The following is a 55,907-nucleotide window of genomic DNA, read 5'->3' as shown; positions in this document are numbered from 1 at the left end:
CAACTATCTCCTTCTGGACGAGGAGCCCTGGTCCACGGCGGTGCGTCCGCTCCTGGACGAGGTGTGGTGGGTCGCGGTGGACGACACCGTGCGTGTCGAGCGGCTGATCGCCCGCCACATCGCCTTCGGCAAGTCCCCGTCGGCGGCCCGCGCCTGGGTCCTCCGCTCGGACGAGGCGAACGCGGACCGGGTGGCCGCCGGGCGGGAGCGGGCGGACGTGGTGGTGGACGTGGACACGGGCACGGTCACGGTCACCTCCACCACCACGACCCCGTCCGCCCGGTGATCAGTCCTCCCCCGACATCTTCCCCATGGTCTTTCCCATGCTCTCCCCCGTGTTCTCCCGCAACCACCCCTTCACCACCTTCCCGCTCGCGTTGCGCGGCAGCTCCGTCACGAACGCGACGTGTCTCGGCACCTTGTAGTTGGCCATCTCGCGGCGCGCCCAGGCGATCAGGTCGTCGGCGGTGAGGACGGCGCCCCTGCGGCGGACGACGTACGCCTTGCCGACCTCGCCGAGGCGGCTGTCCGGGACGCCGACGACCGCCACGTCCGCCACATCGGGGTGCAGGCCGAGGAGTTGCTCCACCTCGGCGGGGTAGGCGTTGAAGCCGCCGACGATGAACATGTCCTTGACGCGGTCGGTGATCCGGAGGTACCCGTCGGCGTCGAGAATCCCGACGTCCCCCGTCCGCAGCCAGCCGTCCGGCGTGATCGCCTCCGCCGTCGCCGCCGGGTCCTCGAAGTACTCGCGCATGACGTTGAAGCCACGGACGAGGACTTCTCCCGGCTCCCCGGGCCCGGCCGACTCGACCCGGACCTCGGTGCCGGGGATCGCCCGCCCCGAGGTCGACGCGATCCGTTCGGGCGGGTCGCCGCGCCGGCACATGGTGACGATGCCGCTCGCCTCGGAGAGCCCGTACGCGGTGAGCACGGTGTCGACGCCCAGTTCTCCGCGCAACCGCTCGACCAGGCGCAACGGCACGACCGCCGCCCCGGTGACGACGAGCCGCAGTGTCGACAGGTCGTGGGCGTCGCGGCCGGGGTGGTCGAGGAGGGACTGGTGGAGGGTGGGCGGTCCGGGCAGGACGGAGACGCGTTCGGCGGCGATGTGGGCGAGGACGGTGTCCACGTCGAAGACGGGCTGCGGGATCATCGTCGCGCCGCGTGTCAGGCAGGCGATGATCCCGGCCTTGTATCCGAAGGTGTGGAAGAACGGGTTCACGATCAGGTAGCGGTCGCCTTCGCGCAGACCGGCCAGGCCGGACCAGATCTCGTATCCGCGCACCGTCTGCGCGTGCGTGATCACCGCGCCCTTGGGCCGCCCGGTCGTGCCCGAGGTGAAGACGATGTCCGACGGGGAGGACGGGGTGAGGGCGGCGGCGCGTTCCCGCACCTCCGCGTTCGTCACCTTGTCCCCGGCGGCCAGGAACTCCTTCCAGCTCCGGTAGCCGGGCACGTCGGGCGCCGTGTCGCCGAGCACCACCACCTGTTCCAGGGCGGGGAGTGCGGCACCGGCCTGCTGGGCGCGGCGCAGCGAGGCCACGTACGACGTGCCGAGGAACGTACCGGTGACGAGGAGGAGCCGGGCCCGCGACCTGGCGAGGATGTCGGCGGCCTCGGCGCCCTTGAACCGGGTGTTGAGCGGCACGAGGACCGCGCCGGCGGTGACCGCGCCGAGCGCGGAGACGATCCAGTCGAGGGTGTTGGGCGCCCAGATCGCGACGCGGTCGCCCGGCCGGATCCTGGCGGCGAGACACGCGGCGGCGGACCGTTCGACGCGCTCGCCCAGCTCGGCGTACGTGATCCGGGCGCGCCCGTCGACGACCGCCTCCCGTCCGCCGTACCGCGCCGCCGCGTCCCGTACGAGCTCCGGGATCGTCGCCCACCCGCCGCCGGTGTCCATCGCCCGCCGCCTCCCGACCGCTCACGCACGCCGTAGCTGACTATCCGTCAGATTAGCTGTAGCCTGACGCGCTGTCAGCAGAGCGGGAACCGGGCACGAGCAGGGGCGGGTACCCATGGCGCACACGACCACCGGCATCAAGGACGCCACGGCCGTCGTCGGCATCGGCCGGACCGCGTTCGCGAAACACCTCCCCGAGTCGGAGAAGACGCTGGCCTGCCGGGCGATCCTCGCCGCGCTCGACGACGCGGGCATCGCACCGTCCGAGGTCGACGGCTTCGCCTCGTACACGATGGAGGAGACCGACGAGGTCGAGATCGCGAAGGCGATCGGCGCGGGCGACGTCACCCACTTCAGCAAGGTCGGCTACGGCGGCGGCGGTTCCTGCGCGACCCTCGCCCACCTCGCCGCCGCGATCGTCACCGGCCGGGCGAGCGTCGGCGTCGCCTGGCGCTCCCGCAAACGGGGCAGCGGCCCCCGCCCGTGGAAGAACACCACGGCGCAACTCCCCACCCCCGCCCAGTGGACGCGCCCTTTCGGCCTGCTCCGCCCCGCCGACGAGATAGGGATGCTGGCCCGCCGCTACATGCACGAGTACGGGGCCACCCGCGACCACCTCTTCAACGTCGCCCTCGCCTGCCGCAACCGAGCCAACCAGAACCCGGCCGCGATGATGTACGAGCGCCCCCTCACCCGGGACATGTACATGAACGCCCGCTGGATCAGCGAGCCGCTCTGCCTCTACGACAACTGCCTGGAGACCGACGGGGCGCTGGCCTGCGTCGTGGTCTCCGCCGAACGGGCCCGCGACTGCCGTCAGAAGCCCGTCCACATCCACTCCGCCGCGCAAGGGCTGCCCGCCCAGCACCACGGCATGGTCAACTACTGGAACGACGACCCGCTCACGGGCCCCGCCTGGACCGCCGCCCGCCACCTCTGGAAACAAGCGGATCTCACCCCGGAGGACGTCGACGTGGCCCAGATCTACGACGCGTTCACCCCGCTCATCCTCCTCTCCCTGGAGGGCTACGGATTCTGCGGACGCGGCGAGGGCGGCGCGTTCACCGAGGGCGGCGCCCTGGAGACGGGCGGCCGCCTCCCCCTCAACACGAGCGGCGGCGGCCTCTCGGAGGCTTACGTCCACGGCTTCAACCTGATCACCGAGGGCGTGCGACAACTGCGCGGCACGAGCACGGCCCAGGTCCCGAACGCCCGGACCTGCCTGGTGACAGCGGGCGAGGGGGTCCCCACATCGGCGGTACTCCTCAGAAGCGCCTAGGGGGGCGCCCCGCCAGGGGCGCGGGGAACTGCGCGAGCAACCACGACGAATCGGGCACCCGGCAAAGGACGGCACATGGCAGACGCGACACAATCAGCCCTGTTGACCCCCACCCCCGACGACGACGGCGCCCCCTTCTGGGCCTACGCGGCAAGGGGCGAGCTGAGAATCCAGGCCTGCGCCGACCCGGCCTGCGAGGAACTCCGCTTCCCACCACGCCCCTGCTGCCCCACCTGCCACTCCTTCGACACCGAGTGGCGCCACATGTCCGGCCGGGGAAGAATCTGGTCGTACGTGATCGCACACCCCCCGCTGCTCCCGGCCTACGCCGCCCAGTCCCCGTACAACGCGATCGTCGTCGAGCTGGCGGAAGCCCCCCGCATACGCCTCGTCGGCAACCTCGTCGCCTCCCCCGGCGCCCGCCTCGACTCGGTGCCCCCGGACCGCATCCGCATCGGCGCCCGCGTCCAGGTGGTCTTCGCGGAGATCGACGGCGTGACACTGCCCCGCTGGGTCCTGGAGCGCCCGTGACCCTGCGCACGGAGAAGCACCCGGAGACCGGGGTCGCGGTGGTCACCCTGAACAGACCCGACCGCCTGAACGCGATCGACACGGCCCTGGCCAGCGAACTCCGGGCGGCCTGGCAGGACTTCCGCTTCGACGACGCCGTAAGGGCCGTCGTCCTCACCGGCGCCGGGGACCGCGCGTTCTGCACGGGCATCGACCGCGACACCGACGTCCCGCAGCCCCACTCCCCCTACTCCACGGACGACCCGCTCCTGTCCGTCGGCCCGAAGGCGAACGACCTGTGGAAACCGGTGATCGCGGCGGTGACGGGCATGGCGTGCGGCGGGGCGTTCTACCTGCTCGGCGAGGCGGATTTCGTGATCGCCGACGAGACGGCCACGTTCTTCGACCCGCACACCACGTACGGCATGGTCAGCGCGTACGAATCGATGCACCTGGCCCAACGGATGCCACCGGGGGAAGTGGCACGGCTGGCCCTGATGGGCGCGGCCGAGCGGATCTCGGCGCGGCGGGCGTACGAGACCGGCCTCGTCTCCGAGGTCACCCCGCCGGGCGCCGCGCTGGATGCGGCGCTGCGGTGCGCGACCACGATCGCCGCGTACCCGGCGGCGGCGGTGCAGGGGACGGTGCGGGCGGTGTGGGCGGTGACGGAGACCGCCCGCGCCCACGCCTTCGCCCAGGCCCCGCATCTGATCGCGCTCGGCAACCTGCCGCCGGCGGAGCAGGCGGAACTGTTCCGCGCGCGGTCCGCCCGGGAGTTCCGGCTCCGGTAGAGCGGTCCTACGACCACGCCTCGGGGTCGACCTCGCAGCGGTAGTCGTCCCTGACGAGCCCTTCCCCGGCATTGACCGGCACCTTGACGGTCGCCTTGTCGTTGCCACCGACCTTGACCTGCCGCATCGCGTCGTCCGCCTCGGCACCCCGGGCGTCGCGGAAGGTCACGTGCACGGTGAACGTGGCGGTGCGGCTGTTCGCGTTCGTGACCTCGACGGTGGCGTACGGCTTCTCCGGGGTCGCACAGCGCACCAGCCGGGCCTTGGCGTACCGGGGCTCCCCGTCGCCGCCGGTCGCCGACGACGACGGCGTGGACCGGTACCCGGGCCGCCGCGTGTAACCGCTGCCGCCCGAGGACGACGACCCCGAGGAGCCGTCCCCGTACGCGGAGTCGTCGTCATCGTCATCGCCGTAGCCGGAAGACCCCCCGGAACCGGACGAGCCCCCGGAACCGGACGAGCTGGACGAGCTGTCATGGTTCTGCGACGAGCTGCTGCACCCGCCGCCCCCGCCACCGCCGTGCCCGTGCGAACCCCCGTGCCCCCGGCCGGTGGAGAACCCCGTCAGGGCCAGTACCACCAGCGTCGCGACAGCCGTCAGCTTCGTTCCCCGTTTCATCACGCGGGGACCCTACCCCCAGGAGGCTGCCGCGTGGCACCCCGTACTCACCCGGCGTAGCGTCGGTACGAGACCGAGGAGGTCGCTGATGATGCGCAATGTCGTCGGATCGGTCCTCGCCCTCGTCGGGGCGGCGGCCGCCGTCTGGAGCCCCTTCCGCGCCTGGAACGACGGTCGGCGCGGGCGCGCCTACCGGCTCCAGGAGCTGTTCTCGGGCGGGGGCGTCACGAACGCCCGCGCCGAACTGTTCGGCTCCCTGTTCCTGCCCTTCGTACTCCTCGCGCTGCTCGCGCTCCTGGGCCTGGTGCTGCGCTCGCGGCTCCTGGTCGCGCTCGCCGGGCTCGTCGTGCTCGGCTTCACGGTGCTGTGGATGGTGCGGGTGGCGCAGGCCGAGGACCAGCTCGTCCTCACCGGGAACGGGCACGGGCTCGGCGACGGGGTCGCCGCCGCGCTCGGCGGTGGCGTGCTCCTGCTGCTCGGCGCGCTGGTGATGAGCGGCCGCCATCCGCACCGCGGCCGCCGCGGCCACGCCCCTGCCGAGGAGTACGAGCCCGGGGACGGCTACGCCGAGCCCCCGGCCTGGCAGCCCCCGCCGCCTGCACCGCCCCCCGCCCAACCGCCCGTGACCTGGGGAAACGAGGCGACCGCACACGAGGCGACCGCACAGGACGCGAACGCCGCGCCCCCGGCGTGGGGCCCCGCCGACCAGGACCTCGACCGGACGCAGAACCTGCCACCCGTCACCCCCGGCACAACCGGACCGGCCGCACCAACCACACCAGTCAGGCCGACCGACAACGACGACCTGACCACGACCCAGCCCCAGCCCCACGTCCAGCCCCCACAGGGCGGCAGCACACGAGGCGGCTGAGGCCGGCGCCTAGCGACTCGTCCCGGTCCCCTTCTCCGCGTCCAGCGCGTACACGCACCGGTCCTTGCTGCACGCGTACACGACCCCGTCCCGCACCACGGGTGTCCCGGTGATCTCGCCGCCCGTGGCCAGCTTCCAGCGCAGGCGGCCGTCGTCGGCCTTCAGCGTGTAGAGCAGGTGGTCCGTGGAGCCGAAGTGGACGCGGCCGTCGGCGACGACCGGGGAGCCGACGATCTCGCCGCCCGCCTGGAACCGCCACTTCGGCGTCCCGGCGACGGCGTCGAGGGTGTAGAGGCCCTGGCCGCTGCCGACATGGACGTGGCCGTGGGCGACGAGGACCGGGTCGACGGCGCCTGGCCGCGACTCCGTCGCGATGCGCCAGCGGTCGCGGCCGTCGGTCGCGTCGAGGGCGTAGACGGTGCCGAGGTGGTCGGCGAGGTACACGCCGCCGCCGGTGACGGCGGGGCCCGGCGCGAAGGCGGGCGGCGACAGGAACACCGCGGGCGCCTCGAAATGCCAGCGGACGTGTCCGGAGCCGGCGTCGATGGCGAGGACGCGGGTGCCCGCGGAGACGTAGACGTAGCCGTCGGGCGCCGGGGTCAGGCGGACGGGGACGCCGCCGCAGGACGCCGCGTCACCGATCGGGTAGGACCAGCGCTCCTCCCCCGTACGGGCTTCGAGGGCGCGCAGCCGGGCGTTCTGCCACACGTACACGGTGCCGTCGTGGACGACGGGTCCGGCCTCGGGGGTCTCGAAGTCGGTCTGGCAGCCGGTGATCTCCCACAGCTTGTCGCCGGTGAGGGCCTCGCGGGCCTGGACGCCGCCGCCGCGGGTGGCGGTGACGACGGTGCCGCGGTCGGCCTGGAGCGCGTATACCCAGGCGTCGGTCTGCAGGCGCCACAGGTCGCCGCCCTCGCGGGCGTCGAGCGCCCAGAGGGTGGGGCCGTCGGAGGCGTGGATGCGGCCGTCGGCGACGGCCATGGACCAGGCGACGTCGCGGGTCTTGAAGCGGCGCCGCCCGGTGGCGACGTCGAGGGCGTGGACCTCGAAGGAGGTGACGTAGACGAGGTCGCCCGCGACCTTCGGGGTGCCCCACACGTCGTTCGACATGCGGAAGCGCCAGGGGCGCCAGGCCGAGCCCTCCGCCTGGGCGGGCGGCGGCACGGCCGGGTCCTGCGTCCCGTTGACGGCGGGCGCGGCGGCCTTGGCGCGGGTCCAGGAGGCGACGAGCCCGGACTCGGCCGGGGGCGCCTTCACGGCGGCGGCGCGGGCGTCGGCGACGCGCGGCCCTGGACCGATCGGCACCTGGGCCCCGGCGAGGCGGACCGGTCCGTCGGCGACGCCGGTGCCCGCGAGGGCCGGCGCGGGCTGGGCGAGGCCGTCGCTGGACACGGGGCCCGGCGGCTGGGAGGGCATGGCGGGCACCCGGGCACCGCCGTGGCCGGGGGTGCGGCCCGACTGCGGCTTGGCGACGGTGCGGACGCCGCGCCGCGCCTCGATGAGGGCGACCGAACGCTCGGGCAGCCACGCCGACGCCGTACCGCTGTCGTCGCTGCCGGGCCCGAACAGGTGCGGGGCGAGCTGCGCCTGGAGGTCGGCGGGCGAGGGCCGCCGGGTGGGGTCCATCTGCATGCACGACTCGATGAGCGGCCGCAGCTCGGGCGGCAGGCCCTCCAGATCGGGGCCCTCGCGGAGCAGCATGAAGACGGTCTCGACCGGGTTGGCGCCGTGGAAGGGGGCGTGTCCGGTGGCGGCGAAGACGAGCGTCGAGCCCAGCGAGAAGACGTCGCTGGCGCCGGTGACGCTGCGGGAGTCCTTGGCCTGCTCGGGCGACATGTACGCGGGCGTGCCCACCGCCACGTTCGTCATGGTCAGGCGGGTGTTGGAGACGCCGGACGCGATACCGAAGTCGATGACGCGCGGCCCGTCCTCGACCACGAGGACGTTGGACGGCTTGAGGTCGCGGTGGACGAGGCCCGCGCCGTGGATGGACTGCAGCGCCTCGGCGACGCCCGCCGCGAGCCAGCGCACGGCCTGCGCGGGCAGCGGCCCGCACTCATTCACTATCTCCTCGAGGGAGGGCGCGGGCACATAGGCGGTGGCGAGCCACGGCACGGCCGCGCGCGGGTCGGCGTCGACTACGGCGGCCGTGTAGAACCCGGACACCGCGCGGGCCGCCTCGACCTCGCGGGTGAAGCGCACGCGGAACAACTGGTCCTCGGCCAGTTCGGTGCGCACCGTCTTGATGGCGACGCGCCGGCCGGACGCCGAGCGTGCCAGATAGACCAGACCCATGCCGCCCGCACCGAGCCGTCCGAGGACCTCGAACGGACCGATCCTTCTCGGATCGTGCTGCGTCAACTGATCCATCACTTGCCTGCCACCTCCCCGAGCGATGCCGGAACCCCCGGGTTTCCTGGTCCATCGCACATACGGCCCCCGTCAGCGTCTCACCACCGCAGCCCTACGGCGGCACGCACCCTGATTCTTCCTGTCCGGAGCCCCGGTGGCGAACCTGGGGGCATATCGGGGTGTCCCGCCTCCGCCGCGCCGCCGCCCCCGCTCAACGGACCGGCCCGAGCAGCACGAAGTCCGTCCCCTGGTCGTCGGCGAGGACGGCGATGTGCCCGTACGGGGTCCGGTGCGGCGCCACCCGGACGTGCCCGCCGAGCCGGACCGCCTCGGCGCAGTTGCCCGCGAGGTCGGCCGAGCCGAACTGGACGAGGAAGCGCGCGGGCCACTGGGGCACCCGCCGCCGCCCCGCGCCCGGCACGGCGGGCGCGGCCCCCGCCGGGGACGCGGCTCGCCATGTGTGCAGGTCGGAGCCGCCTACGGGGGCGCGCGGGTAGCCGAGGACCGCCGCGTAGAAGGCGTCGCTGAGGGCGGCCTCGGGGGTCCACAGCTCGGCCCGGCAGACCGCGCCCGGCGCCCCGGCCCGCTCGAAGCCCTGGTGGCTGCCCGCCTGCCACAGCCCGAAGACGGAGCCGTCGGGGCCCGCGGCGAGCGCGACGGTGGCCATGGTGCCGCCGGGGAACGGCCCCGACAGGAGGTAGCCGCCGGCCGCGACGGTGCGCTCGGCGGCGGCGTAGGCGTCCCGCACCGCGAAGTGCACGGTCCAGCCGCGCCCGCCGGGGGCGAGGGCGGCGACGGCCAGGTCGTGGCTGTAGGCGGCGGTGTAGTAGCCGCGCTCGGCGCCCGCGCCCTCGTCGAAGGTCCACCCGAAGAGGTCCCCGTAGAACCGCTTGCCCGCCTCGACGTCGGGCAGCCGGGCGTCGGCCCAGCACGGGGCGCCTTCGGGGTGGTCCGGGTACATGACAGCACGCTAGCGAGGGGCCCCGGGGGCCCGTGCTTGAGTTTCGAACCTCTGGCCATTTCCCGCCCCCTCGGGGGCCCTCCCGGGGGCCCCAACCCCATTTGCAGTCGGCCAGATCGCGCTCCGATCACCCCTCGGTAAGCTGACGGCATGACAGGACAAGTACGTACCGTCGACGGCCGTGTGGCCGGACGGCGTGGTCAGGCAACACGTCAGAAGCTGCTCGACTGCCTCGGCGAGATGCTCAGCTCCTCGCCCTACCGGGACGTCAAAGTCATCGATGTGGCCCGGAAGGCAGGCACGTCCCCGGCGACGTTCTACCAGTACTTTCCGGACGTCGAGGGCGCGGTCCTGGAGATCGCCGAGCAAATGGCGGCCGAGGGCGCCGGATTGACCGACCTGGTCGCCGACCGCTCGTGGGTCGGCAAGGCGGGCTGGGCGACGGCCCAGGAGCTGGTCGACGGCTTCCTGGAGTTCTGGCGCCGCAACGACGCGATCCTGCGCGTCGTCGACCTCGGCGCGGCCGAGGGCGACAAGCGCTTCTACAAGCTCCGCATGAAGATCCTGAACTCGGTCAACAACTCCCTTGCGGACGCGGTGAAGGAGTTGCAGGGCAAGGGCAAGGTCGACAAGGACGTGAGCCCGGCGGCGGTGGCCGGTTCGCTGGTCGCGATGCTCGCGGCGGTCGCCTCCCACCAGAAGGGCTTCCAGTCCTGGGGTGTCAAGCAGGCCGAACTCCGCCCGAACCTGGCGCTGTTGGTGTACCTGGGCGTGACGGGCAAGAAGCCGACGAGGTAGCGCCCGGCCCCTGCCCCTCTTCTTCACCTCCCTCCCCTCCCCCTCCTTCCCCCCTTTCCTTTCCGGTCCTGTCGTACGGCGGCGGTCCGCGTGTGAGCACGTGGGCCGCCGCCGTTGCCGTTCCGGGCGCTCTCAGCCCCGCCTCTCCAGCCGGAACAGCCGGATCTCCCGCTCCACCCGCGCCTGGTAGGCCGCGTACGGCGGCCAGAACCGGAGCGCGGCGGCCCACGCCTCGGCCCGCTCCCCGGCGGTGAGCAGCCGGGCGCGTACCGCGATGTCCTCGCCCCGCCAGCTGATCTCCGCGTCCGGGTGCGCCAGCAGGTTCGCGGTCCAGGCCGGATGACCGGGCCGCCCGAAGTTCGACCCGATCAGCAGCCAGGTCCCGCCCTCCTCCGGCATGCACGCGAGCGGTGTACGCCGTACGATCCCGCTCCTCGCCCCACGGACACTGAGCACCGTGCCCGGCAGCATCCGCGCGCTGAGCAGCACCTTGCCCCGGGTGAGGCGGTGCACCGCGCGGTCGAGCGCGGGCACGACGTGCGGGGCCACGTGGCCGAAGGCGCGGGTCGAGGACACCTTCTGGACGAACCGGACGCCGAGCGGCGCGGCCATCAGACGCTCACCTCAGCCGCCCGCGCGAACAGCCCCGCGACCTGCGCGGCGCGCGCCCGCAGCAGGTGCGCGGGCCCGAGGAGCAGCTCGTCGCCGGCGGCCCGCTTGAGGTACAGGTGGGCGTCGTGCTCCCAGGTGAAACCGATGCCGCCGTGCAGTTGGACGGCCTCGGCGGCGGCGGTGCGCAGCGCCTCCAGGCCGTGCGCGAGGGCGAGCCCGCCGACCCGCTCCCCGCCCTCGGCGTCCGCGGCCCAGGCGGCGTAGTACGCGGCCGACCGCGCCGCCTGCACCTGCACGTACACGTCGGCGAGCCGGTGCTTGACCGCCTGGAACGATCCGATGGGCCGCCCGAACTGCTCGCGCTCCTTGACGTACTCGACGGTCCGCTCCAGGGCCCGGCCGGCGGCGCCGACGGCCTCGGCGGCGAACAGCGTGGCGACTCCGTCCCCGGCGGCGGCGAGCGCCCCGGCGGCATCGGCGTCCTCCCGACCCAGCAACTCGGCGGCCACGTCCCGCAGTTCGACGCGGGCCCGCGGCCGGGTCTCGTCGAGCGAGGTCTGCCGCGTCCGTACGAGGCCGGGCGCGTCGCCGGGTACGAGGAACAGCAGTGTCCGAGGCCGGGCGAAGCCGCCGGTGTGCGCGGCGACGAGGAGCAGCCCGGCGCTGTGCCCGTCGAGCACCTGCTCGGCCTGCCCGTACAGGCGCCAGCCGGTGGCGTGCCGGGTGGCCTGGATGCCTCCCGCGCGGCCGCCGCCTGCCCAGTCGCCCGTGTTGTCGGCGACGAGTCCGAGGGCGGTGGCGAGCCCGGTGCCGGGTACGGCGAGGGTGGCGGTCAGGCTGCCGTCGGCGATGCGCGGGAGCAGTCCGGACCGCTGCTCCTCGCTGCCGAGGGCGCTGGTCAGGGGGGCGGCGAGGCCGCTGGTGGCGAGGAGCGGGGTCGGCGCGAGCACCCGCCCCAGCTCCTCCGCGACCAGGGCCAGCTCCGTGATCCCGGCCCCGGCCCCGCCCCGCCGCTCCGGCAGGGCGAGCCCGGGGAGCCCGAGCTCGGCGCCGAGGGTGCCCCACAGGGCCGGGTCGTGCCCGCCGGGGGTGCGGACAGCGGCTTTGACGTCGTCCGGGGTGCAGCGCTTGGTGGTGACTTCGCGCAGGGTGCGGCGGATCTCCTGCTGCTCCTCGGTGAGACCGGCGTCCATGAGGGCCCCTTTCTGACGGCCCGTCATATTAGGCGGCCGGGGCGGGAATGCCCAGAGACGGGACCGGGGACGGGAGGCCGCCACTGTAGGCAATCTGATGTACCGTCAGCTCCATGCCTGGTGCCCCTCGCAAGGCCGCCATCACGGGCATCGCCCTCTCCGACTGCGGCCGGCTGGACGACGCCACCCCCTACACCCTGCACGCCCAGGCCGCGCGCCGCGCGCTGGCCGACGCGGGACTCGCCCCGGGCGCCGTCGACGGCCTCGCGAGCGCGGGCCTCGGCACGCTCGCCCCGGCGGAGGTCGCCGAGTACCTGGGCCTGCGCCCCCGCTGGGTCGACTCGACGTCCGTCGGCGGCGCCACCTGGGAGGTCATGGCGGCGCACGCGGCCGACGCGATCGCCGCCGGGCGCGCCCGCGCCGTCCTGCTCGTCTACGGTTCGACGGCCCGCGCCGACCTCAAGGCGGGGCGGCGCACGGCGAACCTGTCGTTCGGGGCGCGCGGCCCGCTCCAGTTCGAGGTGGCGTACGGTCACACGCTCATCGCCAAGTACGCGATGGCGGCCCGGCGCCACATGCACGAGTACGGCACGACGCTCGGCCAGCTCGCCCAGGTCGCGGTGCAGGCGCGGCAGAACGCGTCGCGGAACCCGGAGGCGATGTACCGCGCGCCGATCACCGTGGACGACGTCCTCGCGGGCCCGGTGATCGCGGACCCGTTCACCAAGCTGCACTGCTGTCTGCGCTCCGACGGCGGGGCGGCGGTGCTCATGGTGGCGGAGGACCTGGTGCCGGACTGCGCCGGGCCGCCCGTATGGGTTCTCGGCACGGGCGAGTACGTCTCGCACACCACGATGGCCCAGTGGGACGACTTCACCGTCTCCCCGGCCGCCGTCAGCGGCCGTCTCGCCTTCGAGCGGGCCGGGGTCACCCCGGCCGAGATCGACGTGGCCGAGCTGTACGACGCGTTCACCTACATGACACTGGTGACCCTCGAAGACCTCGGCTTCTGCGCCAAGGGCGAGGGCGGCGCCTTCGTGGAGAAGGGCCGCCTGCGGTACGACGGCGAGCTGCCGACGAACACGGACGGCGGCGGCCTCTCCGCGCAGCACCCCGGTATGCGCGGCCTGTTCCTGCTGGTGGAGGCGGTACGACAGCTACGCGGCGAGGCGGGCGGCCACCAGGTCCGACGAACGGACGGCTCCCCGCCCTCGCTGGCGGTGGCCTCCGGCACGGGCGGCTGGTTCTGCTCGGCGGGCACGGTGATCCTCGCCCGGGACTGACGGTTCCGGCGGCACGGGCGAGGTGCGGGCCGCCCGCGACGAGGACCGGGGCCGCACCGCCCACCGACACCGACGCGGAGGAACGCCGCGAACTCGCGCGCCGCGTCCGGCGGGAGGCGCGGGCGGTGGCGCCCCTGGCAGGTGACCACGTGGTGACGGTCCATGCCCCCCGGGACAGCCACCGGCGGCGCGGGACCGTGCGGCCGCACCGCCCACCGGACGCCGCGAACTCGCGCGCCGCGTCCGGTGGGAGGCGCGGGCGGTGGCGCCCCCGGCCGGTGACCACGTGGTGACGGTCCATGATCCCGGCACACAGTCACCGGCAGCACGGGGCCGTCTGGTCCTCGCCGCCGCGCCCGCAAGGACGGCCGCGCCCCGGCCGTCCACGTCCGCCCCGCTGATGACACATCCTGACGCCCAGGCGGTGACCGCGGCGTCCACGTGTGCGGCCTCCAGGGTGACGTGCACCCGGCACCGTGGCGGGCAGCACCCGGCACCATGGCGGGCGCCCGCCACAATCGACGCATGGAACCCACACCCGACCTGCGCCCCCTGCTGAAGTCCCTGCGCGTCTGGGACACCGAGCTGCCCGTCTTCGACCCGGCGACCGCGCCGGAGGCGCCTCTGCGGCTCTTCGCGGAGTGGTTCGCGGCGGCCGTCGCGGCGGGCCAGAGCGAACCGCACACCCCGACCCTGGCCACGACGGACGCGGACGGCAACCCCGACGCCCGTACGGTGATGCTGCACGGCGCCGACGCCCGCGCCCTGCACTTCGCCTCGCACGCGGACAGCGCAAAGGGCCGCCAGCTCGCCGCGCGCCCGTTCGCCGCGCTGCACTTCTACTGGCCGGCGCAGGGCCGCCAGGTGCGGCTGCGCGGCCCGGTCCGCACGGCGCCGCCGGAGGTCGCGCACGCGGACCTGCACGTCCGCTCGACCGGTGCCCTCGCCTCGGCCCTGACCGGCCACCAGAGCGCGCACCTGCCCTCGTACGACGTCCTGGTCCGCGCCTCGGAGGACGCCTGGGCGCGGGCGGAGCGGGAGCCGGACGCGCCGGTGCCGTCCTGGACGGTGTACGAACTGCTGCCGCGCGAGGTGGAGTTCTTCCAGGGCGACGCCCGCCGCCGCCACGTACGCCTGAGGTACACCGAGCGAGAGGACGGCGCCTGGGCCAAGGAGCTGCTCTGGCCCTGAGGGGCTCCCTCAGCGCCGCGCGGCGGGCCGGAAGACGGGGACGGTGAACCCGCCGCCGTCGTCCTCGCGGAAGGAGACCTCCAGCTCCATCCCGACCCGCAGCTCCCCCTCCGCGCACTCCACGACCTCGGTCATCATCCGGGGCCCTTCGGCGAGGTCGACGACGGCGGCCACGTACGGGGTGCGCTCGCCGAAGGGCGACAGGTCGTTGCGGTGGACGACGGACCACGTGTAGAGCACGGCCCGCCCGCTCGCGGCCCGCCACCGCACGGTCCCGGGGTCGTCGTTCCAGCAGTACGGGCAGAACTCGCGCGGGTAGTGGTGCGCCCGCCCGCACGCGTCGCACTGCCGCAGGAGCAGCCGCCCCTCGGCGCAGGCGTCCCAGTAGGTCCGGGTGAAGGCGTCGGCCTCGGGGACGTCGGACCGCGCGGCCGGGCTCATCGGAACAGCCCCAGCGCGGCGTCGAGCGACCAGCTCTGCCAGGCCACGGCGAACAGTGCGACGACCGAGATGAGCGCCATCATCGCGTTCTGCCCCTGCTCGGCCCAGTCGTGGATCATGAGGGTGAAGTACAGGAGGTTGAGCAGCAGCCCGCCGACGAGCGCGACGGGCGTCAGGAACCCGAGCACGAGGCCGAGCCCGAGCGCGAGTTCGGCGTAGACGACGACGTACGCCATGGTCCTCGGCCGGGGCCTGACGACGAGGTCGAAGCCGCTGCGCACGGCGTTCCAGCGGTGTTTTTCCGCCACGTCCGCCGCCCAGGCGATCCCGGTGCCGCGCTCGAACCACCCCTTCTTGTCCTTGTGCCGCCAGCTCTCCAGCCACCACAGGCCGAGGCCGATGCGGAGCACGGCGAACCATTCGGCGCCGCTGAGCCCTATCGCGTCCATGCGCGTCAGCCGCCTCCCGCCCGGTGTGCGAACCGCTGCTTTCTGACGGTACGTCAGTTCAGCGCACCGGCGCCGGGCCCGCAAGAGCCCGTACGCGTACCCGCCCCTCCTTCGTGATCGATTCGCAACCGATTCCGGTCTTGACCGAGACCCATCAAGTGACCGCGCGATTACGCTCCCGCACATGACCGCCCCCACACCTCCACAAGCCGCCCGCAGCCATGAGCGTCCGCCCGTGTACGTGATCGGCGGCGGACCCGGCGGCCTCGCGGCGGCCGCCGGCTTGCAGGCACACGGCGTCCGGGCCGTCGTCCTGGAGAAGTCGGACCGGGTCGGCGCCTCCTGGCGCCGCCACTACGACCGCCTCCACCTGCACACCACGCGCCGCCTCTCCGCCCTGCCCGGGCTGCCGATGCCGCGCCGCTTCGGCCGCTGGGTCGCGCGCGACGACGTCGTGCGCTACCTGGAGAAGTACGCCGAGCACCACGACCTGGAGGTGGTGACCGGGGTCGAGGTCACTCGCGTCGACCGCGCGCCCGACGGCGCCGGATGGCTGCTGCGGGCGACCGGCGGCCGTGAACTGACGGCGACCGCCGTGGTCGTCGCCACCGGCTACAACCACACCCCGCGCCTGCTCGACTGGCCGGGCGCCGACACCTACGCCGGGCATCTGCTGCACGCGAGCGAGTACCGCGCCCCCGGCCCGTACGCGGGCCAGGACGTGCTCGTCGTCGGCGTCGGCAACACCGGGGCCGAGATCGCCGTCGACCTGGCCGAGGGCGGCGCCGCGCGCGTCCGCCTGGCCGTGCGCACCGCACCGCACATCGTGCGCCGCTCCACGCTCGGCTGGCCGGCCCAGCGCACCGGCATCCTCTGCCGCCGCCTGCCGGTGCGGCTCGTCGACAAGATGGCCCGCCCGCTGGCGAGGCTCAGCGTGCCGGACCTGTCGGCGCACGGGCTGCCGCGCCCGGACACGGGCCTGTACTCGCGGGCCCGCGCGGGCGCCATCCCGGTGCAGGACGTGGGGCTGATCGCGGCGGTGCGGGCGGGCCGGGTCGAGCCCGTGGCGGCGGTCGAGTCCTTCGAGAAGACGGAGGTCGTCCTCGCCGACGGCACGCGCCTGGCCCCGGACACGGTGATCGCGGCGACGGGCTACGACCACGGCCTGCGCGACCTGGTCGGCCACCTCGACGTCCTCGACCCGGTCACCGGCCGCCCGCGCCCGCACGGCCGCCGCACCCTGCCCTCGGCCCCCGGCCTCTACTTCACCGGCTACACGAACCCGATCAGCGGCATGCTCCGCGAACTGGCCCTGGACGCGGAGCGCATAGGCAAGGCGCTCGCGAAGGCACCACGCTAGAACCCGTCCCCGAGCCGGACACCTTTACCCGCACGCCTGTTCCTGACGAAGCGTCAGTTCAGTAACCTGACTGTGCGTCAGTTGCTTCTCGTCGTCGCTGTCACACAGGAGCGGGCGGACCGATGCTTGGATCGACCTACGGCACCCTGACCACCGACGCCCGCCGGGCCCGCGTGATCGCCTGCGGCGAGCGGCCCGGACCCGCCGTGCACGGCACGGCGGGCGGCGACGACCGCGACGTCAGCGGGCGCCCGCTGCACCGCGACGTACCGGACCTGGACCGCTTCTTCCGCCCCGAGACCGTGGCCGTCGTCGGGGCGTCGGACGCCGAGGGCCGCCCCAACACGGGCATCACCCGTCAGTTGACGCGCTGGGCGGAGCGGGTCGGCGCGCGCCTGTACCCCGTGAACCCCACCCGCGAGACGGTCTTCGGGCTGCCCTGCTCCCCGTCCGTGCCGGAGCTGCCGGTCCAGGTCGACCTGGCGGTGCTCCTCGTCGCGGACCCGCTGCCCGTGATCGAGCAACTGGCGGACGCGAAGGTGCGGTACGCGGTCGCCTTCGCCTCGGGGTTCGCGGAGACGGGCGCCGAGGGCGCGGCGGCACAGCGGCGCCTCACGGAGGCGGTCGAACGCTCGGGAATGCGCCTCCTGGGCCCGAACACCAACCTCAACGCCTTCGAGCACTTCCGCGACGACCTCGAAGGCCCGGCCATCGCACTCATCACGCAGTCGGGACACCAAGGCCGCCCCGTCTTCGCCCTCCAGGAGTTGGGTGTCCGCCTCTCGCACTGGGCCCCGACGGGCAACGAGGCCGACCTGGAGACCGCCGACTTCCTCTCCTACTTCGCGCACCGGCCCGAGGTCGGCGCGATCGCCGCCTACATAGAGGGCCTGAAGGACGGCCGCTCCTTTCTCCTGGCCGCCGACCGGGCCGCGTGCGCGGGCGTGCCCGTCATCGCGGTCAAGGTGGGCCGCACGGAGACGGGCGCCCGCACGGCCGCCTCGCACACCGGGAAGCTCACGGGCGCGGACTCGGTGGTGGACGCGGCGATGCGCCAGTTCGGCGTCGTCCGCGTGGACGGCCTGGACGAACTCCAGGACACGGCGGCGCTGCTCGCCCGCGCGAGGCCGCCGCAGGCGGACGGGGTGGCCGTGTACTCGATATCCGGCGGCACGGGAGCCCACTTCGCGGACCTGGCGACAGCGGCGGGCCTGAACCTGCCACCGCTCCCGGAGCCGAAGCAGGCGGAGCTGCACCAGTGGATCCCGGACTATCTGAGCGTGGCGAACCCGGTGGACAGCGGCGGCCACCCGGTCGGCGACGAGCGGGGCCGGAAGATCATCGACGCGCTCCTCGCCGACCCGTCCATCGGCGTCCTGGTCTGCCCCATCACGGGCCCGTTCCCCCCGCTGAGCGACAAGCTGGCGCGGGACCTGGTGGACGCGGCCGAGCACACGGACAAACTGATCTGCGTCGTATGGGGCTCACCCGTCGGCACGGAGCCCGCATACCGCGAGACGCTCCTCGGCTCCTCCCGGCTGGCCACCTTCCGCACCTTCGCGAACTGCGTCACGGCGATCCGCGCCTACCTGGACCACCACCGCTTCCGGGCCGCCTACCGCTCCCCCTTCGACGAGGCCCCGCGCACCCCGTCCCCCTCCTTCCGCAAGGCGCGGGCCCTGCTGCGCCCCGGCGGGCGGCTCAGCGAACACGCGGCGAAGCAACTGCTGCGGGCGTACGGCATCCGCGTACCGCGCGAACAGCTCGTGACCAGCGCCGCGGCGGCGGTACGAGCGGCCTCCCTCGTCGGCTACCCGGTGGTGATGAAGGCCTCGGCGCCCCAGCTCGCGCACAAGTCGGAGCTCGGCCTGGTCAAGATCGGCCTGACCTCGGCGAGCCAGGTCAGGGACGCCTACCGCGACCTGGCCGACATCGCCCGCTACGAGGGCATCGACCTGGACGGCGTCCTGGTCTGCCAGATGGTCGAGCGCGGCGTCGAGATGGTCGTGGGGGTGGCGCACGACGACCTGTTCGGCCCGACGGTGACGGTCGGCCTGGGCGGCGTACTCGTGGAGGTCCTGCGGGACACGGCGGTGTGCGTACCGCCCTTCGGCGAGCCCCAGGCCCGCGCGGCGCTCGACGGGCTGCGCGGCCGCGCCCTGCTCGACGGGGTGCGGGGAGCGCCGCCCGCGGACCTGGACGCCTTGGTCGAGGTGGTCCTGCGCGTCCAGCGCATGGCCCTCGAACTGGGCGAGGACCTGGCGGAGCTGGACATCAACCCGCTGATGGTCCTGGAGCGCGGCCAGGGCGCGGTGGCCCTGGACGCGCTGGCCGTCTGCCACTGACACAGAACAGGACCCTCATGCCCCCCGCTCCTCCGGTACTGCACGCCACGGAGAACAACGTCTCGTGGATCACGCTGAACCGCCCGGAGACCCTGAACGCCGTCACCCGGGACCAGCGGAACCGTCTCATAGCGCTCCTGGAGGAAGCCTCCTCCAGCCCACAGACACGCGCGGTCGTCCTGACGGCGACGGGCAGGGGATTCTGCGCGGGCGCGGACCTCCGCGATCAACCGGCGAGCCCCGCCCCCCGCCCGACGGGCGACGTCTCCCGCACGATCCGCCAGGGCGCCCAGCGCCTGATCGCCGCGGTGCTCGACTGCGAGAAGCCGGTGATCGCGGCGGTCAACGGCACGGCGGCCGGCCTGGGCGCGCATCTGGCGTTCGCCTGCGACCTGGTCGTCGCGGCGGAGTCGGCCCGCTTCATCGAGGTCTTCGTCCGGCGCGGCCTGGTCCCGGACGGCGGCGGCGCCCATCTGCTCCCCCGCCTGATCGGCCCGCAGCGCGCGAAGGAGCTGATGTTCTTCGGCGACGCGCTGCCGGCTGCCGAGGCGGAGCGCATGGGCCTGGTCAACAAGGTCGTCCCGGACACCGAACTGCCCGGAACCGTACGGGAGTGGGCGGAACGCCTGGCGGCGGGCCCGACCCGGGCCCTGGCGCTCACCAAGCACCTGGTGAACGCCTCGCTCTGCACGGACCGGGCCACGGCGTTCGCGGCGGAGGCGACGGCACAGGAGCTGAACATGGGCACACACGACGCGCGGGAGGGCGTGGCCGCCTTCGTGGAACGCCGCCGCCCGCATTTCGAGGGCCGCTGACCCTTCCCATCTGACGCCCCGTCAGCTCTACTGGCGGACATGATGGGACACGCGGGCATGGCGGCCTCGGTCGTCCGGTACCTGAGGTCGGTCGGCTCCCCGACCACGGCGGGCCCCGTGGACGCCCTCCCCCGCCCCGAGCTGCGGGCGGTGGGCGAGGACGAACGCGCCCCGGTCGACCCGGCCGAGTTCCGCCGCGTCCTCGGCACGTTCGCGACGGGCGTCACGGTCATCACGGCGGCGCCCCCGGGTGAGAGCCCGGCGGGCTTCGCCTGCCAGTCCTTCGCGTCGCTCTCCCTGGACCCGCCGCTGGTGGCGTTCATGGTGGCGCGTACGTCGACGACGTGGCCGCGGATCGCCCGCGCGGGCGTCTTCTGCGTCAACGTACTGAGCGCGAACCAGGACGAGCTGTGCCGGGCGTTCGCCGTCAGCGGGGCCGACAAGTACGCGGGCGTCGGCTACAGCGCGGCCCCGGTGTCGGGTTCGCCGCGGCTGGACGGAGCGGCGGCGTGGATCGACTGCGCGATCCACGCGGTCCACACGGGCGGCGACCACCTCATCGTCGTCGGCAGGGTCACCGCCCTAGGCACCCACGCCGAGGACCGCACGCCCCTGCTCTTCCACCGGGGCCGCTTCACGCGCCTCAGCGAGTGACGAGCGCCCCCCGCCGGATGACGAGGGACATGAGAGCGGCGACCGCACAAAGCGCCCCGGCGGCGTACCAGACGACGTCATAGTCCCCAAAGACATCCCGCGCGAGCCCCCCGAGAAAGGCAACGACAGCGGCCCCCACCTGATGAGAAGCGAGCACCCACCCAAAAACAATGGCGCTGTCATCCCCGTAGTGCTCACGACAGAGAGCAATAGTGGGCGGCACGGTGGCAACCCAGTCGAGCCCGTAGAAGACCACGAAGAACACCATCGGCGGATGCACACTGGGCGCCAGCAGGATCGGCAGGAACAGCAGCGAGATCCCCCGCAGCGCGTAGTACCCCGCGAGCAGCCGCCGCGCCTCGAACCGGTCGGTGAACCATCCACTGGCGATGGTGCCGACAACATCGAAGACGCCGATGACGGCAAGCAACGAGGCAGCCGCAGGCACCGGCATGCCGTGATCGTGGGCGGCGGGCACGAAGTGCGTCTTGACGAGCCCGTTGGTCGAGGCACCACAGATGGCGAAGGTCCCGGCGAGCAGCCAGAACGGCCCCGTACGAGCGGCCCTCACCAACACGGTGACGGCCCGCCGGGCGGCCCCGGCGACAGGAGCGGGCTTGGCAACGAACTCGGACGCGCCATAGGGAGCGACCCCGACATCAGCAGGATGGTCCCGCAGGAAAAGCCAGACGAACGGCACCACGGCCACGGCCGCGACCGCGACGGTGACGGCGGCGGGCCGCCACTGATGCTCCTCGACGATCCACGCCAGCAGCGGCAGGAAGACGAGCTGCCCGGAAGCCCCCGCGGCGGTCAGCAGCCCGGTGACGAGCCCCCGCCGGGCGACGAACCACCGGTTGGTGACGGTGGCGGCGAACGCCAGGGCCATCGCCCCGCTGCCGAGACCGACCAGCACCCCCCAGCACAGCACGAGCTGCCAGGCCGCGCTCATCCAGACGGTCAGCAGCGACCCGGCCGAGATGACGACGAGAGCGGCGGCCACCACCCGCCGGATCCCGAACCGGTCCATGAGGGCGGCGGCGAACGGGGCGGTGACGCCGTACAGGGCGAGGTTGACGGAGACGGCGAACCCGATGGTCCCCCGCGACCAGTCGAACTCGTCGTGCAGCGGCTCGATGAGCAGCCCGGGCAAAGAAGCGAAGGCGGCGGCGCCGATGATCGTCACAAATGTGACAGCGGCGACGCCCCAGGCCCGATGGGGCCGGCGCCCGGAGCGGAGCGGAACGGATTGCTGCGTCTGCGTCGTCGTCACCCCCCAACTTTCCGCCACGCCCTCGCCCCTGATCGAGTGGCCCGACTGCCACCCTTCGCTAGGATCGGGCCATGCATCGCGTAGCCGTACTGGCCCTGGACGGAGTGATCCCGTTCGAACTGGGCATTCCGCAACGCATCTTCGGCCGCGCGAGGACCGAGGACGGCGCCCCCCTCTACTCCGTCGTCACCTGCGCGGTCCGCGCCCCCGGCACGGTCCGCACGGACGCGGACTTCGCGATCCTCCTGGAACACGGCCCGGAGGCCCTGGCCACCGCGGACACGGTGATCGTCCCGGCCTCCTACGAACTGGGCCCGGTCTACGAGGAGGGCCGCCTGACCCCGGACCTCGCCAGGGCGATGGCACACATCCGACCGGGCACCCGCCTGGTGTCGATCTGCACGGGGAGCTGGGTCCTCGCGGCGGCGGGCCGCCTGGACAACCGCCCGGCGACGACGCACTGGGCCCACGCGGCGGCCTTCCAGCGCATGTTCCCCGCGATCAAGGTGGACGCGGACGTCCTGTTCATAGACGACGGCGACGTCCTGACGTCCGCCGGCGTGGCGGCGGGCATCGACCTGTGCCTGCACATCGTGCGCCGCGACCACGGCGCGGCGGTCGCCAACGACGTGGCCCGCCGCACGGTGGTCCCCCCGCACAGGGACGGCGGCCAGGCCCAGTTCATCGAACGCCCGGTGCCGAGCCCCCGGTCGGCGACAACGACCAGAGCCCGCGCCTGGGCCCTGGCCCACCTGCACGAACCGATCCAGCTCCGCGACATGGCAGCGCGGGAATCCATGTCGGTGCGCACGTTCACCCGCCGCTTCCGCGACGAGACCGGCATCAGCCCCGGCCAGTGGCTCACCCGCCAGCGAGTGGAACGGGCCCGCCACCTCCTGGAGACCTCGACCCTCTCGATCGACCAGGTGGCCAGGGACGCGGGCTTCGGCACACCCCAGTCGATGCGCCAGCACTTGCAAGCAACAGTGGGGGTGACCCCGACGACCTACCGCAGAACATTCAGGTCGACGACAACGACGTAAGGGAAAACGCACCGGCACCCGCGTACGAGACGGGAGGGGCCGGTCGGGGCATGTGCGCGCGCAGCACAGTTCACGCGGTAAGGAAGCGCGAAGCAGCCGGCGATGCCATCAAGATGGCGAGCACGGACATGCCCCGGGCGGCCCCGTACCCATCTAGGCACCTGTCGGAGACGCGGGAAAGCCGCTCTGCAACCCCAGACGGCCACCCTCCATTCATTGCGCATGACCAGAGGCACAGGCTCAAAACACAAGAACCCCCCGAGCAACCCGCCCAGCCACCGCATCCGCGGCAGCCACACCAAACTCCTCCACCGGATAGACCCGGGTAACCAGCTCATCAAGAAGCAGCCGCCCTTCCCGATACAACTCGGCGTACAGCCGAATGTCCCGCTGCGGCCGGGACGACCCGTACCGACACCCGAGCACCGACTTGTCGAGGAACAACGCGGCAGGCACAAAAGAAGCCTCCGCATCAGCCGCGGGCACCCCGAGCAACACAGCCTGCCCATGCCGGTCCAGCAGCTCGATCGCGGCCCGCACCAGCTCCACCCGCCCGACACACTCGAAGACGTGATCGGCCCCTTCGGGCAGAACCCCCCGCACGTCCCCCACGTCGGTCAGAAACTCCGTGGCCCCGAAAAGCCGGGCCGCACGCTCCTTCTCCGGATTGGCATCGACAGCGACAATCCGCAACGCCCCAGCAATCCGGGCCCCCTGCAACACGTTCAGCCCGACGCCACCGGCCCCGATGACCACAACGGAGTCCCCCCGATCGACCCGCGCCCGATTCAGCACGGCCCCCACCCCGGTGAGCACCCCGCACCCCATCAACGCCGCGGAGGTCAACGGAATCTCCTCCGGAATCTTGACGGCCTGAACAGCTTTCACCACAGTCCGCTCAGCAAAAGCCGAATTGGAGGCGAACTGATAAATAGACTCCCCACCCCGCGAGAACGGCCGCCCAGGCGCCCCAATGGCTTTCCGGCACATGGTGGGCCGCCCCCGATCGCACTCCGCGCACACCCCACAGTTGGCCAGCGTGGAAAGAGCGACATGATCCCCGATCCGCACATGAGTGACCCCGCTCCCCACGACCTCGACGACCCCCGCCCCCTCATGCCCGAGCACAACAGGCCGGGGAAACGGAATGGTCCCGTCGACCACGCTCAGATCGGAGTGACACAGCCCGGCGGCGACCACCCGCACCAGCACTTCCCCGGCAAGAGGCTGCCGCACCGCAAGATCGTCAACCACCTCGACCCGCCGCCCGTCGAACAGCACACCCCTCACGGCATCGCCTCCCTGGGCAGGCCGAGCACCCGCTCGGCGATGATGGTGCGCTGAATCTCGTCGGCCCCGCCGTAAATGGTGTCGGCGCGGCTGAACAGAAAGAGCCGCTGCTCCTCCCTGAGCCGATAGGGAGCGCGGGCGGACCAGTCGGAGGGCCCGACACCCCCCGCCGGCCCGAGCACCCGCACGGCGAGCTCCCCGAGCCGCTGATGCCACCGCCCCCACAACAGCTTGGACACGCTGGAGGCACCCCCCACCTGCCCGCCGCCCAGCATCCGCAGGGCGTTCCACCGCATGACCCGCAGTTCGGCCCACAGCCGCACACACTCCCCGGCCACCACGGAATCCTCGACGGCCCCACTCCTCACAGCCGCGCCGACAACGCGCCGCAACTCCTCAGCGAACCCCACCTGTTGCGCCAGCGTCGAAACCCCACGCTCGACCCCGAGCAACCCCATGGCGACAGCCCAGCCACCCCCCACGTCCCCCACGACGTCAGCGGCAAGGGCCCCGTCGAAGAAGACCTCGTTGAACTCGCACTCCCCGGTCAACTGCCGAATGGGCCGCACCTCGATCGCCCCGGGCTGATCCATGGGAACGAGCAGGAACGAGAGCCCCCGGTGCCGCCGGGCCCCGGCCTCCGTACGGGCCAGCACGAAACACCAGTCGGCTTCGTGCGCGAGCGAGGTCCACACCTTCTGCCCGCTGACCCGCCACCGCCCATCGTCTCCGCGTACGGCGGCGGTCCGCACCGACGCCAGATCGGACCCGGCGCCGGGCTCGCTGTACCCCTGGCACCACAACTCCTCACCCCGCGCGATCCCGGGCAGGAACCGCTCCTGCTGCGCGCCGCTCCCATGCATCAGCAACGTGGGAGCGAGCAGGTTCTCCCCGATGTGCCCGCACCGCCCAGGAGCCCGGGCGGCGGCGTACTCCTCGGCCCAGACAACTTGCTGGGTCAGACTCGCCACCCGGTTCCCGAACCCACCCCGCCCCCACCCGAGCCCGATCCACCCGCCCCGCCCCAACTCCCGCTCCCACGCACGCCGCTGAGCAAAGGAAACCGCACCCTCCCCACCAAATTCCACAAGCCGCGAAGAAAGCCACCCCCGCACCTCACCCCGAAACGCCGCGTCCTCAACCCCGAACCCGAACTCCACGAGCCCACCCACCCCTCATAACTCACCGTTCACTGATTGGGCCGCTCCCCAGCGGCAGCAGCCCGCGTTATCTCCCCCAGAACGGAGAGCATCGGCATGGGCTCACTCCCCACACTCCCCGGCAGCACCTCGGCGACGCGCTCCGGGGTCCATGGCCCGTCCGCGTACACGGCCCGCACCTCCCGAGGCTGCGCCCACAACGCGATCTTCGGCCCGGCGACGGTGTAGACCTGCCCGGTGACCCCCGCCTCCCGGGCCCGCTCGCTCAGCAGGTACACGACGAAGGCGGCGACGTCCTCGGGCTCCCCGATCTCCTTCAACTCCATGGGGACGGCGGCCGACATCCGCGTACGGGCGACGGGCGCGACGGCATTGGCGATCACCCCGTACTTGTGCAGCCCCAGGGCGGCGCTGCGCACCAGCGAGATGATCCCGCCCTTCGCGGCGCTGTAGTTGGCCTGAGCGACAGAGCCTTGATGATTCCCGCTGGTGAACCCGATCAGAGCCCCACCGCCCCCCTGCTTCCGCAGGACGCGGGAGGCGGCCCGGAACACGGTGAACGTCCCCTTCAGATGCGTGGCGACGACCGCGTCCCACTCCTCCTCGGACATGTTGAAGAGCATCCGTTCCCGCAGGATCCCGGCGACGCAGACGACCCCGTCGAGCCGCCCGAACTCGTGCACGGCCGCGTCGACGACCCGTTGTCCCCCTTCCATGGTGGAGACGTCGTCGGCGACCGCGACGGCGGCCCCGCCCGCCGCCTCGATCTCCTTGACGACGGCCGCCGCGACCTCGGACGTGGGCTCGGCGCCCTCCACGCCGACCCCGTAGTCGTTGACGACGACCCGCGCGCCCTCCGCCGCGCACGCGAGTGCGACCGCCCGCCCGATGCCGCGTCCGGCGCCCGTCACGGCGATGACCTTGCCGGCCAGGAAGTCCCCCACGCCCGTCCCCTTCCCGCGGTTTCTGACGACCCGTTAGATTGAGCGACGCCGCAGATTCTACGGCCCGTCAGATACGGGAACGCAAGACCCGGGAGGCCCTCGATGCCGCTGCCCGCCGAGTTCCACGAGATCGCGAAGCGCGTCAACAACTGGGGCCGTTGGGGGAAGGACGACGAGACGGGGACCCTGAACCTGATCACGGACGACACGGTCCGCCGTGCGGCGGCGGAGATCCGTACGGGCCGCCGCGTCCCCCTCGCGCTCCCCCTCCAGCAGGACGGCGTCCAGTCGGGCCTGATCCCGGGCCGGATCAACCCGTTGCACACGATGGTCCAGATCAACCAGTGCGTCTTCGGCCCGGACACGGTCGCCACCAGCGACGACGCTGTGACGATGGGGCTGCAGGCGGCCACGCACTGGGACGCGCTGACCCACGTGTCGCACTCGGGCCACCTCTACAACGGCCGCCCCGCGGACACGATCACGGCGCACGGCGGCGCCGAGTTCAGCGGCATCGACAAGGCCCCGTACGTCGTCTCGCGCGGTGTGCTCCTCGACGTGGCGGCCGCGAAGGGCGTGGACCGCCTGCCGGGTGACCACGCCGTGACGCCCGAGGACCTGGACGAGGCGGCGGAGTTCGGCGGGGTGACGGTCCGCGCGGGCGACGTCGTGCTGGTCCGCACGGGCCAGGTCCGGGTGTATCTGGCGGGCGACAAGAACGGCTACGCCTACCCGTCACCGGGCCTGTCGCTGCGCACTCCGGAGTGGTTCCACGCCCGTGACGTGGCGGCGGTCGCGAACGACACCCTCACCTTCGAGATCTTCCCGCCGGAGGTGGAGAACCTGTGGCTCCCGGTGCACGCGCTCCACCTCGTCGAGATGGGGATGCTCCAGGGCCAGAACTGGAATCTGGAGAACTTGTCCACAGCCTGTGGAGAAGAGAAGCGGTACGCGTTCTTCCTCTCGGCGATGCCGGAGCCCTTCAAGGGGGCGACCGGCACCCCGGTGGCCCCGGTGGCGGTGCTCTGAGATCCGCGTAAAGCACGCGGTCAGAGCACCTCCACGGCAACGATCCGGACTCTCGCCAAGGGCCACCGTCACAACGGCCCTCGACGTCCCCTCACAGCGAATCGCTGCCCAATAGCGTGATCAAACGGACACCGCGCGTCAACACCCTTCCGGGTATTTGCGGTTAATGCGGCAAATCCTCCGGACGCGCACGGAAGCACAGGCCGGGTGCGGACCCGGCGCACGGCCGCCCCGGCCCCGGTACGTACGCCCGGCACGGCCGACTGGACGCGCTCCCAGCAGGGCCCGCGCACTCAGACGGCCTCGAACGCCGCCCCGCCGTACGCGCCCACGCCACCCACGACAGCCCCCGCGCACCGGTCCAGCTCGCACCAGATGGCCTTGCCGCCGCCCTCGGGCTGCCAGCCCCACCGGTCGGCGAGCCCCTCGACGAGTTCCAGGCCCCGCCCGTTGGTCTCCTCGCGGTCCGCGTGCCGGGGCGTCGGCGGCCGGGCGCTGGCGTCGGCGACCTCCACGCGCACCGTGCCCGGACACTGCTCCCGCACCCCGGGCAGCACCATGCGGAGCACGGCGGGCCGGCCGGTGTGCACGACGGCGTTCGTGACCAGTTCGGAGACGAGCAGGATCAGCGTCTCGGCCAGCGGCTCGTCGTCCTGTATCCCGGAACCTGCGAGGCGGGAACGCACCCACTTGCGGGCCCGTCCCACTTCCGCGGGGTCCGCCCCGACATCCAACTGAACCTGAAGCACCTGCACCGCTCACACCATCCGAATCCGGCGGGACCGCTGGAGTTCTGCCTCTCGCCACTGACCATCCTGGACACTGCCGAGGATCACGGTCCGTGATCCCGTCGCTGCACAGCATGGTTGACGTACAGTCACCCCAACAAGCGCTTCGGGCATATTCCAGCGCGAAGGAGTACGCGTGCGGCATACTGTGCGACGCGTCTCGCGGGGGCTCGAACAGGCGGGCATGCAGCTCCGTCCTGCGCTGCGAGCGGCACACATCCCTGGTTTCGGAGCCGCCTCGGAGGCGACGCCGACACCTTCGCCGGGGTTCAGCACCACTCGCATCTGCCACAAGGTACCGGAGCCGACGGCCGACTCCGCGCCGTGACGAGCATCCCGAAGGACACAACCCGGTATCGACGCGCGGTCACTGTGCGTACACCCTTCCTCAAGGCATGCCCAGGGCGGCGGCGAGCGTCTCCTCCGCGGCCCGCGCGCCACCCGCCAACTCGGCGCGCACCCAGGCCCGCTTCAGATGCAGATGGACGTCGGCGTCCCAGGTGAAGCCCATGCCGCCGTACACCTGGAGGCAGTCGCGGGCCCCCCGCACGGCGGCCTCGTCGGCGAGCAGCCCGGCTGCGGCGATCTCGACGGGGTCGCCGGTGACGGCGGCGGCATACACCGCGACGCGAGCCATCTCGACCCGTACGAGCATGTCGGCGCACAGGTGTTTTATTGCCTGGAAGCCCCCGACGGCCCGCCCGAACTGCTGCCGCTGCCGCGCGTGTTGCACGGCCATGTCCAGGGTCCGCCCGGCGGACCCGAGCTGCTCAGCGGCGTACAGCAACCGCCGCTCAGCGCAGACCGGACCGGCGCGATCCGCCACGACGTGCAACGGCGTGAGCGGATCGACGGAGCGGACGGCTACGGCGGCGAACGCGCCGGAGTCAGCGTCCGCGACGAGGTTGACGTCCGCGACAGAGCCGGTGTCCACGACAGAGCCGACCTCCGCGGCAGAACCGACGTCCCCAACAGAGCCGTCGGAACCGACCGCGTTCAAGGACGCGCCACCCGTCGGCACCCCCCGCACCACATCGGCCGCCTCCAGCCACGGCACGAGCCCCCCGCTCACCTCCGTCACGACCACCTCCCCGCGCTCCGCCCCGGCCACCTCGCCCGCCGCGAGGAACGTCGCCACGAGTGGGCCGGGGAGCAGTGATCGGCCGCATTCCTCGAAGAGCACGACGGCCTCCGGGAGGCCGAGGCCGGTGCCGCCCCGGGACTCGGGGAGGCGGAGCGCGAACAGGCCCGCCGCCCCCAGCTCCCGCCACAGGGCGCGGTCGAGGCGGGGCCGGTCCACCACGTCCCGCAGGGCGTCGCGTCCGAAGCGGCGGGCGAGGAGCTCCCGCAACCCGTCCCGCAGCGCCGTCTGCTCGGCCGACAGCCGGAAGTCCATGTCAGGCCCCTCCCCCGCCCGCGTGCGGCTCCTTGGGCAGGCCGAGGAGGCGTTCGGCGACGATGTTGCGCTGGATCTGCGACGTACCGGCCGCGATCGTGTACGACAGCGAGGACAGCCGGTCGCGGGTCCACTCCTGTCCGGCGTCGAGCGCGGCGGCGCCACCGAGCACCTGCGCGGCGGCGTCGTAGAGCCGCTGCCGCGCGTGCGAGTACCGCAGCTTGAAGACGGACCCGCCGGCGCCGGGCACACCCCCACCGGCCTGCGCCTCGCTCACGTTCCACTGGATGAGCCGCCACAGCGCGCTGAACTCGGCGTTGAGAAGCACCAGTTCACGCCGGAGCACCGCGTCGTCCCACCGCCCGCTCTTGCGCGCGTGGGCCGCCAGCTCGCCGAGGACCCGCCGGCAGGCGACGACCTCCCCGACGAACGCGGTCCCGCGCTCGAACGACAGGGTGACCATCGTGACCCGCCACCCGTCGTTCTCGGCCCCGACCCGGTTGCCGACGGGCACGCGTACGGCGTCGAGGAACACCTCAGCGAACTCCGTGGACCCGGCGAGCGTGCGCAGTGGCCGGACGGTGATCCCGAGCGCGTGCATCGGCATGGCCAGCCAGGAGATGCCGCGGTGCCTGGGCGCGTCGGGGTCGGTGCGGACGAGCAGCTCGCACCAGTCGGCGACCTCGGCGTGGGAGGTCCAGAGCTTGGAGCCGTCGACGACGTACGTGTCGCCGTCGCGCACCGCGCGCGTCCGCAGCGCCGCGAGGTCGGACCCGGCGTCCGGCTCGCTGAACCCCTGGCACCACACCTCGTCGCCGCGCAGGATCGGTCCCAGCCAGCGCTCGCGCTGCACCGCGCTGCCCTCGGCGGCGACGGTCGGCCCGGCGTGCAGGAGGCCGACGAAGTTGGCGCCCACGTACGGGGCGCCCGCCTTCTCCGTCTCCTCCAGGAAGATCAGCCGGACAGTCGGCGAGGCGCCCCAGTGGACGTCGCCGTACCCGGCGTCGTGGAGCCTGCGCTGCCAGCCGGTGTCGTAGACCCGCCGTCCGGGCCAGTCGTCCGGCGACGGCTTGGCGGGGAGCGTCGGCAGGGCGGCGGCGAGCCATTCCCGCAGCCGCGCCCGGAACTCCTCTTCCTCGTCGGTGTACGTGAGGTCCATGGACGACGGGCCTACTCGGCGGCCCTGTCGAGGTCCAGGCCCAGCATGCGGATGGCGTTCCCCCGCATCAGCTTGTACACGGTCGCGTCGTCGAGCCCCTTCACATGGTCGAGCGCGACCTGCTTCGTGTCCGGGAAGGTGGAGTCGACGTGCGGATAGTCCGTCTCGAAGGTGGCGTTGTCGCGTCCGACGACGTCCAGCGAGGCGATCCCGTGCTTGTCGCGGAAGAAGCAGCAGAACATCTGCCGGTAGTAGTACGTGGACGGCGGCTCGGGCACGATGTCCTTCACGCCGCCCCAGGCGCGGTGCTCCTCCCAGACGTCGTCGGCGCGTTCGAGCGCGTACGGGATCCAGCCCATCTGCCCCTCGGAGTAGGCGAGCTTGAGCGTCGGGTACTTCACGAGCACGCCGCTGAACAGGAAGTCCATCATCGACGCCATGGCGTTGTTGAAGCTGAGCGACGCCTGCACGGCGGGCGGCGCGTCCGGGGACGCGGCGGGCATCTGGGAGGAGGACCCGATATGCATGTTGACGACGGTCCCGGTCTCCTGGCAGACGGCGAAGAACGGGTCCCAGTAACCGGAGTGGATCGACGGGAGCCCGAGGTGGGTGGGGATCTCGGAGAAGGTCACCGCGCGCACGCCCCGCGCCGCGTTCCGCCGTACCTCCGCGACGGCGAGGCCGATGTCCCACAGCGGGACGATGCAGAGCGGGATGAGCCGGCCGCCGCTGTCGCCGCACCACTCCTCGACCATCCAGTCGTTGTAGGCGCGGACGCAGGCGAGGGCGACCTCCTTGTCGTGCGCCTCGGCGAACGTCTGGCCGCAGAAGCGCGGGAACGTCGGGAAGCAGAGGGACGCCTCGACGTGGTTGAGGTCCATGTCGGCCAAGCGCGCCTTCGGGTCCCAGCAGCCGCGCCGCATCTCCGCCCGGGTGATGCCCTCCAGGGTCATGTCGTCCCGGTCGAAGCCGACGGCCGCGATGTTGCGCTTGTACGGGAACTGGAGGTCCTCGTAGATCCACCAGTCGGCCGGGGGCCCGTCGGGGTCCATGGTGATGCGGTACTTGCCGCCCACGTACGCCAGCTCGCCGATGCCGGCGGTGAGCGGCCGGGGGCCGCGGTCGCGGTACTTCGCGGGGAGCCAGGTCTCGAAGAGGTGGGCCGGTTCGATCACGTGGTCGTCGACGCTGACGATGCGCGGCAGTTCCGTCATGGGTCCGATCCCCTCCGCGGTGCCGGGAGCCATATCTGATGACCCGTCAGATGCAGGCTAGCCCCGCGCCCCTGGACCGACAAGGAGCACGGTCCTACGCTCGGCACAGTTTCTGACGAGCCGTCAGCCATTTCGCCCGGACCCGGGAGCCGCCGCCATGACGCAAGGCACCGCACACGCCCTGGGCACCTCCCGCACCCTGTGGGAGCTGGTCGAACGCCGCGCGGCGCGCACCCCCGACCGCCCCGTCCTCCTCCAGGGCGACCGGACGCTCACCTTCGGCGAGCTGCGGGACCGCGCCGAGCGCGTGGCGGCGGGCCTGCACGGCCTCGGCGTCCGCCCCGGCACGGTCGTCGCCTGGCAGTTGCCGACCCGGATCGAGACGGCCCTGCTCTCCTTCGCGCTAGCCCGCGTCGGCGCAGTCCAGACACCCCTCATCCCCTTCTACCGGGACCGCGAGGTCGGCTTCGCGCTGCGCGAGTCCGAAGCCGAGTTCTTCGCGTCGCCGGGGGTGTGGCGCGGCTTCGACCACACGGAGATGGCGCACCGGCTCGGCGCGCGCGGCGTCTTCGAGGCGTACGAGGAGCTGCCCGAGGCCGACCTGTCCGTCCTGCCGCCCCCGCCCGCGTCCGGCACCGCGGTCCGCTGGATCTACTGGACCTCCGGCACCACCTCCGACCCCAAGGGCGTCCTGCACACCGACCGCTCCCTGATCGCGGGCGGCTCCTGCCTCGCGCACGCCCTGCGCCTGTCCGCCTCGGACGTCGGCTCGATGGCCTTCCCGTACGCGCACATCGCGGGCCCGGACTACACGGTGATGCTGCTCCTGTACGGGTTCCCGGCCGTGATGTTCGAGCACTTCGCGCTGCCCGACGCGCTGGACGAGTACCGGCGCCACGGCGTCACGGTGGCGGGCGGCTCGACGGCGTTCTACTCGATGTTCCTGACCGAGCAGCGCAAGCGGCCGGACCGGAAGCTGATCCCGAGCCTGCGTCTCCTCGCGGGCGGCGGGGCGCCCAAGCCGCCCGAGATCTACCACGCCGTGGTGCGCGAGATGGGCGTCCAGCTCACGCACGGGTACGGCATGACCGAGGTGCCGATGATCACCATGGGGGCGCCGGACGACACCGCCCACCATCTGGCGACGACGGAGGGCCGCCCGCCCGCAGGCATGGAGATCCGCATCGTGGACGAGGCGGGCAAGGAGGTCCCCGCCGGGGTCGACGGCGCGGTCCGGCTGCGCGGCGAGGCCGTCTGCCAGGGCTATCTCGACCCGCGCCAGAACGCGGACGCCTTCGACGCGGACGGCTTCCTGATCACCGGCGACCTGGGCCGCCTCCTGCCCACCGGCCATCTGGTCCTCACCGGCCGGGCCAAGGACGTCATCATCCGCAAGGGCGAGAACATCTCCGCCAAGGAGATCGAGGACCTGCTGCACCAGCACCCGGCCGTACGGGAGGCGGCGGTCGTCGGCCTGCCCGACGCGGAGCGCGGGGAGCGGGTCTGCGCCGTCCTCGCACTCCGGCCGGGCGCCGGCGTACCGACCCTCGACGAGGTCACGGCCCATCTGCGCGCTCAGGGCCTGTCCCCGGTCAAGCTGCCGGAACAACTGGAGGTGCTCGACGCCCTGCCGCGCAACGAGACGCTCCGCAAGGTCCTCAAGTACAAGCTGCGGGAGCGCTACGCGCGCGAGGGCGAAGGGGCTACTCGGGCACGGTGAAGTACCGCGCGAACCCCTGGACCACCTCGTCCTCGGAGATCCGCCCGTCCCCGTCCGCGTCGAGCGCGGCGACCGCCGTGGCCGCCACCTCCTCCGAGACGCCCAGCGCCTTCAGCACGCGCCGCGCCGCGTCCGCGCCGACCCCCGCGCCGTCCGGACCGGCGATCGCGATGACGGCCCGCAGGAACGGCCGCGCGATCTCCGCGAACCGCTCCGGGCTGTCCCGCAGCCGCTTCACGGCCCCCGTCACGAACTCGCCCCGGGTCACCCGCTGGTCCCCGTCCACGTCCGCGATCCCGGCCATGCCCTGCCAGAACGCCTCGGCCCCCGCGAACAGTTCCTGGCCCTTGTCGCAGCGGGCCGTCGTGCCGAACTCCGCGAGCACCGCCTTCGCCGCGACGTAGAAGTCCTCGCGGTCGATGTAGCCGTTGCCGTCCTGGTCGAAGCCGGCGAACCGGTCCGCGACCCTCCGCTCGTCCATGCTTCCGAGCCGCCTCTCGCTAGGTGGTTCCTACGCCAGGGAGCGTACGTCGGCGCGGGTCACGCCGACATCGGCTCCGCCCCGTCGTCCACCGCCGCCGCGACATCCGGGTAGCACTCGAAGAGCCGGCGCACCCCGAGGGCGCCGAGGACCCGGTTCACGTGCGAGCCGTCGACGGCGCCCTGCGCCGGGAGTATCAGCCGCAGCCGGCCCTGGCAGGAGCGCATCAGACGGCGGGTGGCGACGAGGACGCTGACCCCGCTGGAATCGCAGAACAGGACGTCGGAGAGGTCGAGCACGAGGCTGCGGCGGCCGTCGGCGACCGCGTCGTGGACCCGCTGGCGCAGCGCCGGCGAGGTCACGAGGTCCATCTCGCCCGACACCCGTACGACGGCCCACTCGCCCCGTCCCGACTCGCTCACCCTCAGCGTCACGCGCCCCCGCCTCCTCTCACCCCACCACCGAACCGGAACTGCTCGTTACGTTTGCACTGCGCGGCTGCCCGGACCGCGCCACGCCGAAACACCCGCCCCTTATCACCCACCACCGTCCCACGACGCGCGATGCGGCAAAGGAGCGTGCCTTGTCGGCCCCGCCGACTACATTCGACTATTAAGGCAAGCAGTTCAGCATTTCAGGAGTACGGGCGGTCGGTGAGGGGGCCCCATGCCCAAGGAGACTCCGTCCCGCTGGGACCGGAGGATGCAGCAGCGCCTCGCGCACGGCGAGGCCGCCGCCCTCGGCGAGCTCTACGACCGGTTCGCGTCCCTCGTCCACGGCCTCGCCCACCGCGTCCTGGAGGACGAGGACGCCGCCGACCAGATCACCCGCGACGTCTTCGCCCGGATATGGGAGAACCCCGAGGCGTACGAACCCAAGCGGGGCCCGCTGCGCTCCTTCATCGCCACGCTCGCCCACCACCAGGCCGTACGCCTGCTGCGCCAGACCGAGTCCGCCGCCCTCGTCCGCACCGGCCTCGGCACCACCGAGGACCTGGAGCGCAAGGTCCGCCAGGCCTCCGCCGCGGCCCGCGCCGACTACATCGTGACATCGATGCCCGCCCCGCTGCGGGCCGCTCTCGAACTCGCCTACTTCCAGCGCCGCGACTACCGCCAGACCGCCGCCGACCTCGGCGTCACCGAGGACGAGGCGCGCCGCCGCCTCCGCCTCGGCCTGCAACTGCTCTCCACGGCGCACGACAGCGGCACACCGCCCGACCGGTACGGGAGGCCGGCATGAGCGGACCGCACCGGCCGGGCCGCCCCGGCCCCCACGACGACGAGCCGGAGCGCGGCCAGTACGGCGGCGCCGCCGACGCGCCGCGCATACCGGTCCCCCGCGTCTCCGTCGAGGACGGCGGACCCCTCCCCGACCTTCCGGCGGTGGAACCCCTCGTGCTCGACCACCCCGTCCTGAAGTCCCTGCTCGGCGCGTGGGCCCTCGCCGCCTGCTCGCCCGAGGAGTCCGCGGCCGTCGACGCCCACCTCGACGAGTGCGGCGACTGCGCCGAGGAAGCGCTGCGGCTGCGCGACGCCGTCGGACTGCTGCACGCCGAGGAGTCCCTCGACCTCGACCCGATGCTGCGCTCCCGCGTCCTCGAGAGCTGCCTCAGCCGGCGCCCCGCACGCATCCCCGTCCCCGACTGGGCCACCCCGTACGACGCCGAGACCGCCCGCCTCGACGCGCTGCTCAAGGACATCGGCGACAGCGAGTGGCACGCGCCGGTACGGCTGCGCTGGTACGAGGACGACGAACAGGTCAGCCGCCGCACCACCGTCGCCGGGGTCATCGCCCACCTCACCAGCGTCGACGGCCTGGTCGCCCGCGCCCTCGGCCTCGACGACCCCGTCCCGGACGCCGCCGGCCCCCTCGACGGGCTCGGGCCCACCGCACGCACGGAGGCGCACTGGAACGCGTCCCCGGCACCGCCCACCCGGGCCGTCCGCGGGCCCTGGCGCGAGCAGTCCCACGCGCTGATCCGCACCGTCTCCTTCACCGGGTCCGGCACCGGGGGCTCCGGCGGGCTCCCCGTCCCCTACGGCGACTTCGACCTCGCCCTGCGCGACGCGATGATCGACCGGGCCTTCGAGTGCTGGATCCACGCCGGTGACATCGCCGACGCCGTCGACTACCCGTACGAGCCGCCCGCCCCGCGCCACCTCAACCGCATGATCGACCTGGCGGCGCGGATGATCCCCCAGTCCCTGGCCGCGCGCGGGGCCTCCGGCGGGGGCGGGCGCAATGTGCGGCTGGAGATCGAGGGTGCGGGCGGCGGCGAATGGCTCATCGCCCTCGACGGGGACCCGGCGGGGCGTGAAGTGGCCCACGTCGCCCTGGACGGCGTCGAGTTCTGCCGCCTGGCCGCGGGGCATGTCTCCCCGGACGAGGCGGCAGCCGGCCAGGTAGGCGACCGCCAGGCCATCAGGGCGGTCCTCTCAGCAACAGCCTCCCTGAGCCGCCTCTGACCGGCCCCCGGGTGCGGGTTGCGTCGTGGCTGGTCGCTCCTGGCATCCCGCCACGGGGGCGTTCCGCGTCGCCGAGCGCGCCTCTCGTCGTGGTTGCGCGCGCAGTTCCCCGCGCCCCTGAGATGCGCACTCCGTGCGCCATCTCAGGGGCGCGCCAAGGGGAAGGCCCGTCAGGGGGAAGGCGCGGCGAAGCCGCAGCCTTCCAGGGGCGCGGGGAACGGCGCGACCAGCCACAACACACCCCGCAGCCGCGCGACACGCTAGGCAAACACCACCGTGCGCCGCCCGTTCAGCAGAATACGCCGCTCCGCATGCCACTTGACGGCCCGCGCCAGCGCCTGGCACTCGACGTCCCGCCCGATCGCCACCAGCTGATCCGGCGTGACATCGTGCCCGACCCGCTCGACCTCCTGCTCGATGATCGGCCCCTCATCAAGATCCGCCGTGACATAGTGCGCCGTCGCCCCGATCAGCTTCACACCCCGCGCATGGGCCTGGTGATACGGCTTCGCCCCCTTGAAGCTCGGCAGGAACGAGTGGTGGATGTTGATGATCCGCCCGCTGAGCTGCTTGCAGAGGTCGTCGGAGAGCACCTGCATGTACCGGGCGAGCACGACGAGCTCGACCCCTTCGTCCCGCACCAGGTCGAGCAGCTTCTGCTCGGCCTCGGGCTTGGTGTCCTTGGTGACGGGGATGTGGTGGAACGGGATGTCGTAGGAGGCGACGAGCTCACGGAAGTCCGTGTGGTTGGAGACGACCGCGGCGATGTCGACGGGCAGCGCCCCGATCCGGGCCCGGAAGAGGAGGTCGTTGAGGCAGTGCCCGAACTTGCTGACCATGAGGACGACCTTCATCCGGTCGGACGCCCGGTGGATCTGCCAGTCCATGCGGAAGGAGTCCCCGATCGCGGCGAAGCTGGCCCGCAGCTTGTCGACGGTGACGGGGGCGTCCGCGCTGAAGTGGACGCGCATGAAGAAGAGGCCCGTGTCATGGTCACCGAACTGCTGGCTGTCCTCGATGTTGCAGCCGGTCATGAAGAGGTAGCTGGACACGGCGTGCACGATGCCCTGCTTGTCGGGGCAGGAGAGGGTGAGGACGTACTGCTCGGGGCCGGGGGCGACAGGCGCGGACGCATTCATGCGAAAAGGTTCGCACATCACTCTCCGCCCGATCTATACGAGCCTCGCGCGCCCCGGGCGCGTCCTAGGCGGCCCGCGTCATCATCCGCAGCGCTTCGAGGCTGTGCGGGGCGGTGTCCGGGTCGTCGCCGTCGCTCGTGGCGAGCCGTACGTGGGCGTCGCGCGCGGAGCGGACGGCGTCCGGCCATCCGGGGTCGTCGAGGTAGGCGGAGACGGGCGCGTCGGGCCCGACCTTGTGCATGATCCGCAGCACCCGCAGCACGGCCGTGTCGACGAGCGCCGCCTCCTGCGAGTCCCGGAAGATCGTGCCGACGTATTTCTCGGCGGACCAGTTGTCCAGCCAGGTGTCCTCGACGAGCCGGTAGACGGCGTCGGTCACGTCCCCGTACCCGGCCACGCCGGCGAGCCAGACGTCCCGCTGGAACGAGGGGTCGGAGAGCATGTGCAGCGCGGAGCGCACATTGCTGCGCCAGCGCCACCACGGCATGTCGTTGAGTGGCATGCCGTCCATTTTCGATGAGCGACGGCCGCGACGGGAAGACTTCTCCGAGCTTTGCACGGTCATCGATCGTACGTCCCGTATGCGCGGGCCCCGATCCGCCCCCGTAATTCACTCTCGCGTCACCATGTGTTGCGCCCGGGTCACTCGACGGTTAGGGATGCGGCGGAATCGTGCGGTGCCATGACCGGTCGGCGCCCCACCACGTTCAAGAACCTCCTCCGTCTCGCCGCCCTCGCCACGGGCGCGGCCCTGGTCGCTGGCTGCGGCCTCGTCCCCGGGAGCACCGCGTCCGCCGATGACGACACGGTCACCGTGATGACGTGGGCGCCGGAGGGGACCGCCGCGACGAACATGCCGGGGATGCCAGCCATGGCGCAGGCGTACGCGCGCTGGGTCAACGCCCACGGCGGCGTCGGCGGCCGCAGGCTGAAGGTCCTCACCTGCAACGACCAGAACGACAGCGTGGTCGCGGCGAAGTGCGCCCGGTCGGCCGTCGACCAGCACGTCGTCGCCGTCGTCGGCTCCTACAGCCAGCACGGCCGCGCGTTCCTCTCCCCGCTGGAGTCCGCGGGCATCCCGTACATCGGCGGCTACGGGGTGAGCGACGCGGAGTTTGCCAGCCCGCTGTCCTACCCGGTCAACGGCGGTCAGGCCGCCCTGCTCGCGGGCACCGGCGAGCAGCTCGCCGCCGACTGCCGCCGCACCGTCCTGGTCCGGCCCGACACCATCACGGGCGACGGCCTCGCCGCCCTGCTCAGCACGGGCCTCGCCCGGCGCGACCGGCCCGCCGCGCACGACCTGCGGGTTGTTGAGGACGCCACCGACTACGGCGCCGAGGCGCGCGAGGCGCTGGCCACCGCGAGCGACGCTCCGCGCGGCGAGGGCTGCGTCGCCGCCGCGCTCGGGGACCGTACGGACACGTTCTTCGACTCGTTCCGGCGACTGCGCGCGAGCTATCCGGCGGTGCGTACGGCGACGGTCCTCGGCAGCGTCGACCAGTCCGTCATCAACCGTACGGGCGGCGCGCGGAGCCCGTACGAGGGCGCGTACGTCACCGGCTGGTACCCGGCGGCCGACGACCCGCGCTGGAGGGCGATGCGCAGGGCTGTCGACGAGCAGGCGTTCGGCGACAACCGGATCGACCCGGCGGACGCGGGCGTGCAGACGACCTGGATCGCGTACACCGTCCTCAAGCAGGTGATCGAGAGGCTCGGCGACGGCGAGGTGTCCCCGCGCGCCCTGCGCATGACCCTCGACAAGGGCGCGCCGGTGACGACGGGCGGTCTGACCCCGCCGCTGCGCTGGAGCTACACGCACCTGTCCACGGTCAGTGACCTCCCGCGCCTGGTCAACGCGCGGGTCACCTTCCAGCAGGTCCGCCAGGGCCGTCTCGTCGCGACCCGCAAGGGCCTGATCGACGTGACGGGCACGCTGTCGAAGACGCCCTGAGCGCCCGGCCCGCTACAACTGGACGGCGGTCCGCTGGGTGAGGCCGTACTTCGAGGCGATGTCGTTCCACAGCTTCGCGGCCTTCGCCTTCTGCGCGCTCGCCGTCGAGCTGGCGGAGTCGCCCGCGTGGCGCTCCCCGGTCACCTTGGCGTGCCCCTTGTGGCAGCCCTTCTTCCCGGCCGCCTGGTCGCCCCACGCCGCGTAGTGGGTGTCCGCCGACGCGGACGCCTTCCACGCCTCGGTGAGCGCCTGCTTCAGTTCGGCGTTGGCCGGGAGCTTGTCGACGGCGAGGCTGTTGAGCCGCGTCACGAGGTTGTTGCGCTGGGTCGCGGCGTCCCGCAGGGCCTGTGAGGCGGCTCCGAGTTTCTTGCACGCCCCGATGTCGGCGACGGCCCCGACGACGGATTCGCGGCTGTTGCCCGAGTCGGCGAGCAGCTTGTCGAGGGCGACGGCCTGCTCCTTGGCGGGGTCGGCGGCGGGCGCCGAGGACCCGGCGGAGGCCGCTGGCGAGGAGTTGGAGACGGTCTCGGTGGAGTCCGCCTTCTTGTCGTCGTCACCGCCGCCGCTGAGCAGGGCGCCCGCGCCGATCCCGACGACGAGGAGTCCGACGCCGACGGCCGCGATCACCGGCAGCTTCGACCCGGTGCGGCTCTTGCGGCGCGGCGGCTCCGGCTCGTACGCGCGCTGCTGACCGTACGGCTGCGGGGGCTGGTGGGGCTGCTGGGGCCGGCCGTACTGCGGGGGCGGCGGCGTCTGCTGGGCGTGCGGGTCGAACCGCGGCATCTGCTGCGTCGACCCGGCCTCGGTCTCCGGCTCCGTACGGAACAGGGCGTCGAACTCGGCCGGCGGCTGCCGCTCGCCCGGCTCACCGGGCCGGAGGTCGTGGACGGCGCCCTGCGGCGGCTGGTGCTGCTGGTACTGCTGTGCCTGGTGCGCCGGCGGCGACGGCTGCGCGGGCACCGGCGGTATGTACTGGGTCGCCTCGCTGTCCGGGCCGCCCGGCACCGCGTCGGGCAGCGCCCCCGGCATCGGCTGCCGGACCGGTCGGCCCAGGAACTGCGTGGCGTCCGCCGCGGGCGCCTCGGGCGGCAGCGGCGCGGCGGCGGGCTGCTGCCCGGGGTGCTGCTGGTACGGCTGCTGGGGCTGCGCGGGTATCGGCGCTATGTACTGCGTGGCGTCGCTGTCCGAACCGGCGGGACCGGCGTACGCGGCGCCGTACGCACCGCCCTGCGACGCGTCGTACCCGCCGGGCACGGCGGGCGGCAACGGCTGCGCCTGGGCCTGCGGTTGAGGCTGGGGCTGCGGTTGGGGCTGGTGGTGCGGCTGCTGCGCGGCCGGCTGACCCCACTCGTACGTCGGCATCGGCCCGGCCGCCTGCGCCTGCTGCGACTCGGGCCCCCACGGCTGGCCCCACGGGGACGCGCCCGCGGGCCCCGCCTGGTCGCCGAACGTGCCCGGCAACAGGGGCGCACCGCCGTCGGCGGGCAGCACGACGCCTTCATGTGCCTGCCGTGCCGCGGGAAGATGCGGATCTTCACCCTGTCCGCGCTGCTGCGTCACCGGGACTCCTACGTAGGGGGGTCGGAATCGTCGGCTCACGCTACCGGGTCTCCGCACGCCCGTGCTACGCACCTCAAATCAGGGGAACCTCCCCCGCGCCAGGAGTAACAAAACAAGCCTGGTGGACGCTGTTGACGCAGCCGCCCCGTAATCCTCGCCACGTCGGGAGAAATGTCGGGAGAGATCAGGCGGCCTGGAGCTCCATCCGCGCCCCGAACTCCCGTACGACGGACTCCTCACCGAACGGTTCGAGCCGGTCCTTGAAGTCCTCCAGGTACTCGGCTCCCCGGTTGGACCGCAGCGTGCCGAGCAGCTCCACGGCCCGCAGCCCCGTGGCACAGCCCTGCTCCACCTCACGCTGCTGCACCTGCGCCGTGGCGAGCAGGATCAGGCCGATCGCACGCCGCCTGGCCCGCGACTCCGGGTGCCCGTCGAGCGACTCCTGCGCACACCGCGCCGCGTCCGCCGCCTGCCCCAAGTCACGGTGGCAGTGCGCCAGTTCATCGGCCAGATACGCATGGTCGAAATGGCTGATCCACGCCGGGTCGTCCCCCGAGTCCGCCCGGCCGTCGGCCCGCTCCATCGCGGCGACCGCCGCTCCGGCCGCGGACTGCGCCGACCGGGCGTCCCCGAGAAGGGCGTGCCCGCGCGCTTCGGCGGCATGGAACAACGCCTCCGCGCGCGGTGTCACGCGCCCGCGCGCCCCCTCCTGCGCCGCGCGGGCGAGCTGGGCGATCTCGCGCGGGTTGCCGAGCTGCGCCGCCAAGTGACTCATGGACGCGGCCAGTACGTACCCGCCGTAACCCCGGTCGCCCGCCGCCTGCGCGAGCCGCAGCGCCTGGATGTAGTAGCGCTGCGCGAGGCCCGGCTGCCCGGTGTCGACCGCCATGTACCCGGCCAGCTCCGTCAGCCGCGCGACCGCGGCGAACAACTCCCGCCCGACCGACTCCCGGTAGGCCCCGGCGAGCAGCCCGCTCACGACGCTGTTCAGGTAGTGCACGAGCACCGGGCGGACGTGCCCGCTGCCGTACTGGTGGTCGAGCGCGGTGAGCGCGCGCGTCATCGCCCGTACCGCCGCCACGTCGGAGGGGCCGACCCGCGCCCCGGCCGCCCGCGCCACCTGCGAGTCCGGCACGGAGATCAGCCAGTCGCGGCTCGGCTCCACGAGCGCGGACGACGCGACCGACGCCCCGGACAGGAAGTCCCTGCGGCCCACGTCACTGCGCCACAGCTCACACACCTGCTCGACGGCGCCGACGACGGTCGGCGAGAACTGCAGGCCGACGCCGGACGCGAGGTTCTTGCCGTTGGCCATGCCGATCTCGTCGATCGTCACGGTCCGGCCCAGCTTGCGCCCGAGCGCCTCGGCGATGATCCCCGGCGCCCTGCCGCGCGGCTGCTGCCCGCGCAGCCACCGGGCCACCGACGTCTTGTCGTACCGCAGGTCCAGGCCGTGCTCCGCTCCGCACATGTTGACCCGGCGGGCCAGGCCCGCGTTGGAGCAACCCGCTTCCTGGATGAGTGCTTGCAGCCGTTCGTTGGGCTGTCGCGCGACGAGTGGCCGTGCGGCCATGGCGTACCCCCTGCTGTGCCCGTCTCCCGGAATCCGGCTGCTCCGGCAGCCGGTCGTTGGATCACTGCCCGGCGGAGAAACGGAAGATGCACCACAAACGGGTACCAAACCGTGCACCGGGTGTGACGCGCCCCGGAACGGACTCCTCACCCTCTCCGCGTTGCTCCCCACCGCACTACCCACCGCCCGCCGCCGCCTCGCGTGCGCGCCCCCGCCCATGCATCCATGCGCCCCACATGGGGGAACGATGCTCCCGTGGCGCCCCCGCGCACGCCCGTAACCCGGATGGGCGACGGGAGTTGAGAACGACGTGGAAGAGACCATCGCAGGTACAGCAGGTACATCAGGCGTCACCTCACCCGTCACCGCAGGCGGGCAGATCCCGCAACAGCGCGGCGATTCCCTGCTCGACACGGCCGTGCGCTACGCGGAGGAGCGCCACTGGGACGTGTTCCCCGGCACCTGGCTGGAGTTCGACGACGGCGTGCAGCGCTGCTCGTGCGGCGACGCCCGCTGCCCCGCGCCCGGCTCCCACCCCGCGCGCCCCGACTGGGCCGCGCAGGCCACCGGCAGCGCCACCGCCGCCCGCCGCCTGTGGGCCAAACACCCGAGGGCGTCGATCCTGCTCCCCACCGGCCGCACGTTCGACGCGATCGACGTGCCCGAGACCGCCGGGTTCCTCGCACTCGCCCGCATGAAGCGCATGGAGCTGACCCTCGGCCCGGTCACCTGCACCCCCGACCGCCGCATGCAGTTCTTCGTGCTGCCCGGCGCCGCCCTCAAGGTCCCCGACCTCGTCCGCAAACTCGGCTGGCCGCCCGCCTCCCTCGACCTGACCACCCTCGGTGAAGGCGGCTACGTCGCGGCGCCCCCGACCCGCTTCGGCAGCAAGGGCGCCGCCCAGTGGGCCTGCCGCCCCACCGCCGCCAACCGCTGGCTGCCCGACGCCGAGGAGCTGATCTCCCCCCTGGCGTACGCCTGCGGGCGCGAGGGCCGACGCGGCTGAGAGCCTGTCTTTGAACCCTCGTCGTTCGCGCGGAGCGCGGGCGCAGCGGCGGTCGGTGCGTGCGATTGGGGGTCCCCCCGGCCGGAGGCTGGGGGAGTGCGGTGGCGCAGGTCATGTGGCGGAGCCACCTGTCCTGTGACGCCGTGCGGCGAGCGTGCGTGCCGGGCGTCGGGGCGCAGGCGGGGGTTCAAAGACAGGCTCTGAGGACCACCGGTGCGCGGGGCCGCCCGCGTAGGGTGCGCAGACGTACGCCGATGAAGGGAGCGCGCCCAGGTGACCCCCGCCGAGGAGACCGCAGCCGTACGCGTCCACGACCTCTGGAAGTCCTTCGGACAGCAGACCGCCGTCGCCGGGATCGAACTCACGCTCCCGGCCGGCCGGTTCATCGGCCTCGTCGGACCCAACGGGGCCGGCAAGACCACCACGCTCTCCATGGTCACCGGGCTGCTCCGCCCCGACCGGGGCACCGTGCACGTCGCCGGGCACGACGTGTGGGCCGACCCCGCCGAGGTCAAGGCCCGCATCGGCGTCCTGCCCGAGGGCCTGCGCCTCTTCGAACGCCTCTCCGGACGCGAACTCCTCGCCTACACCGGACGCCTGCGCGGACTGCCCGGCGCCGAGGTCGACAAACGCGCGGCCCAACTCCTCGACGTGCTCGACCTCGCCCAGGCCCAGCACAAACTCGTCGTCGACTACTCCACCGGGATGCGCAAGAAGATCGGCCTCGCCGCAGCCCTGCTCCACAACCCCGAAGTCCTCTTCCTGGACGAACCGTTCGAAGGCGTCGACCCGGTCTCCGCCCAGACCATCCGCGGCGTCCTCGAACGCTTCACGCGGGGCGGCGCCACCGTCGTCTTCTCCTCCCACGTCATGGAACTGGTCGAGTCGCTGTGCGACTGGGTCGCCGTGATGGCCGCGGGCCGCATCCGCGCACAAGGCCCCCTCGCCGAGGTCAAGGGCGAGGCGCCCTCCCTCCAGGAAGCCTTCCTCACCCTCGTCGGAGCCAGCGGCCGGGACGACGGCACCGCCCTGGACTGGCTGGGCGGCAAGCGATGACCCGCCTCCTCGTCCAGCTCAAACTCGCCCTCCTGCGCAACGGCCTGCGCCAGTCCACCGGCCGCCGCGCCGCCTACATCGCCTCCGCCGTCGCCGTCCTCCTCGTCGGGGCGCTCCAGCTCCTCGGCCTGATCCTCCTCCACGGCACCGAGCACGCCGCCACCGTCGCGACCCTGCTCACGGCCGTGCTCGCGCTCGGCTGGGCGGTGTTCCCGCTGTTCTTCCCGAGCGGCGACGAGACCCTCGACCCGACACGCCTCGTCATGCTCCCGCTCCACCCGGACCAGCTCGTACGCGGGCTGCTCGTGGCGTCCCTCGTCGGCATCGGCCCGCTGTTCACCCTCACCCTCGCGGCCGGAGCGGCGTACGCGACGGCGGGCGACCCCGCCTCCGCGGTCGTCGCGGTCCTCGCGGCCCCCCTCACCCTCCTCACCTGCGTGGCGCTCGCCCGTGCCGTGGCCGCCGCCAACATCCGCCTCCTCACCAGCCGCCGGGGCCGCGACCTGGCCGTCCTCAGCGGTCTTGTCGTGGCGGTCGGGGCGCAGCTCGTGAACTTCGGGGCGCAGAGACTCAGCTCGGCGGGCGGGGTGGGAGCGCTCGACCCGGTGGCGCGGGTCGTCCACTGGATCCCCCCGGCGTCGGCGATGGGAGCGGTGGAGGCGGCCGAGCGCGGCGCGTACGGGACATCGGCGGCGCGCCTGCTCCTGACGGCAGCCGCTCTCATCGCCCTCCTGGCCGTCTGGCGAAGGGCGCTCACCCGCCTGATGACGTCCCCCGACGGCTCGACCCTCGCGGCGGCCGAACCCACCCGCCGCGACCGCCGCACCACCGGCCCGCGCCGCCGCCTGCTCCCCGAGGGCCGCACGGGCGCGGTCATGGAGCGCGGCCTGCGCTACGTGTGGCGGGACCCGAAGACGAAGGCGGCCTGGGTGACGTCCCTGGCCATCGGCCTGATCGTCCCCGTCTTCAACACCCTCCAGGGCACCGGCTCCGTCTACTTCGCGTGCTTCGCCTCCGGGATGCTCGGCATCCAGATGTACAACCAGTTCGGCCAGGACACCTCGGCGTTCTGGACCGTCGCCATGACGATCTCCACCACCCGCGACGCGTACGAGGAGCTGCGCGCCAGAACCCTGGCCCTGCTCCTGATCACCCTCCCGTACGCGGTCCTCGTCACCGTCCTCACGACAGCGATGCTCGGCGCCTGGGCCGACCTCCCCGAGGTCCTGGGCCTGTCCTTCGCGCTGCTCGGCGCGATGCTCGCGACCGGCGCCTGGTCCTCCGCCCGCTTCCCGTACTCCATCCCGCAGGAGGGCTACAAGAACGTGGCCCCCGGCCAGGCCGGCCTCGCCTGGATAGGGATCTTCGGCGGCATGGTCGCGGCGGCCCTCCTCTGCGCCCCCGTCCTCGCCCTCACGATCACCCTCCACGCCACCGGCGCCGACACCTGGACCTGGACCCTGCTCCCCGTCGGAGCGGCCTACGGCACAGCCACGACCTACCTCGGCCTCCGCCTCTCGGCCCCCCGCACGGCGTCCCGCCTCCCGGAGATCCTGACAGCGGTCAGCAAGGGCTAGCACCCGCCCGCAAACGCAGACGACCCGCGAGCCGTGGTTCCTCCCGTACGAGACGGTCGGAAGCCGGCCGGACGTACCGGCGGCTCGCGGGTCGGGTGACTGCTTGGGAATAGGGCCGGCTGCACGCACAACACACGCGCTGGTCCGGCGCCGAATTCGAGATGCGACGTCGGGCCGCTAGCCCGCAGTCACCTCAGACGTCCGGCGTGAATACATGCTCCGAACCACCTCCTTTCCTCTGTGCACAACAGCCTACGAACCGACGCGACAGGTCTCAACCGGTTTTTGGAGACATCGAAGAGGCAACCTCGGGGCGCAGTTCGTACGCATATCCGTCGCCTCGCTGGAGGAGACGAAGGTGCTGGTGGGAGACGTTGACGCGGCCACCCGGTGTGGCGAGGCTGGGCTGTCCCCGGGCCCGGACCGAGACGCGTCCCGTCCATACGCCCGCCCAGCGTCCGCTCGGGATCTCCGCGCGCACCAGATCTCCCGTGACGTACCCGAAGTGCTTCTTGCCGCGAGCGCGCCGCAGGCGCGGGAAGCCGACCCCGGGGCGGCCGACCACCAGGGCGTCGATCGTGTGCGACTTGTCGAGCCCCGCGGCCGTGCGGTGCGTGTGCGTGAGGACAGCCGGCCAGCTCCGCACCGGTCTGCCAAGAGCGGTGAGCGTCAGAAGGAGAGCGCCGCCCAGGGAGTTCATGGCGGCAGCGTCCCGCAACGACGCCCGCACCTGCGAGGTGATGCGCGCCAGCCTTTCGGGGTCATGGGCGAGGAACCTGCTCAGCGGCTTGGCCCCCTTGGCATGGTTGCAGGGCACGCACGCGAGAACGAGGTTGGCGGCCCGGTCGGAGCCGCCGCGGCTGCGCGGGTGCAGGTGTTCGACGTTGAGGGGTACGCCGACGGCGTCGCAGTAGGCGCAGGCGTTCCCCCACCGTTCTCGCAGGTGAGTCCTGATCTCCGTACCGGCCGACGGCCCTCGCTGGTGTTCCTCGCCGATCAGCTTCCATCCCGCACTCAGGGAATGCGTGTCGAAGGCCGCGCTTTCGACGTGGATCTCGGTGACGGGTGCGAAGCGGCAGAAGCGGGTGGCCAGGGAGACCATCGTGTCGACCCTGTGCTGAACCGACGGGGGAAGCCAGCCGTCCGGGCGGGTTCGGTTGTCGGATCTGGGCGCGCGGTACCGGAGGTTCGCCGAGCGCCGTCTACGGCGGTATCCGGCGCGCTGCCGCAGCGAGAGGTGGATACGGTCGCCGCGGTGCCGGAGTTCGACACCGATCAGGCCACGCCGCGCGACCACCTTCTCGCCGTCCTGCCCGGCTTCCCTCTTCTCGTCGGTGAGCGCCATGCCCGTCCCCCGCGAGCCGGGGTCGATACGCAGTTGCACCCCGTCGACCTCGGACGCCGCGCGCGTCCGGTCGCGCAGACGGATGGTGAAGGGCGTCTGTCGCGCGACGACGGCCCGTCCTCTGCGCAGCAGCTCTCGGGCGCGTGCCGGGTGGCACGGCATCAGCGGCTGGCCTCCCTTTGCCAGGACGAAAACCCGGCTCGCGCCGAACCCCGTGCGGTGTGACGTCGACCGGAGGGCGTCACCGCCCTCGCCCGCTACCGTTCCTGCCGCCGAGGCCGCGGAGACGGTGTGACGCCGACGGGTTCCGCTGTCCGCCCCGCCGGTCTCCCCTCGCCCATGTTGCCGGTCGGCGTCCCGGTCGTCGCCGGGAAGTCCGTGAGCCGTTTCGTCCCTGTCCCCAGGGGTGTCTGCGCCCACGGATTCCAGAGTCCGGCGCTGAGGAAGCACGCCGGAGTGGGTCCGCTCACCTGCCGACAACGTAGTCACCGAACCGGACAGCTCCTTCACACCGATGACTCGGGCTGGCCACCCATCGGTCTGTTCGACCGGGGAACAGATGGCCTCCCTTCTCGTGTACGCAACGACGGTATGCGGCGGACTCTCACAGCGCAGGGCATGTCCGGCGCCTGCCACGAAGGTGCGAACGGAGCCGGTTCCCACCCTCTCACGCCCGCTGGATGCTATAGGCGGGCGGTTCGGCTGCTAGCTTGCCCCGTCATGACCGAGGCGCAGGAGCGGACCAGGGCCGGGTACGACGGGGTTGTCGAGTTGTATGCGTCGTTGTTCGGGGGGCGGCTGGAGGATCAGCCGTTCTCGCGGGGCATGGTGTCGACGTTCGCCGGGCTGGTGCGGGGGTCGGGGAACGTGCGGGTGGCCGATGTGGGGTGTGGGCCCGGGCATGTGACCGGGTTGCTGGCGGAGCTGGGGGTCGAGGCCGTCGGGTTCGATCTGTCGCCGGGGATGGTGGAGTACGCGCGGCGGGCCGAGCCGGGGCTGCGGTTCGCGGTGGGGCGGATGGAGGACCTGCCGGTGGCGGACGGGGCCTTCGGCGGGGTGCTTGCGCATTACTCGGTGATCCACACGCCGCCCGCCGAGGTGCCGGAGCTGCTGGCGGGGCTGGTGCGGGTGCTGGCTCCCGGGGGGCTGTTCCTCGTGTCGTTCTTCGCCGTCGAGGGGGGCGGGGAGCCGGTGCCGTTCGCGCACAAGGTGGCGCCCGCCTTCAGCTGGCCAGTGGAGCGGTTCGCGGAGTTGCTGGTGGGGGCGGGGCTGGATCCGTTCGCCCGGCTGGTGCATGATCCGCGTTCCGAACGGGGCTTCCTGGACGCCCACTTGCTGGCCCGGCGGAGCTGAATCGCGCCGGGCCGGGCATGCTGGTGGAGTGTGCTCACGGGTTTTCGCGAAGTTGACCGAACTCCATGTGGGATGCGTCACGTTCGAGTTGAATGATCTGGAGCAGTACACACAGCCTGCAGGGGGTGCCAGGTGAGTGCTTCCCGGCGTAGTGGGACCACCGACGCGCTCGGGCCCGACGAGCCCGAGCGGGACGGGGCCGATCTGCTGGCCGCGTTGCTGGACGGGATGGACGCCGCGCTCTGCGCGTTCGACGCCGATGGGGTCGTGACCCATTGGAACCGGGAGGCCGAGCGGATCCTGGGGTGGTCGGCGGAGGAGGCCGTGGGGCGGACGGGGTTCGCCGGGTGGGCCGTGCGCCCCGCCGACGCCGACGAGGTGCAGGGGCGGTTGCTGGCGGCCATGCACGCGCCGGGGCGGCAGGTGCACGAGTTCGCGCTCGTCACCAAGGAGGGCGGGCGGGTCCTCGTCCGTACGCAGTCCGCCGCCGTGCGGGGCGCCGACGGGAAGCCCGCCGGGGTGTACTGCGCGTTCAGCGAGGTGCACGCGCAGATCGACCTGGAGCGGTCCATCGCGCTGAGCGAGGCGCTGTTCGAGGACGCGGTGTGGGGCGTGGTCCTGGTCGACGCGGACCTGCGGCCCGCCGTGGTGAACGCGCACGCGGCGAAGGCGCTCGGTTCCGGGCGCACCGCGCTGCTCGGGCGGCCGCTGGGCGATCTCATCGGGCAGGGTGTGGAGGAGCTGGAGAGCGCCCTCACGCATGTGCTGTCGGAGGGGGTGCCGCCGCCTCCGACGGAGGTGTGGGTGACGTTGCGGCTGCCCGGTGAGGACGGGGAGCGGCAGGAGCGCCGGTGCTGGCGGAGCGGGTTCGTGCGGCTGGCGTCGCCGCTGGCGGAGGAGCCGGTGCCGCTGGGTGTCGGGTGGCTGTTCCAGGACGTGACCGAGGCGAAGGTCCTTGAGCAGGAGGCGGCGCAACTGCGGTTCCGGGCGAACCAGTTGCACCGGGCGGCGCGGGCCGCCGCCGAGTGCGAGGATCCGGGCGAGGCGGCCACCGTGCAGCTGGACTTCGCGCTGGCCGGGTTCGCGGACCACGCGGTGATCGATCTGGTGGTGAGCGAGGAGCCGGTGCGGCTGGTGCGGGCGGCGGTGACGCCGTCGGGCGTGCCCGGGGCGACGCTCCTTGCGACGCGGGGCACGGTGCCGGTGCGGTACGGGGAGGGGCATCCGGCGTTGCAGTGCGTGGACCGGGCCGGTTCGGTGCGGGCGGCGGCGCCCGAGCCGGACGGGGCGGGTGCGGCGCGCTGGGCGGCGGCGCGGCAGTGGCCGGAGGGTTCGGTGTACGCGCTCTGCTCGGCGCTGCGCAGCCGGGGCCGTACGCTGGGCGTGGTGACGTTCCTGCGGGGTGTGAGCCGGTCGGCGTTCGAGCGCGGGGACGCGATGTACGCGGAGAGCGTGGCGGTGCGCATCGCGGGGGCGGTGGATCTGGCGCTGCTGGCGGCGGAGGAGCCGCCCGGGCCCTGAGGGTCAGTGCTGGTAGAAGATCCGGTCCCGGTACTCGGCGAAGACCTTGGCGTTCCAGGCGTGGCCGCCGTCCACGTTGCCGGAGCGGAGCAGGGGCGGCTGGATGCCGCGTTCGGCGAGGGTCGTGGCGCAGGTGGCGAGGGTGGCCTGCATGAGGGCGCTGGTGGTGACGGTGGAGGCGGAGGCGAAGGGGGCGTCGACGCCTTCGTGGTCGAGTTCGGCGTCGCCGACCTGGATCTTGGAGTCGAGGACGATGTCGCAGTGGTCGCGCAGGTAGGTGCCGGAGGCGTGGCGTGACCTGGGGGCGTCGGGCCCGGTGGCGTAGGCGAGGGAGGTGACGCCGATGACCTTGAGGCCGAGGGCGCGGGCGTTCATGGCCATCTCGACGGGGAGGGCGTTGCGCCCGGACAGGGAGATGATGACGAGCGCGTCGCCGGCCGTGGCGGGGCTGGAGTCGAGGACGGCGGCGGCGAGGCCGTCGACCCGCTCCAGGGCGGAGCCGAGGGTGGCGGGCATGACGTCGACGCCGACGGCGCCGGGGACGGCGAGCAGGTTCATCAGGGCGAGGCTGCCCGCGCGGTAGACGACGTCCTGCGCGGCGAGCGAGGAGTGTCCGGCGCCGAAGGCGAAGAGGCGGCCGCCCGCGACGACGGTGTCGGCGAGGAGGGTGCCGGCGGCGGCGATGTTCTCCGTCTCCTCGTCGCGGACCCGCTGGAGCAGGCCGATCGCGGCGTCGAGGTACTGCGTGGCCGGCTTGGTCTCGCCCATCGGCGTAGCCCCCTGAGTCGTGGTGTCGCGGATCACGGTGGGGTCTGGACCAGGGCCGTGTCAATACGCCCCGGGGCCTGCCGAACCGCTGTTTCCCCGGTGCGGGACGGTTGTCAGCGGTATGCGTCAGAATTGAGGGCAGGGCCAGCGCACGAGCGACGCGGCGAGCCAGCGGGGCCGCACGCGGAGCAGGAAGCTACACGAGGGGCACGTATGTCCGGACTGATCGACACCACGGAGATGTACCTCCGCACCATCCTCGAGCTGGAGGAGGAAGGTGTGGTCCCGATGCGCGCCCGGATCGCCGAGCGGCTGGACCAGAGCGGCCCGACGGTGAGCCAGACCGTGGCCCGTATGGAGCGGGACGGCCTGCTCGCCGTCGCCGCCGACCGGCACCTGGAGCTGACCGACGAGGGGCGCCGCCTGGCCACGCGCGTGATGCGCAAGCACCGGCTCGCCGAGTGCCTCCTGGTCGATGTGATCGGTCTGGAGTGGGAGCAGGTGCACGCGGAGGCCTGCCGCTGGGAGCACGTGATGAGCGAGGCCGTGGAGCGCCGCGTCCTGGAGCTGCTGCGCCATCCGACGGAGTCGCCGTACGGGAACCCGATCCCGGGCCTGGAGGAGCTGGGCGAGAAGGACGGCGCGGACCCGTTCCTGGACGAGGGCATGGTCTCGCTGGCAGATCTGGACCCGGGTGCGGACGGCAAGACGGTCGTGGTGCGCCGTATCGGTGAGCCGATCCAGACGGACGCGCAGCTGATGTACACGCTGCGGCGGGCGGGGGTGCAGCCCGGTTCGGTGGTGAGCGTGACGCAGTCGCCGGGCGGGGTCCTGGTGGGCAGCAGCGGTGAGGCGGCGGAGCTGGCCGCGGACATCGCCTCGCACGTCTTCGTCGCGAAGCGCTGAGGCGCCGGGCGCCGGGCGCCGAGGCCGGACCGCCGGGTTCCGGCGGCCGGTGGTGCGCGTCGGGCGAGGGGCGTCACGTGCTGTGCGTCAAGTGGTCTGCGGCGGGGGGTGGTTGCGTGGCCGGATCACGCGCGGCGGGGGCGCGCAGAAAGCAAGATTCACTGTGCGGAATCGCAGCGGCGGGGCGACGGGCGTGCAAGGCTGTCGCGTGAGGCATATGACGGGAGGGGACCTGGTATGGACCTGCCGTTCGGCGCGCGACGGGTTCGACAGAGGCGGGGAGTACGGAAAGGCGAGGGCCCCGGCGCCTTGCGGCGCCGGGGCCTGTCCTCCCCTGTGCTGACCCGGAGCCCCGAGCTCCCAGGGTCATCCCCTTCGGACCTTCATCCCCGAGCGGTCCGCCTCCCGAGGGAAAGATCCCCTCGGCGACGCAGGTCATTCCTTGAGCGACGTCACTCAAATGAGGGGTGTTACCGCACCGCATCATGGACAGCACCACGCTTTCGAAAGAATGTTCGATAGCGTGCACGGGTACGCGACCGCAGGCGCGACCACAAGGGGGTGCCAGGGCCTATGGCGCAGCGCATCGACGTGACCGGGGCGGGCGGGGCCCGTCTGGCCGCTTGGGAGTTCGCCGACCCGCCCAAGTCGGGCAACGGCGTACGCACCCCGGGCGTCCTGTTGCTGCACGGCCTGATGGGCCGGGCCTCCCACTGGGCCGGCACCGCGCGCTGGCTCGCCGAGCGCCACCGCGCGGTCGCGCTCGACCAGCGCGGCCACGGCCAGAGCGACAAGCCGCCGCAGGGGCCCTACGACCGGGAGGCGTACGTCCTCGACGCCGAGGCGGCGCTCGTCCAGCTCGGTCTGGAGCCCGCCGTGCTCATCGGGCACTCGATGGGCGCCCTGACCGCGTGGCAGCTCGCCGCCCGCCGCCCCGACCTCGTCCGGGGCCTCGTCATCTGCGACATGCGGGCCTCGGCGCTCGGGGCAGCCTCGCAGCGCGAGTGGGAGGACTGGTTCAAGGCGTGGCCGGTGCCGTTCTCCACGCTCGCCGACGTACGGAAGTGGTTCGGCGAGGACGATCCCTGGGTGGAGCGGCCGAACCCGGCGCGCGGGGAGTTCTACGCCGAGGTGATGACCGAGTCCTCCGACGGCTGGCGGCCGGTGTTCTCCCGCCGCCAGATGCTTCAGGCCCGCTCGACGTGGGTGTACGACGCCCACTGGGAGGAGCTGGCCGCCGTGCAGTGTCCGACGCTCGTCGTACGGGGGCTCGACGGGGAGCTGGGGCGGGCCGAGGCGCAGGAGATGGTCCGGGTGCTGCCGCGCGGACAGTACGCGGAGGTGGCCGACGCGGGGCACCTCGTCCACTACGACCAGCCCGAGGCGTGGCGCGCGGCGATCGAACCGTTCCTGGACGGGGTGCTCGCGGAGCTGTAGCCCGCGCTGTCACGTGATCAGGGGCTCAGGCGTTCGACGCGCCAGGCGCCGTCCCCCGTGGCGACGTACCGCAGGCGGTCGTGGAGCCGGTTCGGGCGGCCCTGCCAGAACTCGACCTCCGACGGCGTGACGCGGAAGCCGCCCCAGTGCGGCGGCACCGGGATCTGTGCGCCCGGCGGATAGCGGCGGGTCAACTCGGCGTACGAGGCGTCGAGTTCGGCCCGGCCGTCCAGGACCGCCGACTGCTCGCTGGCCCAGGCGCCGAGCTGCGAGCCGTGCGGCCGCGAGTGGAAGTACGCGGCCGTCTCCTCCCGCGACGTACGGGCCGCGGTACCGGTGACGAGGACCTGGCGGTACATCGCGTGCCAGGGGAAGACCAGTGCGACATGCGGGTTCACGGCCAGGTCGCGGGCCTTGCGGGAGCCGTAGTTGGTGTAGAAGACGAAGCCCTCGTCGTCGTAGGACTTCAGCAGGACCGTACGGGAGCTGGGGCGGCCCTCGGCGTCGGCGGTGGAGACGACCATCGCGTTCGGCTCGGCCGCCAGGGCGCCGGGCGCCGCCGCCTGCTTGAACCAGCGCGTGAACTGTTCCATCGGGTGCGGGGCGAGGTCGGACTCCAGGAGGCCGCCGTCGTGGGGGCGGTACTGCTCGCGCATCGCGGCGGGGTCGGGGGCGCGGTAACCATCGGCGTCGTGGGCGTTCACAGCGTCATCCTGCCGCAGTGTGCCGCCCCCGGGTGAGACATGGCACTCAGTGCCGCATGCTCTCGCCAAGCGTGGCACTGAGGGTTATCGTCCAGGGGCCGAGTGACCCCGCGGTTCACGGGGCATCACGGGGGTGACCGACCCGGAGCGCGAGCCGCGGGCGCCGCGCATCCGAGCGTACGGAGTCGCAGTACAGCCAGCACGAACAGTCACGCAGCACGCCACGCCCACGTGGCTCACGGATCCGTAGCCCACGCATCCGCAGCCCACGCACTCGAAGGAGCCGCCTGATGTCCGACCCCGGCTTTGTCCCTGGCCTTGAGGGAGTCGTCGCGTTCGAGACGGAGATCGCCGAACCGGACAAGGAGGGCGGCGCCCTGCGGTACCGGGGCGTCGACATCGAGGACCTCGTCGGCCACGTCTCGTTCGGGAACGTCTGGGGGCTGCTCGTCGACGGCGCCTTCGACCCCGGGCTGCCGGCCGCCGAGCCGTTCCCCATCCCCGTCCACTCAGGTGACATCCGCGTCGACGTGCAATCCGCGCTCGCCATGCTCGCGCCCGTCTGGGGGCTCAAACCGCTCCTCGACATCGACGAGGCGCAGGCCCGCGACGACCTCGCCCGCGCCGCCGTCATGGCCCTCTCCTACGTCGCCCAGTCCGCGCGCGGACAAGGCGTCGCCATGGTGCCGCAGAGCGAGATCGACAAAGCGAAGTCGGTCGTCGAACGGTTCATGATCCGCTGGCGCGGGGAGCCCGACCCCAAGCATGTCGCCGCCGTCGACGCGTACTGGACCAGCGCCGCCGAGCACGGCATGAACGCGTCCACGTTCACGGCCCGGGTCATCGCCTCCACCGGGGCGGATGTCGCCGCCGCGCTGTCCGGGGCCGTCGGGGCCATGTCCGGGCCGCTGCACGGCGGGGCGCCCTCGCGGGTCCTCGGGATGATCGAGGAGATCGAGCGGACCGGGGACGCGGAAGGGTTCGTCCGCAAGGCGCTGGACAAGGGTGAACGCCTCATGGGGTTCGGGCACCGGGTCTACCGCGCCGAAGACCCCCGTGCGCGGGTGCTCCGCAGGACTGCCCGGGAGCTGGGTGCCCCGCGCTTCGAGGTCGCCGAGGCGCTGGAGAAGGCCGCGCTCGCCGAGCTGCATGCCCGGCGGCCCGACCGGGTGCTCGCCACCAACGTGGAGTTCTGGGCGGCCATCGTGCTCGACTTCGCCGAGGTGCCGGCGCACATGTTCACGTCCATGTTCACGTGTGCGCGGACCGCGGGGTGGAGTGCGCACATTCTTGAGCAGAAGCGGACGGGGCGGCTTGTTCGTCCCTCGGCGCGCTATGTGGGGCCGGGGTCTCGGTCGCCGCGGGACATCTCGGGGTTCGCGGGTATCGCCGAGTAGCTCGGGGGGCTCGCGGGTTCGCGGGTGCGGGTGCGTGGGGGCTGGTCGCGCAGTTCCCCGCGCCCCTGAGCGTCTGCCCCCTGCCGCGATGCCTTTGGGCGCGCGTTGCGTCGTGGTCGCTCGCGCAGTTCCCCGCGCCCCTGAGATGCCCCGCGGCGACCGAGACCCCGGCCCCACATAGCGCGCCGAGGGACGAACAAGCCGCCCCGTCCGCTTCTGCTC

The 55,907-nt window shown here is 72.8% G+C and carries 51 protein-coding genes (1 of these 51 running past the window's edge); 26 read left to right on the top strand and 25 right to left on the bottom strand.

Annotated features, from left to right (window positions below; all coding sequences use genetic code 11):
- Positions 1-286: the final stretch of a nucleoside/nucleotide kinase family protein gene (locus ABZ877_RS21405; RefSeq protein WP_361073548.1), read on the top strand. 389 nt of this gene lie to the left of the window's left edge; 286 of the gene's 675 nt are visible here — the last part of the coding sequence; its start codon lies off the left edge, out of view; the stop codon is at positions 284-286.
- Here ABZ877_RS21405 and ABZ877_RS21400 read toward each other — a convergent pair whose 3' ends face one another.
- Positions 287-1,906, bottom strand: coding sequence for a FadD3 family acyl-CoA ligase (locus ABZ877_RS21400; RefSeq protein WP_361073546.1), 1,620 nt, complete (start codon positions 1,904-1,906; stop codon positions 287-289).
- Positions 1,907-2,021: 115 nt separating this feature from the next.
- On the opposite strand from ABZ877_RS21400, the gene ABZ877_RS21395 reads away from it, so the two are divergent.
- From ABZ877_RS21395 to ABZ877_RS21385, 3 genes are all read left to right on the top strand, one after another.
- Positions 2,022-3,185 carry a lipid-transfer protein gene (locus ABZ877_RS21395; protein WP_361073544.1) on the top strand — a complete coding sequence of 388 codons (1,164 nt, stop codon included), beginning with the start codon at positions 2,022-2,024 and terminating at the stop codon, positions 3,183-3,185.
- A 75-nt stretch (positions 3,186-3,260) separates the two neighbouring features.
- A complete protein-coding gene (locus ABZ877_RS21390) occupies positions 3,261-3,716 on the top strand; it encodes an OB-fold domain-containing protein (RefSeq protein ID WP_361073542.1) in 456 nt (151 codons plus the stop codon).
- Positions 3,713-4,486, top strand: a complete 774-nt coding sequence (locus tag ABZ877_RS21385; RefSeq protein WP_361073540.1) for an enoyl-CoA hydratase/isomerase family protein — start codon at positions 3,713-3,715, stop codon at positions 4,484-4,486. Before ABZ877_RS21390 ends, ABZ877_RS21385 begins: the two co-directional genes overlap by 4 nt.
- Positions 4,487-4,493: 7 nt before the next feature.
- On the opposite strand, the gene ABZ877_RS21380 is transcribed toward ABZ877_RS21385, so the two are convergent.
- Positions 4,494-5,105 carry a hypothetical protein gene (locus ABZ877_RS21380; RefSeq protein WP_361073758.1) on the bottom strand — a complete coding sequence of 204 codons (612 nt, stop codon included), beginning with the start codon at positions 5,103-5,105 and terminating at the stop codon, positions 4,494-4,496.
- An 88-nt stretch (positions 5,106-5,193) separates the two neighbouring features.
- Here ABZ877_RS21380 and ABZ877_RS21375 point away from each other — a divergent pair, with 88 nt between their 5' ends.
- Positions 5,194-5,976, top strand: coding sequence for a hypothetical protein (locus ABZ877_RS21375; protein ID WP_361073538.1), 783 nt, complete (start codon positions 5,194-5,196; stop codon positions 5,974-5,976).
- A 9-nt stretch (positions 5,977-5,985) separates the two neighbouring features.
- On the opposite strand, the gene ABZ877_RS21370 is transcribed toward ABZ877_RS21375, so the two are convergent.
- Both ABZ877_RS21370 and ABZ877_RS21365 read right to left on the bottom strand, forming a co-directional pair.
- On the bottom strand, positions 5,986-8,349 hold the full coding sequence (locus tag ABZ877_RS21370) for a PQQ-binding-like beta-propeller repeat protein (protein ID WP_361073536.1): 2,364 nt from the start codon (positions 8,347-8,349) through the stop codon (positions 5,986-5,988).
- 190 nt (positions 8,350-8,539) lie between these two features.
- Entirely contained in the window at positions 8,540-9,289 is a 750-nt protein-coding gene (locus ABZ877_RS21365) for a VOC family protein (protein ID WP_361073534.1), read from the bottom strand.
- A 150-nt stretch (positions 9,290-9,439) separates the two neighbouring features.
- On the opposite strand from ABZ877_RS21365, the gene ABZ877_RS21360 reads away from it, so the two are divergent.
- A complete protein-coding gene (locus ABZ877_RS21360) occupies positions 9,440-10,087 on the top strand; it encodes a TetR family transcriptional regulator (RefSeq protein ID WP_361073532.1) in 648 nt (215 codons plus the stop codon).
- A 132-nt stretch (positions 10,088-10,219) separates the two neighbouring features.
- Here ABZ877_RS21360 and ABZ877_RS21355 read toward each other — a convergent pair whose 3' ends face one another.
- Together ABZ877_RS21355 and ABZ877_RS21350 are read right to left on the bottom strand one after the other, a co-directional pair.
- Positions 10,220-10,699 carry a nitroreductase family deazaflavin-dependent oxidoreductase gene (locus ABZ877_RS21355; protein WP_361073530.1) on the bottom strand — a complete coding sequence of 160 codons (480 nt, stop codon included), beginning with the start codon at positions 10,697-10,699 and terminating at the stop codon, positions 10,220-10,222.
- On the bottom strand, positions 10,699-11,892 hold the full coding sequence (locus ABZ877_RS21350) for an acyl-CoA dehydrogenase family protein (protein WP_361073528.1): 1,194 nt from the start codon (positions 11,890-11,892) through the stop codon (positions 10,699-10,701). The genes ABZ877_RS21355 and ABZ877_RS21350 overlap by 1 nt, the downstream gene beginning before the upstream one ends.
- 113 nt (positions 11,893-12,005) lie before the next feature.
- On the opposite strand from ABZ877_RS21350, the gene ABZ877_RS21345 reads away from it, so the two are divergent.
- Positions 12,006-13,175, top strand: coding sequence for an acetyl-CoA acetyltransferase (locus ABZ877_RS21345; RefSeq protein ID WP_361073526.1), 1,170 nt, complete (start codon positions 12,006-12,008; stop codon positions 13,173-13,175).
- A 525-nt stretch (positions 13,176-13,700) separates the two neighbouring features.
- Positions 13,701-14,366, top strand: coding sequence for a pyridoxal 5'-phosphate synthase (locus ABZ877_RS21340; RefSeq protein WP_361073524.1), 666 nt, complete (start codon positions 13,701-13,703; stop codon positions 14,364-14,366).
- A 9-nt stretch (positions 14,367-14,375) separates the two neighbouring features.
- Here ABZ877_RS21340 and ABZ877_RS21335 read toward each other — a convergent pair whose 3' ends face one another.
- Together ABZ877_RS21335 and ABZ877_RS21330 are read right to left on the bottom strand one after the other, a co-directional pair.
- Complete coding sequence (locus tag ABZ877_RS21335) at positions 14,376-14,807, bottom strand: Zn-ribbon domain-containing OB-fold protein (protein ID WP_361073522.1); 432 nt, start codon at positions 14,805-14,807, stop codon at positions 14,376-14,378.
- Positions 14,804-15,256, bottom strand: coding sequence for a DoxX family protein (locus tag ABZ877_RS21330; RefSeq protein WP_361073520.1), 453 nt, complete (start codon positions 15,254-15,256; stop codon positions 14,804-14,806). Before ABZ877_RS21330 ends, ABZ877_RS21335 begins: the two co-directional genes overlap by 4 nt.
- A 184-nt stretch (positions 15,257-15,440) precedes the next feature.
- Between ABZ877_RS21330 and ABZ877_RS21325 the strand changes: the two genes are divergently transcribed.
- From ABZ877_RS21325 to ABZ877_RS21310, 4 genes are all read left to right on the top strand, one after another.
- Positions 15,441-16,616, top strand: a complete 1,176-nt coding sequence (locus ABZ877_RS21325) for an NAD(P)/FAD-dependent oxidoreductase (protein WP_361073518.1) — start codon at positions 15,441-15,443, stop codon at positions 16,614-16,616.
- A gap of 122 nt (positions 16,617-16,738) precedes the next feature.
- Complete coding sequence (locus tag ABZ877_RS21320) at positions 16,739-18,961, top strand: acetate--CoA ligase family protein (protein WP_361073516.1); 2,223 nt, start codon at positions 16,739-16,741, stop codon at positions 18,959-18,961.
- A gap of 17 nt (positions 18,962-18,978) precedes the next feature.
- The gene (locus tag ABZ877_RS21315; RefSeq protein WP_361073514.1) at positions 18,979-19,776 is read left to right on the top strand and encodes an enoyl-CoA hydratase-related protein; all 798 of its coding nucleotides are present in this window, start codon (positions 18,979-18,981) and stop codon (positions 19,774-19,776) included.
- A 42-nt stretch (positions 19,777-19,818) separates the two neighbouring features.
- A complete protein-coding gene (locus ABZ877_RS21310) occupies positions 19,819-20,430 on the top strand; it encodes a flavin reductase family protein (protein ID WP_361073756.1) in 612 nt (203 codons plus the stop codon).
- Here the strand turns inward: ABZ877_RS21310 and ABZ877_RS21305 are convergent.
- Complete coding sequence (locus ABZ877_RS21305; RefSeq protein WP_361073512.1) at positions 20,420-21,703, bottom strand: MFS transporter; 1,284 nt, start codon at positions 21,701-21,703, stop codon at positions 20,420-20,422. The genes ABZ877_RS21310 and ABZ877_RS21305 overlap by 11 nt on opposite strands.
- A 71-nt stretch (positions 21,704-21,774) precedes the next feature.
- Here ABZ877_RS21305 and ABZ877_RS21300 point away from each other — a divergent pair, with 71 nt between their 5' ends.
- Complete coding sequence (locus tag ABZ877_RS21300; protein WP_361073510.1) at positions 21,775-22,746, top strand: helix-turn-helix domain-containing protein; 972 nt, start codon at positions 21,775-21,777, stop codon at positions 22,744-22,746.
- Between the two features lie 240 nt (positions 22,747-22,986).
- On the opposite strand, the gene ABZ877_RS21295 is transcribed toward ABZ877_RS21300, so the two are convergent.
- From ABZ877_RS21295 to ABZ877_RS21285, 3 genes are read right to left on the bottom strand one after another with little or no spacing between them, the layout of a single operon-like run.
- A complete protein-coding gene (locus ABZ877_RS21295; RefSeq protein ID WP_361073508.1) occupies positions 22,987-24,036 on the bottom strand; it encodes an alcohol dehydrogenase catalytic domain-containing protein in 1,050 nt (349 codons plus the stop codon).
- Positions 24,033-25,196, bottom strand: a complete 1,164-nt coding sequence (locus tag ABZ877_RS21290; RefSeq protein ID WP_361073506.1) for an acyl-CoA dehydrogenase family protein — start codon at positions 25,194-25,196, stop codon at positions 24,033-24,035. The genes ABZ877_RS21295 and ABZ877_RS21290 overlap by 4 nt, the downstream gene beginning before the upstream one ends.
- A gap of 29 nt (positions 25,197-25,225) precedes the next feature.
- Entirely contained in the window at positions 25,226-26,140 is a 915-nt protein-coding gene (locus ABZ877_RS21285) for an SDR family oxidoreductase (protein WP_361073504.1), read from the bottom strand.
- A gap of 102 nt (positions 26,141-26,242) precedes the next feature.
- Between ABZ877_RS21285 and ABZ877_RS21280 the strand changes: the two genes are divergently transcribed.
- Positions 26,243-27,169 carry a cyclase family protein gene (locus ABZ877_RS21280; protein WP_361073502.1) on the top strand — a complete coding sequence of 309 codons (927 nt, stop codon included), beginning with the start codon at positions 26,243-26,245 and terminating at the stop codon, positions 27,167-27,169.
- A gap of 293 nt (positions 27,170-27,462) precedes the next feature.
- On the opposite strand, the gene ABZ877_RS21275 is transcribed toward ABZ877_RS21280, so the two are convergent.
- The 4 genes from ABZ877_RS21275 to ABZ877_RS21260 form a co-directional block, all read right to left on the bottom strand.
- Complete coding sequence (locus ABZ877_RS21275; protein WP_361073500.1) at positions 27,463-27,924, bottom strand: ATP-binding protein; 462 nt, start codon at positions 27,922-27,924, stop codon at positions 27,463-27,465.
- A gap of 421 nt (positions 27,925-28,345) precedes the next feature.
- Positions 28,346-29,353: an acyl-CoA dehydrogenase family protein gene (locus tag ABZ877_RS21270; protein WP_361073498.1), complete on the bottom strand. Its 1,008-nt coding sequence runs from the start codon at positions 29,351-29,353 to the stop codon at positions 28,346-28,348.
- Between the two features lies 1 nt (position 29,354).
- The gene (locus tag ABZ877_RS21265) at positions 29,355-30,512 is read right to left on the bottom strand and encodes an acyl-CoA dehydrogenase family protein (RefSeq protein WP_361073496.1); all 1,158 of its coding nucleotides are present in this window, start codon (positions 30,510-30,512) and stop codon (positions 29,355-29,357) included.
- 11 nt (positions 30,513-30,523) lie between these two features.
- A complete protein-coding gene (locus ABZ877_RS21260; protein ID WP_361073494.1) occupies positions 30,524-31,726 on the bottom strand; it encodes an amidohydrolase family protein in 1,203 nt (400 codons plus the stop codon).
- 157 nt (positions 31,727-31,883) lie between these two features.
- On the opposite strand from ABZ877_RS21260, the gene ABZ877_RS21255 reads away from it, so the two are divergent.
- Complete coding sequence (locus ABZ877_RS21255) at positions 31,884-33,446, top strand: AMP-binding protein (RefSeq protein WP_361073492.1); 1,563 nt, start codon at positions 31,884-31,886, stop codon at positions 33,444-33,446.
- On the opposite strand, the gene ABZ877_RS21250 is transcribed toward ABZ877_RS21255, so the two are convergent.
- Positions 33,430-33,927, bottom strand: coding sequence for an EF-hand domain-containing protein (locus tag ABZ877_RS21250; protein WP_361073490.1), 498 nt, complete (start codon positions 33,925-33,927; stop codon positions 33,430-33,432). The genes ABZ877_RS21255 and ABZ877_RS21250 overlap by 17 nt on opposite strands.
- A 59-nt stretch (positions 33,928-33,986) precedes the next feature.
- Positions 33,987-34,361: an STAS domain-containing protein gene (locus ABZ877_RS21245; RefSeq protein ID WP_361073488.1), complete on the bottom strand. Its 375-nt coding sequence runs from the start codon at positions 34,359-34,361 to the stop codon at positions 33,987-33,989.
- Positions 34,362-34,593: 232 nt separating this feature from the next.
- Between ABZ877_RS21245 and ABZ877_RS21240 the strand changes: the two genes are divergently transcribed.
- Positions 34,594-35,166, top strand: a complete 573-nt coding sequence (locus tag ABZ877_RS21240; protein WP_361073486.1) for a sigma-70 family RNA polymerase sigma factor — start codon at positions 34,594-34,596, stop codon at positions 35,164-35,166.
- Positions 35,163-36,392, top strand: a complete 1,230-nt coding sequence (locus ABZ877_RS21235) for a zf-HC2 domain-containing protein (RefSeq protein WP_361073484.1) — start codon at positions 35,163-35,165, stop codon at positions 36,390-36,392. Before ABZ877_RS21240 ends, ABZ877_RS21235 begins: the two co-directional genes overlap by 4 nt.
- A 260-nt stretch (positions 36,393-36,652) precedes the next feature.
- On the opposite strand, the gene purU is transcribed toward ABZ877_RS21235, so the two are convergent.
- Complete coding sequence (gene purU / locus ABZ877_RS21230) at positions 36,653-37,531, bottom strand: formyltetrahydrofolate deformylase (protein ID WP_361073482.1); 879 nt, start codon at positions 37,529-37,531, stop codon at positions 36,653-36,655.
- Between the two features lie 64 nt (positions 37,532-37,595).
- The gene (locus ABZ877_RS21225) at positions 37,596-38,096 is read right to left on the bottom strand and encodes a hypothetical protein (RefSeq protein WP_361073480.1); all 501 of its coding nucleotides are present in this window, start codon (positions 38,094-38,096) and stop codon (positions 37,596-37,598) included.
- Between the two features lie 117 nt (positions 38,097-38,213).
- Between ABZ877_RS21225 and ABZ877_RS21220 the strand changes: the two genes are divergently transcribed.
- The gene (locus ABZ877_RS21220) at positions 38,214-39,482 is read left to right on the top strand and encodes an ABC transporter substrate-binding protein (RefSeq protein WP_361073478.1); all 1,269 of its coding nucleotides are present in this window, start codon (positions 38,214-38,216) and stop codon (positions 39,480-39,482) included.
- 12 nt (positions 39,483-39,494) lie between these two features.
- Here the strand turns inward: ABZ877_RS21220 and ABZ877_RS21215 are convergent, their stop codons facing one another.
- On the bottom strand, positions 39,495-41,042 hold the full coding sequence (locus ABZ877_RS21215) for a hypothetical protein (protein ID WP_361073476.1): 1,548 nt from the start codon (positions 41,040-41,042) through the stop codon (positions 39,495-39,497).
- A gap of 184 nt (positions 41,043-41,226) precedes the next feature.
- Positions 41,227-42,615: a transcriptional regulator gene (locus ABZ877_RS21210; protein WP_361073474.1), complete on the bottom strand. Its 1,389-nt coding sequence runs from the start codon at positions 42,613-42,615 to the stop codon at positions 41,227-41,229.
- A gap of 322 nt (positions 42,616-42,937) precedes the next feature.
- On the opposite strand from ABZ877_RS21210, the gene ABZ877_RS21205 reads away from it, so the two are divergent.
- From ABZ877_RS21205 to ABZ877_RS21195, 3 genes are all read left to right on the top strand, one after another.
- A complete protein-coding gene (locus tag ABZ877_RS21205; RefSeq protein WP_361073754.1) occupies positions 42,938-43,621 on the top strand; it encodes a bifunctional DNA primase/polymerase in 684 nt (227 codons plus the stop codon).
- Between the two features lie 273 nt (positions 43,622-43,894).
- Positions 43,895-44,677: an ABC transporter ATP-binding protein gene (locus ABZ877_RS21200; protein WP_361073472.1), complete on the top strand. Its 783-nt coding sequence runs from the start codon at positions 43,895-43,897 to the stop codon at positions 44,675-44,677.
- On the top strand, positions 44,674-46,254 hold the full coding sequence (locus tag ABZ877_RS21195; protein WP_361073470.1) for a transporter: 1,581 nt from the start codon (positions 44,674-44,676) through the stop codon (positions 46,252-46,254). The genes ABZ877_RS21200 and ABZ877_RS21195 overlap by 4 nt, the downstream gene beginning before the upstream one ends.
- Positions 46,255-46,528: 274 nt before the next feature.
- Here ABZ877_RS21195 and iscB read toward each other — a convergent pair whose 3' ends face one another.
- Positions 46,529-47,785, bottom strand: coding sequence for an RNA-guided endonuclease IscB (iscB, locus tag ABZ877_RS21190; protein WP_361073752.1), 1,257 nt, complete (start codon positions 47,783-47,785; stop codon positions 46,529-46,531).
- A gap of 534 nt (positions 47,786-48,319) precedes the next feature.
- On the opposite strand from iscB, the gene ABZ877_RS21185 reads away from it, so the two are divergent.
- Both ABZ877_RS21185 and ABZ877_RS21180 read left to right on the top strand, forming a co-directional pair.
- Positions 48,320-48,952: a class I SAM-dependent methyltransferase gene (locus tag ABZ877_RS21185; RefSeq protein WP_361073468.1), complete on the top strand. Its 633-nt coding sequence runs from the start codon at positions 48,320-48,322 to the stop codon at positions 48,950-48,952.
- Between the two features lie 132 nt (positions 48,953-49,084).
- On the top strand, positions 49,085-50,473 hold the full coding sequence (locus ABZ877_RS21180) for a PAS domain-containing protein (RefSeq protein ID WP_361073466.1): 1,389 nt from the start codon (positions 49,085-49,087) through the stop codon (positions 50,471-50,473).
- A 3-nt stretch (positions 50,474-50,476) separates the two neighbouring features.
- Here the strand turns inward: ABZ877_RS21180 and ABZ877_RS21175 are convergent, their stop codons facing one another.
- Positions 50,477-51,241, bottom strand: coding sequence for an SIS domain-containing protein (locus ABZ877_RS21175; protein ID WP_361073464.1), 765 nt, complete (start codon positions 51,239-51,241; stop codon positions 50,477-50,479).
- A gap of 213 nt (positions 51,242-51,454) precedes the next feature.
- Between ABZ877_RS21175 and ABZ877_RS21170 the strand changes: the two genes are divergently transcribed.
- Positions 51,455-52,147 carry a metal-dependent transcriptional regulator gene (locus ABZ877_RS21170; RefSeq protein WP_361073462.1) on the top strand — a complete coding sequence of 231 codons (693 nt, stop codon included), beginning with the start codon at positions 51,455-51,457 and terminating at the stop codon, positions 52,145-52,147.
- A gap of 573 nt (positions 52,148-52,720) precedes the next feature.
- On the top strand, positions 52,721-53,584 hold the full coding sequence (locus ABZ877_RS21165) for an alpha/beta hydrolase (RefSeq protein WP_361073460.1): 864 nt from the start codon (positions 52,721-52,723) through the stop codon (positions 53,582-53,584).
- Positions 53,585-53,601: 17 nt separating this feature from the next.
- On the opposite strand, the gene pdxH is transcribed toward ABZ877_RS21165, so the two are convergent.
- Complete coding sequence (pdxH, locus tag ABZ877_RS21160) at positions 53,602-54,240, bottom strand: pyridoxamine 5'-phosphate oxidase (protein WP_361073750.1); 639 nt, start codon at positions 54,238-54,240, stop codon at positions 53,602-53,604.
- 338 nt (positions 54,241-54,578) lie between these two features.
- Here pdxH and ABZ877_RS21155 point away from each other — a divergent pair, with 338 nt between their 5' ends.
- A complete protein-coding gene (locus tag ABZ877_RS21155) occupies positions 54,579-55,685 on the top strand; it encodes a citrate synthase 2 (RefSeq protein WP_361073458.1) in 1,107 nt (368 codons plus the stop codon).
- The last annotated feature ends 222 nt before the right edge of the window (positions 55,686-55,907 follow it).

Source organism: Streptomyces sp. NPDC046939, assembly GCF_040644575.1.
Classification (GTDB): Bacteria; Actinomycetota; Actinomycetes; order Streptomycetales; family Streptomycetaceae; genus Streptomyces.
This window is presented reverse-complemented; position numbering and strand designations above follow the sequence as displayed.

Coding starts and splice junctions, on each gene's coding strand:
- ABZ877_RS21225 (WP_361073480.1), bottom strand. CDS start 38,096: ATGACCGTGCAAAGCTCGGAGAAGTCTTCCCGTCGCGGCCGTCGCTCA.
- ABZ877_RS21350 (WP_361073528.1), bottom strand. CDS start 11,892: ATGGACGCCGGTCTCACCGAGGAGCAGCAGGAGATCCGCCGCACCCTG.
- ABZ877_RS21360 (WP_361073532.1), top strand. CDS start 9,440: ATGACAGGACAAGTACGTACCGTCGACGGCCGTGTGGCCGGACGGCGT.
- ABZ877_RS21355 (WP_361073530.1), bottom strand. CDS start 10,699: ATGGCCGCGCCGCTCGGCGTCCGGTTCGTCCAGAAGGTGTCCTCGACC.
- ABZ877_RS21220 (WP_361073478.1), top strand. CDS start 38,214: ATGACCGGTCGGCGCCCCACCACGTTCAAGAACCTCCTCCGTCTCGCC.
- ABZ877_RS21185 (WP_361073468.1), top strand. CDS start 48,320: ATGACCGAGGCGCAGGAGCGGACCAGGGCCGGGTACGACGGGGTTGTC.
- ABZ877_RS21155 (WP_361073458.1), top strand. CDS start 54,579: ATGTCCGACCCCGGCTTTGTCCCTGGCCTTGAGGGAGTCGTCGCGTTC.
- ABZ877_RS21345 (WP_361073526.1), top strand. CDS start 12,006: ATGCCTGGTGCCCCTCGCAAGGCCGCCATCACGGGCATCGCCCTCTCC.
- purU (WP_361073482.1), bottom strand. CDS start 37,531: ATGAATGCGTCCGCGCCTGTCGCCCCCGGCCCCGAGCAGTACGTCCTC.
- ABZ877_RS21335 (WP_361073522.1), bottom strand. CDS start 14,807: ATGAGCCCGGCCGCGCGGTCCGACGTCCCCGAGGCCGACGCCTTCACC.
- ABZ877_RS21270 (WP_361073498.1), bottom strand. CDS start 29,353: ATGGACTTCCGGCTGTCGGCCGAGCAGACGGCGCTGCGGGACGGGTTG.
- ABZ877_RS21375 (WP_361073538.1), top strand. CDS start 5,194: ATGATGCGCAATGTCGTCGGATCGGTCCTCGCCCTCGTCGGGGCGGCG.
- ABZ877_RS21400 (WP_361073546.1), bottom strand. CDS start 1,906: ATGGACACCGGCGGCGGGTGGGCGACGATCCCGGAGCTCGTACGGGAC.
- ABZ877_RS21280 (WP_361073502.1), top strand. CDS start 26,243: ATGCCGCTGCCCGCCGAGTTCCACGAGATCGCGAAGCGCGTCAACAAC.
- ABZ877_RS21255 (WP_361073492.1), top strand. CDS start 31,884: ATGACGCAAGGCACCGCACACGCCCTGGGCACCTCCCGCACCCTGTGG.
- ABZ877_RS21240 (WP_361073486.1), top strand. CDS start 34,594: ATGCCCAAGGAGACTCCGTCCCGCTGGGACCGGAGGATGCAGCAGCGC.
- ABZ877_RS21315 (WP_361073514.1), top strand. CDS start 18,979: ATGCCCCCCGCTCCTCCGGTACTGCACGCCACGGAGAACAACGTCTCG.
- ABZ877_RS21260 (WP_361073494.1), bottom strand. CDS start 31,726: ATGACGGAACTGCCGCGCATCGTCAGCGTCGACGACCACGTGATCGAA.
- ABZ877_RS21300 (WP_361073510.1), top strand. CDS start 21,775: ATGCATCGCGTAGCCGTACTGGCCCTGGACGGAGTGATCCCGTTCGAA.
- ABZ877_RS21365 (WP_361073534.1), bottom strand. CDS start 9,289: ATGTACCCGGACCACCCCGAAGGCGCCCCGTGCTGGGCCGACGCCCGG.
- ABZ877_RS21265 (WP_361073496.1), bottom strand. CDS start 30,512: ATGGACCTCACGTACACCGACGAGGAAGAGGAGTTCCGGGCGCGGCTG.
- ABZ877_RS21390 (WP_361073542.1), top strand. CDS start 3,261: ATGGCAGACGCGACACAATCAGCCCTGTTGACCCCCACCCCCGACGAC.
- ABZ877_RS21165 (WP_361073460.1), top strand. CDS start 52,721: ATGGCGCAGCGCATCGACGTGACCGGGGCGGGCGGGGCCCGTCTGGCC.
- ABZ877_RS21250 (WP_361073490.1), bottom strand. CDS start 33,927: ATGGACGAGCGGAGGGTCGCGGACCGGTTCGCCGGCTTCGACCAGGAC.
- ABZ877_RS21330 (WP_361073520.1), bottom strand. CDS start 15,256: ATGGACGCGATAGGGCTCAGCGGCGCCGAATGGTTCGCCGTGCTCCGC.
- pdxH (WP_361073750.1), bottom strand. CDS start 54,240: ATGCGCGAGCAGTACCGCCCCCACGACGGCGGCCTCCTGGAGTCCGAC.
- ABZ877_RS21195 (WP_361073470.1), top strand. CDS start 44,674: ATGACCCGCCTCCTCGTCCAGCTCAAACTCGCCCTCCTGCGCAACGGC.
- ABZ877_RS21170 (WP_361073462.1), top strand. CDS start 51,455: ATGTCCGGACTGATCGACACCACGGAGATGTACCTCCGCACCATCCTC.
- ABZ877_RS21320 (WP_361073516.1), top strand. CDS start 16,739: ATGCTTGGATCGACCTACGGCACCCTGACCACCGACGCCCGCCGGGCC.
- ABZ877_RS21175 (WP_361073464.1), bottom strand. CDS start 51,241: ATGGGCGAGACCAAGCCGGCCACGCAGTACCTCGACGCCGCGATCGGC.
- ABZ877_RS21325 (WP_361073518.1), top strand. CDS start 15,441: ATGACCGCCCCCACACCTCCACAAGCCGCCCGCAGCCATGAGCGTCCG.
- ABZ877_RS21380 (WP_361073758.1), bottom strand. CDS start 5,105: ATGAAACGGGGAACGAAGCTGACGGCTGTCGCGACGCTGGTGGTACTG.
- ABZ877_RS21210 (WP_361073474.1), bottom strand. CDS start 42,615: ATGGCCGCACGGCCACTCGTCGCGCGACAGCCCAACGAACGGCTGCAA.
- ABZ877_RS21340 (WP_361073524.1), top strand. CDS start 13,701: ATGGAACCCACACCCGACCTGCGCCCCCTGCTGAAGTCCCTGCGCGTC.
- ABZ877_RS21235 (WP_361073484.1), top strand. CDS start 35,163: ATGAGCGGACCGCACCGGCCGGGCCGCCCCGGCCCCCACGACGACGAG.
- ABZ877_RS21310 (WP_361073756.1), top strand. CDS start 19,819: ATGGGACACGCGGGCATGGCGGCCTCGGTCGTCCGGTACCTGAGGTCG.
- ABZ877_RS21395 (WP_361073544.1), top strand. CDS start 2,022: ATGGCGCACACGACCACCGGCATCAAGGACGCCACGGCCGTCGTCGGC.